General features: G+C 72.1%; 45 protein-coding genes and 3 pseudogenes (1 of these 48 running past the window's edge). 28 read left to right on the forward strand and 20 right to left on the reverse strand.

Features of this window, described 5'->3' with window-relative positions:
- Positions 1-152: 152 nt before the first annotated feature.
- Genes ACZ4SF_RS11365 through ACZ4SF_RS11375 form a run of 3 tightly spaced genes read left to right on the forward strand, consistent with a single transcriptional unit; the run spans position 153 to position 1776 of the window.
- On the forward strand, positions 153-908 hold the full coding sequence (locus ACZ4SF_RS11365; RefSeq protein WP_468381484.1) for a CoA transferase subunit A: 756 nt from the start codon (positions 153-155) through the stop codon (positions 906-908).
- Entirely contained in the window at positions 908-1597 is a 690-nt protein-coding gene (locus ACZ4SF_RS11370; protein ID WP_468381487.1) for a CoA transferase subunit B, read from the forward strand. The genes ACZ4SF_RS11365 and ACZ4SF_RS11370 overlap by 1 nt, the downstream gene beginning before the upstream one ends.
- A 23-nt stretch (positions 1598-1620) precedes the next feature.
- Positions 1621-1776 (forward strand): hypothetical protein, encoded by a 156-nt coding sequence (locus tag ACZ4SF_RS11375; RefSeq protein ID WP_468381490.1) that lies wholly within the window; start codon positions 1621-1623, stop codon positions 1774-1776.
- Between the two features lie 223 nt (positions 1777-1999).
- Here the strand turns inward: ACZ4SF_RS11375 and ACZ4SF_RS11380 are convergent, their stop codons facing one another.
- Positions 2000-4684 (reverse strand): ATP-binding protein, encoded by a 2685-nt coding sequence (locus ACZ4SF_RS11380; RefSeq protein WP_468381493.1) that lies wholly within the window; start codon positions 4682-4684, stop codon positions 2000-2002.
- A 305-nt stretch (positions 4685-4989) separates the two neighbouring features.
- On the opposite strand from ACZ4SF_RS11380, the gene ACZ4SF_RS11385 reads away from it, so the two are divergent.
- Complete coding sequence (locus ACZ4SF_RS11385; protein WP_468381496.1) at positions 4990-6105, forward strand: DUF2510 domain-containing protein; 1116 nt, start codon at positions 4990-4992, stop codon at positions 6103-6105.
- Positions 6106-6242: 137 nt separating this feature from the next.
- On the opposite strand, the gene ACZ4SF_RS11390 is transcribed toward ACZ4SF_RS11385, so the two are convergent.
- Entirely contained in the window at positions 6243-6857 is a 615-nt protein-coding gene (locus ACZ4SF_RS11390) for a TetR/AcrR family transcriptional regulator (RefSeq protein ID WP_468381498.1), read from the reverse strand.
- Between the two features lie 218 nt (positions 6858-7075).
- Between ACZ4SF_RS11390 and ACZ4SF_RS11395 the strand changes: the two genes are divergently transcribed.
- Together ACZ4SF_RS11395 and ACZ4SF_RS11400 are read left to right on the forward strand one after the other, a co-directional pair.
- Positions 7076-7876, forward strand: coding sequence for a phosphatase PAP2 family protein (locus tag ACZ4SF_RS11395; RefSeq protein WP_468381501.1), 801 nt, complete (start codon positions 7076-7078; stop codon positions 7874-7876).
- The gene (locus ACZ4SF_RS11400) at positions 7873-8853 is read left to right on the forward strand and encodes a hypothetical protein (RefSeq protein WP_468381504.1); all 981 of its coding nucleotides are present in this window, start codon (positions 7873-7875) and stop codon (positions 8851-8853) included. The genes ACZ4SF_RS11395 and ACZ4SF_RS11400 overlap by 4 nt, the downstream gene beginning before the upstream one ends.
- A gap of 75 nt (positions 8854-8928) precedes the next feature.
- On the opposite strand, the gene ACZ4SF_RS11405 is transcribed toward ACZ4SF_RS11400, so the two are convergent.
- From ACZ4SF_RS11405 to ACZ4SF_RS11445, 9 genes are all read right to left on the reverse strand, one after another.
- The gene (locus ACZ4SF_RS11405; RefSeq protein ID WP_468381506.1) at positions 8929-9777 is read right to left on the reverse strand and encodes an LURP-one-related family protein; all 849 of its coding nucleotides are present in this window, start codon (positions 9775-9777) and stop codon (positions 8929-8931) included.
- 66 nt (positions 9778-9843) lie between these two features.
- The gene (locus ACZ4SF_RS11410; protein WP_468381509.1) at positions 9844-11892 is read right to left on the reverse strand and encodes a phosphocholine-specific phospholipase C; all 2049 of its coding nucleotides are present in this window, start codon (positions 11890-11892) and stop codon (positions 9844-9846) included.
- Positions 11893-12086: 194 nt separating this feature from the next.
- Positions 12087-14264: a galactose-binding domain-containing protein gene (locus ACZ4SF_RS11415; protein ID WP_468381512.1), complete on the reverse strand. Its 2178-nt coding sequence runs from the start codon at positions 14262-14264 to the stop codon at positions 12087-12089.
- A gap of 57 nt (positions 14265-14321) precedes the next feature.
- Complete coding sequence (locus tag ACZ4SF_RS11420) at positions 14322-15929, reverse strand: glycoside hydrolase family 13 protein (protein WP_468381514.1); 1608 nt, start codon at positions 15927-15929, stop codon at positions 14322-14324.
- Between the two features lie 32 nt (positions 15930-15961).
- Positions 15962-16840 (reverse strand): carbohydrate ABC transporter permease, encoded by an 879-nt coding sequence (locus ACZ4SF_RS11425; protein ID WP_468381518.1) that lies wholly within the window; start codon positions 16838-16840, stop codon positions 15962-15964.
- A complete protein-coding gene (locus ACZ4SF_RS11430; protein ID WP_468381521.1) occupies positions 16837-17790 on the reverse strand; it encodes a carbohydrate ABC transporter permease in 954 nt (317 codons plus the stop codon). Before ACZ4SF_RS11430 ends, ACZ4SF_RS11425 begins: the two co-directional genes overlap by 4 nt.
- A 5-nt stretch (positions 17791-17795) precedes the next feature.
- Entirely contained in the window at positions 17796-19148 is a 1353-nt protein-coding gene (locus ACZ4SF_RS11435) for an ABC transporter substrate-binding protein (protein ID WP_468381523.1), read from the reverse strand.
- Positions 19149-19276: 128 nt separating this feature from the next.
- Positions 19277-20275 (reverse strand): LacI family DNA-binding transcriptional regulator, encoded by a 999-nt coding sequence (locus ACZ4SF_RS11440; RefSeq protein WP_468381526.1) that lies wholly within the window; start codon positions 20273-20275, stop codon positions 19277-19279.
- A gap of 157 nt (positions 20276-20432) precedes the next feature.
- On the reverse strand, positions 20433-21104 hold the full coding sequence (locus ACZ4SF_RS11445; RefSeq protein ID WP_468381529.1) for an MmyB family transcriptional regulator: 672 nt from the start codon (positions 21102-21104) through the stop codon (positions 20433-20435).
- A gap of 241 nt (positions 21105-21345) precedes the next feature.
- Here ACZ4SF_RS11445 and ACZ4SF_RS11450 point away from each other — a divergent pair, with 241 nt between their 5' ends.
- The 3 genes from ACZ4SF_RS11450 (at position 21346) to ACZ4SF_RS11460 (ending at position 23058) form a co-directional block, all read left to right on the forward strand.
- Positions 21346-22002, forward strand: coding sequence for a helix-turn-helix domain-containing protein (locus ACZ4SF_RS11450; RefSeq protein ID WP_468381532.1), 657 nt, complete (start codon positions 21346-21348; stop codon positions 22000-22002).
- A 14-nt stretch (positions 22003-22016) separates the two neighbouring features.
- On the forward strand, positions 22017-22574 hold the full coding sequence (locus tag ACZ4SF_RS11455) for a toxin-antitoxin system, toxin component (RefSeq protein ID WP_468381535.1): 558 nt from the start codon (positions 22017-22019) through the stop codon (positions 22572-22574).
- A 256-nt stretch (positions 22575-22830) separates the two neighbouring features.
- Positions 22831-23058, forward strand: a complete 228-nt coding sequence (locus ACZ4SF_RS11460; RefSeq protein WP_468381537.1) for a hypothetical protein — start codon at positions 22831-22833, stop codon at positions 23056-23058.
- Positions 23059-23173: 115 nt separating this feature from the next.
- On the opposite strand, the gene ACZ4SF_RS11465 is transcribed toward ACZ4SF_RS11460, so the two are convergent.
- Together ACZ4SF_RS11465 and ACZ4SF_RS11470 are read right to left on the reverse strand one after the other, a co-directional pair.
- The gene (locus ACZ4SF_RS11465; protein WP_468381540.1) at positions 23174-23869 is read right to left on the reverse strand and encodes a 4'-phosphopantetheinyl transferase family protein; all 696 of its coding nucleotides are present in this window, start codon (positions 23867-23869) and stop codon (positions 23174-23176) included.
- Positions 23817-24722, reverse strand: coding sequence for a metallophosphoesterase family protein (locus tag ACZ4SF_RS11470; protein ID WP_468381542.1), 906 nt, complete (start codon positions 24720-24722; stop codon positions 23817-23819). Before ACZ4SF_RS11470 ends, ACZ4SF_RS11465 begins: the two co-directional genes overlap by 53 nt.
- 313 nt (positions 24723-25035) lie before the next feature.
- Between ACZ4SF_RS11470 and ACZ4SF_RS11475 the strand changes: the two genes are divergently transcribed.
- Positions 25036-26157, forward strand: coding sequence for an ATP-grasp domain-containing protein (locus ACZ4SF_RS11475; protein WP_468381545.1), 1122 nt, complete (start codon positions 25036-25038; stop codon positions 26155-26157).
- 195 nt (positions 26158-26352) lie between these two features.
- The gene (locus tag ACZ4SF_RS11480) at positions 26353-28038 is read left to right on the forward strand and encodes a carbohydrate binding domain-containing protein (RefSeq protein ID WP_468381548.1); all 1686 of its coding nucleotides are present in this window, start codon (positions 26353-26355) and stop codon (positions 28036-28038) included.
- A gap of 51 nt (positions 28039-28089) precedes the next feature.
- Here the strand turns inward: ACZ4SF_RS11480 and ACZ4SF_RS11485 are convergent, their stop codons facing one another.
- A complete protein-coding gene (locus tag ACZ4SF_RS11485; protein WP_468381551.1) occupies positions 28090-29427 on the reverse strand; it encodes a 6-phospho-beta-glucosidase in 1338 nt (445 codons plus the stop codon).
- A gap of 187 nt (positions 29428-29614) precedes the next feature.
- On the opposite strand from ACZ4SF_RS11485, the pseudogene ACZ4SF_RS11490 reads away from it, so the two are divergent.
- Positions 29615-30118: pseudogene (locus tag ACZ4SF_RS11490) on the forward strand (DUF4981 domain-containing protein); the annotation flags it as partial.
- Positions 30119-30477: 359 nt separating this feature from the next.
- Here ACZ4SF_RS11490 and ACZ4SF_RS11495 read toward each other — a convergent pair.
- Entirely contained in the window at positions 30478-31845 is a 1368-nt protein-coding gene (locus tag ACZ4SF_RS11495) for an alkaline phosphatase PhoX (RefSeq protein WP_468381553.1), read from the reverse strand.
- Positions 31846-32257: 412 nt separating this feature from the next.
- Here ACZ4SF_RS11495 and ACZ4SF_RS11500 point away from each other — a divergent pair, with 412 nt between their 5' ends.
- From ACZ4SF_RS11500 to ACZ4SF_RS11510, 3 genes are all read left to right on the forward strand, one after another.
- On the forward strand, positions 32258-33652 hold the full coding sequence (locus ACZ4SF_RS11500; RefSeq protein WP_468381556.1) for a glycoside hydrolase family 16 protein: 1395 nt from the start codon (positions 32258-32260) through the stop codon (positions 33650-33652).
- 82 nt (positions 33653-33734) lie between these two features.
- Positions 33735-34757, forward strand: coding sequence for an NADP-dependent oxidoreductase (locus tag ACZ4SF_RS11505; RefSeq protein ID WP_468381559.1), 1023 nt, complete (start codon positions 33735-33737; stop codon positions 34755-34757).
- A 36-nt stretch (positions 34758-34793) separates the two neighbouring features.
- On the forward strand, positions 34794-35252 hold the full coding sequence (locus ACZ4SF_RS11510; RefSeq protein ID WP_468381561.1) for a MerR family transcriptional regulator: 459 nt from the start codon (positions 34794-34796) through the stop codon (positions 35250-35252).
- A 527-nt stretch (positions 35253-35779) separates the two neighbouring features.
- Here ACZ4SF_RS11510 and ACZ4SF_RS11515 read toward each other — a convergent pair.
- Positions 35780-36703, reverse strand: coding sequence for a helix-turn-helix domain-containing protein (locus tag ACZ4SF_RS11515; RefSeq protein WP_468381564.1), 924 nt, complete (start codon positions 36701-36703; stop codon positions 35780-35782).
- 146 nt (positions 36704-36849) lie between these two features.
- Between ACZ4SF_RS11515 and tkt the strand changes: the two genes are divergently transcribed.
- The 10 genes and pseudogenes from tkt to ACZ4SF_RS11565 all read left to right on the forward strand — a co-directional run bounded on the left by tkt (position 36850) and on the right by ACZ4SF_RS11565 (position 48078).
- Entirely contained in the window at positions 36850-38925 is a 2076-nt protein-coding gene (tkt, locus tag ACZ4SF_RS11520) for a transketolase (RefSeq protein WP_468381568.1), read from the forward strand.
- A 43-nt stretch (positions 38926-38968) separates the two neighbouring features.
- Positions 38969-40111, forward strand: coding sequence for a transaldolase (gene tal, locus ACZ4SF_RS11525; RefSeq protein ID WP_468381570.1), 1143 nt, complete (start codon positions 38969-38971; stop codon positions 40109-40111).
- On the forward strand, positions 40111-41697 hold the full coding sequence (gene zwf / locus ACZ4SF_RS11530) for a glucose-6-phosphate dehydrogenase (RefSeq protein ID WP_468381573.1): 1587 nt from the start codon (positions 40111-40113) through the stop codon (positions 41695-41697). The genes tal and zwf overlap by 1 nt, the downstream gene beginning before the upstream one ends.
- Positions 41694-42620 carry a glucose-6-phosphate dehydrogenase assembly protein OpcA gene (gene opcA / locus ACZ4SF_RS11535; RefSeq protein WP_468381576.1) on the forward strand — a complete coding sequence of 309 codons (927 nt, stop codon included), beginning with the start codon at positions 41694-41696 and terminating at the stop codon, positions 42618-42620. The genes zwf and opcA overlap by 4 nt, the downstream gene beginning before the upstream one ends.
- 1 nt (position 42621) lies before the next feature.
- Positions 42622-44274 (forward strand): glucose-6-phosphate isomerase, encoded by a 1653-nt coding sequence (gene pgi, locus ACZ4SF_RS11540; protein WP_468381579.1) that lies wholly within the window; start codon positions 42622-42624, stop codon positions 44272-44274.
- A gap of 1 nt (position 44275) precedes the next feature.
- A complete protein-coding gene (gene gnd / locus ACZ4SF_RS11545) occupies positions 44276-45154 on the forward strand; it encodes a phosphogluconate dehydrogenase (NAD(+)-dependent, decarboxylating) (RefSeq protein WP_468381582.1) in 879 nt (292 codons plus the stop codon).
- Between the two features lie 65 nt (positions 45155-45219).
- Positions 45220-45315, forward strand: a pseudogene (locus ACZ4SF_RS11550) (histidine phosphatase family protein); the annotation flags it as partial.
- Positions 45316-45405: 90 nt separating this feature from the next.
- Positions 45406-45612, forward strand: a pseudogene (locus ACZ4SF_RS11555) (Rid family hydrolase); the annotation flags it as partial.
- A 188-nt stretch (positions 45613-45800) separates the two neighbouring features.
- Positions 45801-47264, forward strand: coding sequence for a membrane-associated oxidoreductase (locus ACZ4SF_RS11560; protein ID WP_468381585.1), 1464 nt, complete (start codon positions 45801-45803; stop codon positions 47262-47264).
- Positions 47265-47412: 148 nt separating this feature from the next.
- Positions 47413-48078, forward strand: a complete 666-nt coding sequence (locus ACZ4SF_RS11565) for a TetR/AcrR family transcriptional regulator (RefSeq protein ID WP_468381588.1) — start codon at positions 47413-47415, stop codon at positions 48076-48078.
- A gap of 21 nt (positions 48079-48099) precedes the next feature.
- On the opposite strand, the gene ACZ4SF_RS11570 is transcribed toward ACZ4SF_RS11565, so the two are convergent.
- Genes ACZ4SF_RS11570 through wecB form a run of 4 tightly spaced genes read right to left on the reverse strand, consistent with a single transcriptional unit; the run spans position 48100 to position 53816 of the window.
- Positions 48100-50292: a glycosyltransferase gene (locus ACZ4SF_RS11570; RefSeq protein ID WP_468381591.1), complete on the reverse strand. Its 2193-nt coding sequence runs from the start codon at positions 50290-50292 to the stop codon at positions 48100-48102.
- Positions 50289-52106, reverse strand: coding sequence for a hypothetical protein (locus ACZ4SF_RS11575; RefSeq protein ID WP_468381593.1), 1818 nt, complete (start codon positions 52104-52106; stop codon positions 50289-50291). Before ACZ4SF_RS11575 ends, ACZ4SF_RS11570 begins: the two co-directional genes overlap by 4 nt.
- A complete protein-coding gene (locus ACZ4SF_RS11580) occupies positions 52106-52735 on the reverse strand; it encodes a class I SAM-dependent methyltransferase (protein ID WP_468381595.1) in 630 nt (209 codons plus the stop codon). The genes ACZ4SF_RS11575 and ACZ4SF_RS11580 overlap by 1 nt, the downstream gene beginning before the upstream one ends.
- Entirely contained in the window at positions 52728-53816 is a 1089-nt protein-coding gene (wecB, locus tag ACZ4SF_RS11585; protein WP_468381599.1) for a non-hydrolyzing UDP-N-acetylglucosamine 2-epimerase, read from the reverse strand. Before wecB ends, ACZ4SF_RS11580 begins: the two co-directional genes overlap by 8 nt.
- Positions 53817-53935: 119 nt before the next feature.
- Between wecB and ACZ4SF_RS11590 the strand changes: the two genes are divergently transcribed.
- From ACZ4SF_RS11590 to ACZ4SF_RS11600, 3 genes are all read left to right on the forward strand, one after another.
- A complete protein-coding gene (locus tag ACZ4SF_RS11590) occupies positions 53936-55387 on the forward strand; it encodes a glycosyltransferase (RefSeq protein WP_468381602.1) in 1452 nt (483 codons plus the stop codon).
- Between the two features lie 49 nt (positions 55388-55436).
- Positions 55437-56813, forward strand: coding sequence for a nucleotide sugar dehydrogenase (locus ACZ4SF_RS11595; protein ID WP_468381605.1), 1377 nt, complete (start codon positions 55437-55439; stop codon positions 56811-56813).
- A 259-nt stretch (positions 56814-57072) separates the two neighbouring features.
- Positions 57073-57671 carry the beginning of a glycosyltransferase gene (locus ACZ4SF_RS11600; RefSeq protein WP_468381608.1) on the forward strand. The gene runs 610 nt beyond the window's last position, so the window shows 599 of its 1209 coding nt (coding positions 1-599); it begins with the start codon at positions 57073-57075; its stop codon lies beyond the right edge, outside the window.

Below are 57671 nucleotides of genomic sequence, written 5' to 3' on the forward strand. Positions count from 1 at the left end.
GCACTGAACGATACCCACCGCTCACGGCGGTGTCTCACCTCGGCTGCTCGCATCTCCCCAGTCCTTGACGGCCCGAACCTCCGGTGGCAGCGTGAGCAGCACCTCGCCGAAATGGTCAGTGCGCTGATTAATTGAAGAGATGAGGCTTACGGATGGACAAGGTGGTCCCTACGGCCGCGGAGGCGGTGGCCGATGTGCCGGACGGCGCGTCGCTCGCCGTCGGCGGGTTCGGGCTGAGCGGCGTGCCCGACGTGCTGATCGAGGCGCTGTACGAGCGCGGCGTCGGCGGGCTGAGCGTGGTGTCGAACAACTGCGGGGCCATGGAGTCCGGGCTGGCGGTACTGCTGGCCGCCGGGCGGATCGCCCGGGTGACCGGCTCCTACATCGGCGCCAACAAGGAGTTCGCCCGCCAGTACCTGGCCGGCGAACTGGAGGTGGAGTTGATCCCGCAGGGCACTCTGGCCGAGCGGCTGCGGGCCGGCGGCGCCGGGATACCCGCCTTCTACACCCCGGCCGGGGTCGGCACCCAGGTCGCCGAGGGCGGACTGCCCCTGCGGTACGACGGCTCCGGCGGAGTGGCGCTGGCCTCGCCGCCCAAGGAGGTACGGGAGTTCGACGGCGAGGAGTACGTGCTGGAGCGGGGCATCCGTACCGACTTCGGGCTGGTCCGCGCCGCGCGCGGGGACCGGCACGGGAATCTGGTGTTCAACAAGTCGGCCCGGAACTTCAACCCCCTGGCCGCCATGGCCGGCCGGATCACGATCGCGGAGGTGGAGGAGCTGGCCGAGCCCGGCGAGATCGAGCCGGACGCGGTGCACCTCCCGGGGATCTTCGTGCAGCGGGTCGTGGCGCTCACCCCGGGGCAGGCGGCGGACAAGCGCATCGAGCAGCGGACGGTGAGCAGCTGATGGCCTGGACACGAGAGGAGATGGCCGCCCGCGCGGCGCGAGAGCTGCGGGACGGGCAGTACGTCAATCTGGGCATCGGCCTGCCGACGCTGATCCCGAACCACCTGCCGCCGGGCGTGGAGGTGGTCCTGGAGTCGGAGAACGGCATCCTCGGCACCGGCCCGTATCCCACCGAGGAGGAGATCGACCCGGACCTGATCAACGCCGGCAAGGAGACCGTGACGGTCCTGCCGGGCGCCTCCTTCTTCGACTCGGCGCTGAGCTTCGCGATGATCCGGGGCGGGCACATCGATGTGGCCGTGCTGGGGGCGATGCAGGTGTCCGCGGGCGGGGACCTCGCCAACTGGGCGGTCCCCGGAAAGCTGATCACCGGGATCGGCGGCGCGATGGACCTGGTGCACGGCGCGCGCAGGGTCGTCGTCGTCATGACGCACACCGCGAAGGACGGCTCCCCGAAGATCCTGGAGCAGTGCACGCTGCCGCTCACGGGCAAGGCGTGTGTGAACCGGGTCATCACGGACCTGGCGGTGCTGGACGTCACGGAGACGGGGCTCGTCCTGCTGGAGACCGCGCCCGGAGTGAGCGTCGAGGACGTCGCCGCCCGCACCGCCGCCGGCCTGACTGTCGCCGAGAACGCGCAACGGCCCGTGGAGAACGCGGCACGGTCCGTCGCGGAGAACGCGCTGTGAACCCAAAAGCGGCAGGTGTGCCCGTGCCTCTCACCCAGCAGCACGTCGACCGGGAGATCGCGGCCGGGCACACCGCCCACCAGAAGCGGGTCGCCGGCGGCGCGCCCGTCGAACAGCCGAGGTCCTGCGCGTGCACCCCGCCGCGATGCGCCGCAGCCTCGGCATCACCCGGGGCCTGATCGTGTCGGAACGGCTGTCCGCCGCCCTCGGCTCCGTTCTCGGCCGTACCCGCGCCGCGGCGCTGCTGCCCGAGCCGGCCCGCCGCGCCCGGGCCGAAGACCGCCCGCTGCGCGAACTGCTCGCGGAACAACGAGAGTTGGACGGCATCGACCTGGCCGCTCGTTCCCGCCTCGCCCGGACCGGCGGCCGGCACTGTGCGGCTGCCGGCCGCGGGCCGCGCGCTCAGCGCAAGCCGCGGCCCGTCTCCAGCACTTCTCGTGCCTGGGCGACCAGTCCCTCGGCACCGCAGGAGCGGGCGAGGTCCAGGCCGCGGTTGAGTTCCGTGACCGAGCGGGCGGCGATGCCGTACTCGACGCGGGCCGCCGCGTGCTCGTACTGGCAGGGCGAGGCCTCCAGGTACGTGACGGCCTGAGCGGCGAGCTGGACCTGGCGCTGACCCGTCTCCAGGGCGGCGGCGCAGCGCAGGGCCTCGCCGATGGCGGTGTCCGTGCCGAACCGTTCGGCCTGCCGGCGGGCATCGGCCGCGAGCTGGGCGGCCCGGGCCGGGTCCGAGCCGGCGAGGGCCTTGGCGAGGTCGATGGACCAGGGCGCGAGGACGGGATTGTGCCCGCCGCGCGAGGTGGCCGTCTTCTCGGCGGCCTCCAGCTCGTTGATGCCCTCCTCGGTGCGGCCGACGGCGAGCAGCAGCCGGCCGCGCACGGAACGGATGTCGGGCAGCACGATGGTGGACGGGTAGGGCGGCGCAAAACCGTACTGTCCGGCGACCGACCAGGCTTCGTCCACCCGGCCCCGGGCGAGCAGCGTGTCGACCAGTCCGCAGGTGGACGACCAGTACAGCGGCAGGCGGCGGCCGACGCGTTCGGCGAGCACCAGGCCCTCGCGCAGGGTGGACTCGGCGTCGCGCAGCCGGCCCTGCCTGCGGTAGGCGAGCCCGAGGAAGGCGTTGGCCAGGGAGAGGTGGCCGCCGCGCCAGCCGGCTCCGGTGTAGACGCGCCGGGCCTCGGCGAACAGGCTCTCGGCACGGTCCAGCCGGTCGGCATAGGCGTACGCGCTGCCGAGCATCATCAGCAGCTCCATGCCCCACTCGGTGTCGGTCCAGCCGAGGCCTGGCGCGAGGCGGCCGTTGACGAGGGCACGGTCGCACAGTTCGAGCACCTCGTCGGCGCTCTCGCCGTGGGTCATCGCGTCGAAGCCGCGCAGGATCAGCAGGGCGCGTTCGGCGTTGTCGCGGCCGGTGCAGGTGTTCGCCAGTTCGGCGAGGCGCCGGGAGCGGGCCGGGGAGACGGTCTCGCCGTGGATGTTCTCCCACATGAATTGGAAGGCCTGCAGCCGCATCCGGACGGGGCTCGACTCGTGCCGTGCGGCTTCGGCCTCGACCGTGCGGACGGCCTCCTCCAGCTGGTCGTTGTGGAGCAGCGCCTGGGAGAGGCGGACCACGGCGTCGACGCGCTCGTTCCCGTCGAGGCCGGGCATGGCGAGCGCACTCTGCAGGTGGTCGAGGGTGACCGCGGGGTTGGTCAGGAGGGTGGCGCAGCCGAGTTCGTAGAGGACGTGTGCGTGCACCTCGGGGACCGGCGGCTCCTCCAGGGCGCGTTCCAGGCAGCGGCGGGCCGCGTCGGGCGCGCCGACGGCGAGGTGTTCGCGGGCGGCCTCGCGCAGCTGCTCGACGAGTTCCTCGTCGTCGTCCGGGTGCACCTTCAGCAGGTGCCGGGCGGCCTCGGCCGCGCTGCGGCCCATCTCGGTGATGAGCTGCGCGGCGACGCCGTGCATGGCGGTGCAGACGCCGGGCGGGATGGAGTTGTAGACCGCGGTGGCGATGAGCGGGTGGACGAACTCCAGCCCGCCGTAGACGGGTTCGGTGCCGACGGCCGGGTCGGGTCCGGTGAGGATGCGGGCGGTGCAGAGCAGTTCGGCGCAGCGCCCGGCCAGTTCGTCGTTCATGGTGGCGAGGCGGGCGACCATCTCGACGGAGATGCCGGTGCCGAGGATGGCGGCGGCCCACGCGAACCGGGTGGCTTCCAGACCGAGGCCCTTGAGCCGGTCGACCAGTCCGCCGCCGCGGGCCGCACGGTTGAGGGCGCGCAGTTCGGCGGCCTGCGCCTCGACGGGCTGGAGTTCGCTGTCCTGCACCTTGGCGAGGAGTTCGACGGTGTCGTAGGGGTTGCCGCCGGTGACGGCCCAGACCTCGCGGCAGAACGGGTCGTCGGCGTGCCGGCCGAGGGTGGCGCGGGTGAGCCCGGCAGCGGCGTCCGGGGTGAGGGCGCTGAGGTTGTGGACGGGACGGCCCGCGGCGGCGGCCACCGCCTCGAGGTGCCGGGCACTGTCCCCGCTCACCTCGCCGGGCCGGCGGGCGACCACGACGAGGACCGAGACGTCGTCCAGGCGTTCGGCGAACGCGGCGAGCCAGCGCAGGGTCTCCTGGTCGGCCCAGTGCGCGTCGTCGAGGAGCAGCACCAGCGGCCATTCGCGGCGGGCGAGCCGGCGCACGGCGGCGACGAGCCCGTCGCAGACGTACTGCGGGTCGGCGTTGCCCTCCTGAGGGTCGGCTATACCGAGGGCGGGGCCGGCGATGTCGTACCAGTCGCCGAGGTACTCGCGGGCTTCCTCGGGCATCAAGGACAGCAGTGCGGGCTGGAGCAACTGCCGTACCACGTTGAACGGGACGGACTTAAGCGTCTCGGCGCCGCGGGCGGACCAGACGGTGCAGCCGCGGTGTTCGGCGATCCGGCGCAGCTCGCTCAGCAGCGCGGTCTTGCCGAGTCCCGCCTCGCCCCGGAACACCAGCAGGCTGCCCGCGGACGACTGGTCGGCACACAGGACGTCGAGTGCCTGCCTGGCGGTGTCGATCTCGGCGTCCCGCTCCCACAGGGAAGCCGAGGCAGCCGCCGGCGGCCGTCCCTCCGTCATCCCGTTACCTCCCCAGGTCGCCCGAATGACGTACAGAGCACGAGCGTAGCCGCCCGGTCGGGCGTGTGGTGGCAGGTCGTGCACGCAGTTGCCCGGGCGGGTGAAAGAGGGGCCCGGCAGGCGACGCGGAGGCCGCTGCGACCAGCGGACGGAGCGTCAACCGAGTCCTCCGCCCCCTCCCGGGGCCGCGGCAGGGGGCCGGGCGGGAGGAACTGCGCGGAGATTCCGGGCGAAAGGGTGCGGTCCGCAAGGCCGGCGGCGGATCCGGTCATCCCGCTTGCACCGTCGCCTCATACGGTGGGGCCATGACGCAGGTGACTCCCCCCGGGTGGTACCCCGACCCCGGGCAGACGAACGACGGTCCGCCCACCGAGCGCTGGTGGGACGGCACGGCCTGGACGGACCGGACCCGCCCCGCCGGGACGGCTGCCCAGTGGGGTCCCCCGGCACAGCCACTGCCCGCCGGTCCGGGGCAGCCGCTGCCGGCGGGCCCGGGGCAGCAGGCCGGCCCGGTGCCCGCCGCTCCGGCGGGGTTCGGCGCGCACCCGGGGTACCCGGCGTATCCCGCTCCTCCGGCGGCCGGGCCCCGGCGCGGACTGCGCAACGGCATAGCCGTCGCGGTGACGGCCGCGGTACTGGTGTGCATAGGGGTCGGCGTGTACGCCCTCACCGAGGACGACGGCGGCACCGGCGGCCGGGCGGGGTCGCAGCAGGGGCCGGGAGGCGGGCAGGACGGCGGCCGGGGCGGACCGTTCGGCGGGCCCGACGGCTCGGGCGGGACCGGGGACTCCGGAGGTTCGGGGGGTTCCGGCGGCTCAGGAGGTTCGGGGGGCTCGGACGGCTCCGGCGGCGCCTCGCCGTCCCCGGGTCAGTCCGCGCCGCCGGAGATCAAGGGCGGCGGCACGGTGCACGATGGGGTCAACGGCGTCAGCCTGCCGGTGCCGAAGGGCTGGACCGGGCAGGCGACCCGCGTCGGCGCACAGGTGGAGTCCGGCGACACCTACACGTGCCCGGGTGACTCGGCCAAGACGTGCAACGCGGGCGGCGCCTACACGGTCCCGGCCGAGAGGCTGGGCATCACGGCCGGCACGGCCGAGCAGGTCGCCAAGGCGGACATCGCGGCCAACGCCGAACTGGCGTACGGCAGTACCGCCTACGGCAGCATCACCAGGCACGAGGTGCTGGCCTCCGAGGCCGTGACGGTGGCGGGGCAGAAGGGCTATCTGGTGCGCTGGAAGGCGGTCACCAGCAAGGGCGCCGACGGCTACGCGGAGTCGGTCGCGTTCCCGTCCCCCGGCGACGCCCGGCGGATGGTCGTGGTGCGCTTCGGCGTGGACGTCGGGCAGAAGCAGTCCGTCATGGACGAGATCCTGAAGGGGATCAAGGTCTCGTCCGGGGGCGGGAGCGGCCAGAACGTCTGAGAAAGCGGACCGGCCGGATGGGATTCCCCTCCGCTCAAGAGGAACCCCACCCGGCCGGGGGTGCGCGCCGCCCCCGTCCCCACGGTGCGGCGCGGGCAGGTCACCGTTCAGTCATCCCGTGAACGGCGGCCTGGGTCTCAGGTCAGCCCGAGTGCGGGCAGCACGGCGGCCTCCACGAATCGGGCGAGGTAGTCGGAGTCGGCGTACTCGCCGCAGAGCACCGGCCGCACGCGCAGGACGCCGAACATCATGGCGGGCACGTACTCCACCGCCGGGTGGCCCGCCCGGATCTCGCCCCGGGCCACGCCCCGCGCGAGCATCTCCTGCAGCGCGGCGATCTCCGGGTCGACCAGCGCCTCGCGCAGCGCCCGGGCCAGTTCCTGGTCCGAGGTCACCGCATGTCCCAGTGCCTGGAGCAGCTTGGTGTCCTTGCCCGACCAGTCACCCGCGGCCCGCGCGGCCTGGCGCAGGTCCTCGGCGAGCGATCCGGTGTCGATGCCGGCGAACCGCACCCGGCGGCTGGCACGCAGCGCGGCCGCCACGAACTGCGGCTTGGTCTTCCACTGCCGGTAGAGCGTGGACTTGCTGCACCGGGTGCTGGCCGCGACGCCCTCCATGGTGACGGATTCGTAGCCGCACTCACGGATCTGTTCCAGCACGGCGTCGAAGAACTCCCGCTCACGCTCGGGCGTGATCTTGGAGCGGCGCGAGGCGACGACCGTCTCCGGTTCGTCCGCGGCCTGCGACGTCATGTGCTGCTTCCCCTCTCTGGTGCCTGTTCTCCAGTGTGTCGCACATCAATCGATACGCCAGTGTACCGGTACTCAGCCGTATCGGTACACTGGCGTATCGGTACGACAACGTATCGATGGGTTGCCCGCACCGGCGACCCGCACGCACCACCGCGCACCACCACATGAACCACCAAACGCACCACCACACGCACCACCGTCAGCGAAGGGGCCGGGGGATGAATGCCCGAACCGAGCCTGCGGAGGCGGAAGCGGAGCCGGAGACTTCGGCACGCCCGCCTCTGATACGTGAGTTCCTGCTGGTCGCCGGATTGTTCCTGGTCTACAAGCTGGGCCGGCAGCTGGCGACCGGCCATACCGCGCAGGCGTTGCACAACGCCCGCCGGGTGTGGCACCTGGAGCGGGTCGCGCATCTCCCCCACGAGAACGCCGTGCAGTCCGCACTGCTGCACGGCGACCCCCTCGTCCACCTGGCGAACACCTACTACGCGACCGTCCACTTCCCGGCCACGCTCGCCTTCCTGGTCTGGCTGTATCTGCGGCGGCCCGCGCACTACGTCTGGGCCCGGCGGGTCCTCGCGGCCGTCACCACGGCCGCCCTCGTGCTGCCGTTCACCTTCCCGCTGGCCCCACCGCGGATGCTCACCGGCACCGGCCTGGTGGACACGGCCCGCCTCTACGGCCCGTCCGTGTACGGCCCGCCGTCCAGCGACCACCTGTCCAACCAGTTCGCGGCGATGCCGTCGCTGCACTTCGGCTGGGCGCTGATGGTGGCGATCGGCCTGATGGCGGCCACCCGGTCCCGGTGGCGCCCGCTGTGGCTGCTGCACCCGCTGATCACCCTGCTGGTGATCGTCGGCACGGCGAACCACTACTGGCTGGACGCGATCGTCGCCACGGCCATGCTCGGCCTGGCCCTCGCCGTCATCCATCCGCCGCGGCGCACGGCCGTCACGGCCGTGCACGGCACCGGCCGGCTCACCGCACCCGAGCCCGTCCTGGCGGGAGCGGGCCGATGAGCGCCGCAGCCCTGGCCGCCCTCGCCCTGTCCCTCGTGTCGGCCGTGGCCTACGCCCTGGCCGCCGTCGCCCAGGAACGCCTCGCCTCGCGCAGCGCCGGCACCGGTCTGGTGCGGCTGCTGGGCACCGGCGCCTGGTGGTCGGCGGTCGGGCTGAACGGCGCCGCCGCACTGCTGCACGTCGTCGCCCTGAAGTACGGCCCGCTGACCGTCGTCCAGCCGCTGGGCGCGCTCACCCTGGTGGCTGCCGTGCCGCTGGGGGCGCGGGCGGCCGGGCGGCTGGTCAGTGCGGTGGAGTGGCGCGGTACGGCGCTGACCCTGCTCGGGCTCGCCGGGCTGCTGGTCGCCGCCTCCGGGCCGGCGCCCGCCCGGGTGCTGTCCCTGACGGAGGCCCTGGCGGTCGCCGGTACGACCGCCGCGGCGATCGGCCTGCTGTCCCGGCCCGGCGCCCGGCCGGGTCTGCGGCACGCCACCGCGTCCGGCTTCGCGTCCGGTGTCGCCTCCGCCCTCACCCAGACGGTGACCGTGGCGGCCACGGACCGCTCGGGACCGGTGCTGAGCACCGAGGTGATCGTGGTCGCCGTACTGGTCGCCGCGTTCGCGGTATGCGGGCTGCTGCTGTCGCAGACGGCCTACCGCGGCGGCCTCGGCGCCCCGCTGGCCGTGGTCACGCTCGCCAACCCGGTGGCAGCCGCGGTGATAGGTCTCACCCTGCTCGGACAGGGGCTGCAGGGCGGTGCCGCCGGGGTGCTGCTGGCCGTGGCCGGCGCGGGACTCGCCGCGTGCGGGGTGGTGCTGCTCACCCGGGCGACCCCCGGAACCGGCTGCGCCGCGCCGTCCGGCGAGCACGACCAGCTCGACCAGCACGACGAGCACCCGGTGGCGGCCGTGCTGGCGCTGGAGCCCGCGACGGCCACGGCCGAACCGGCGCTCGTGCCGCGGCAGAAGGACCAGCCGGGGCATCTCACGGCCCTGTGAGCACACACGGAAGCGGCCGGTGCACGGGAGCGATCCACGCGCACCGGCCGCCGTCGCCGTACGATCCCGGGCCGGTCAGCCCCAGCCCCGCGCGTCCTGCTTGAGGGCGGTGTCGACCGTCAGTGCCGTCGCCACCACGAGGCTCAGCAGCGGCTCGGGCAGCTGATAGTGGATCTGCAGCACGTAGTTGTCCGCAGTCGTGAACAGCGTCTTGGCGAGGCCTTCCCAGGTCTTGGTGATCCGGGCGACCTCGTTGTCCGCGTGGTCGACGATCGCGAAGTTCCAGGCCCGCCAGTTCTCCGCCTTGATCGCGCCGACCTGCTGGCCGTTCGCCATCATCGCGAAGTTGATCTTGCCGATCATGTTCTTCTGGACGATCTCGCCGATCTGCGAGCCGTCGGGGCGGCTCACGATCACCCGGGACTTGAAGATCTTCGCGGGCCGGGTCAGCAGCAGCTGCGGCTGACCGTGGGCGTCGCGGATCTCCAGCTTGTGGGTCAGGAACTGGTCGAGGCTGGAGACGAAGCGCAGGATCTTGCGCAGCACGCCCTGGCCGACCTGGGTGACCGAGCCGATCTCACGGCCGCTCTGATCCATGACCTTGTACTCGTTGGTCAGCTCGATCAGCTTGGCCTTCTGGTTCACGACCAGGACGGGCTCGGTGAACAGGGTGCCGCCGCCGGGGCCGCCGGCCGCGACGCCGGCCTGCTTCTGTACCTGGCGCTGCACCTTGGCGTCGCCGGTCTGCTGCTGGGGGAAGGAGGCCTGCTGGGCAGGGGCCTGCTGCGGCGGAGCCTGCCCGGCGGGCTGCTGGGCCGGGTTGGTGTGCTCGGTCCACTGCGTGCCGTCCCAGTAGCGGAGCGTCTGGGCCGCCCCGTGCGGATCCGGGTACCAGCCTGCAGGAGTGTTCGATTGCGTGGTCACCGGGGCACACTACCCTGCTCTGACCGGTACCTGACCAGCCCGTACGGAGCGGTCTTCATCGCCCGTTCACCCCGTCACGATCGCCGGGTCGCTGACGCCGGGCAGCCCGTTCTCGACGTGACCGGCGAAGCCGCGCAGGAAAGCCGGGTCGGCGTCGCAGGTGACGGTCAGGTCGTACCAGCGCTTGCTCGCCGCCAGAGCGACCGTCTGCTTCACGGTCGCGCCCGGCCGGACGGACACCGTGACGGGGCTGCCGCCGTAGCCGTCGGCCACCTTCAGGCTCACCGTGCCGGAGCCCTTGTTGGTGAAGGTGAGTTCGACGTCCTCGCCGACGTGACGGGCCCTGACCTCGGGGCCGGCCACCTTGTTGCGGCCCTTGAAGACGCGCAGGAAGCCGTTGGGGCCGTGCACGGCCAGGTCGTAGTTGCCGCCGGAGTAGACCGAGTTCCAGGTGTCGGCGAGCGTCTTGCCGGCCTCCGTGGTGTACGTCCAGGGGCCGTCGGTGCGGCTGTTGGACGTGACGAGGAAGGCCGCGCCCGCGTTCGCCCCCGAGGCGAACGTGAGCGTGAACTTGCCGGCCGTGGTGTCCGCCGCACCGTCCACCACCGGGGCGTACTTCAGCGGGCGGGTCGGGCGGCTGCCGGGCTCCTGCTTGGGCAGGGAGGGGGTGGCGGGCGGCTTGGGCACGTAGTCCGGGTGACGGTCGTGGTCGGGGGGCAGGTAGCCGGCCGTGGAGGGCAGCGCCACCGGCGCGATGTCCTGGCGGGAGAAGTCGAAGGCGCTGGTCAGGTCGCCGCATATGGCGCGCCGCCACGGCGAGATGTTGGGCTCCTGGACACCGAAGCGGCGCTCGACGAACCGGATGATCGAGGTGTGGTCGAGGGTCTCGGAGCAGACGTAACCGCCCTTGCTCCACGGCGAGACGACCAGCATCGGCACCCGCTGGCCGAGCCCGTAGGCACCGGCGACATGGCTGCTGTCGCCCTTGAACAGGTCCAGCGTCGGGGCGACCGTCGACTTGCCCTGGGCGGCGGAGGCCGGCGGGTAGGGCGGGACGAGGTGGTCGAAGAAGCCGTCGTTCTCGTCGTAGGTGATGAACAGCGCGGTCTTGCCCCACACCTCGGGGTTCGAGGTGAGTGCGTCCAGCACCTGCGAGACGTACCAGGCACCGTAGTTCGCGGGCCAGTTGGGGTGCTCGGTGAAGGCCTCGGGGGCGACGATCCAGGAGACCTGGGGCAGCCGGTCCGCCTGGACGTCGGCCTTCAGCCGGTCGAAGTAGCCCTCGCCCTTGCGGGCGTCCGTGCCGGTGCGGGCCTTGTCGTACAGCGGGTCGCCGGGCTTGGCGTTGCGGTACTTGTTGAAGTACAGGAGCGAGTTGTCGCCGTAGTTGCCGCGGTAGGCGTCGTTGATCCAGCCCCAGCCGCCGGCCGCGTCCAGGCCGTCGCCGATGTCCTGGTAGATCTTCCAGGAGACCCCGGCCTGCTCCAGGCGCTCGGGGTACGTCGTCCAGCCGTAGCCCTTCTCGTCGTTGCCGAGGACCGGACCGCCGCCCTTGCCGTCGTTGCCGGTGAAGCCCGTCCACATGTAGTAGCGGTTGGGGTCGGTGGAACCCATGAACGAGCAGTGGTAGGCGTCGCAGACGGTGAAGGCGTCCGCGAGGGCGTAGTGGAAGGGGATGTCGTCACGCGTCAGGTACGCCATCGTGGTCGAGCCCTTGGCGGGCACCCACTTGTCGTACTTGCCGTTGTTGACGGCGGTGTGCGTGTCGTTCCAGCCGTGCGGGAGGTCCTGGAGGAAGGCCAGACCCAGGTCGTCGGCGTCCGGGTGGAAGGGCAGGACGTCCTTCGTGCCGTCGGACTGCTTCCAGACGGACCGGCCGTTCTGCGTGACCGCACGAGGGTCACCGAAGCCGCGGACGCCCCGGAGGGAGCCGAAGTAGTGATCGAAGGAACGGTTCTCCTGCATGAGGACGACGATGTGCTCGACGTCGTCCACCGATCCTGTGCGGTAGACGGCGGGCAGGGCCGCCGCGCGCTGGATACTGCTGGACAGTGCCGTGAACGCCGTGGTGGCGCCGGCAAGTTGGAGAAAGCGCCGCCGGTTGACCTCGGGCATGGGTGAGGGTCCTCTCGTCCTGACGTACGGGATGCCGTCACATGACGGAATCTGCGCGGAGCGAGTGTTCCAAGAGCAGCAAACGTCAGGGAAGGGTCTGGTGTCGCCGATGTGAAACTCGGCGGTCCGTGCGGTGCGGGTACGGCGGTGCGCTCCTGGCCCCGGGAGGGGGCCAGGAGCGCACGGGAGGCACGTCAGGGCGTCTGATACGCCTCCACCTCGCTGAACTGACCTGCCGGCCAGCCGGTGTTGGCGCTCACGGTCAGGCGCAGGTGGCGCAGGTTCGTGCCGCTGGGCAGCGACACGGTCGCGGTGTTGCCGGTGGCCGGGTCGAAGCGGTAGCCCTGCGCGCCCACGACGGTCGAGTAACCGGAGCCGTCGGTGCTGCCGAGTACCGTGATGGTCTGGGTACGGGCGCCCCAGGCCGAGGACGGCGGCAGCTTCAGCACCAGGCGGCGCACGGAGTAGGAGGAGCCGAGGTCGACGGTCCAGGACTGCGGGAAGGCGTTGTTGGCGGACTCCCAGTACGAGTTCGCGTCACCGTCGGCCGCCTTGCCCGGCGTGTAGACGTCCTGGGAGCCGGTCGCGGAGGCCGGGCGGCCCTTGGCGAGGTTCCGGTTCGGGTCGGGGTCGGGGTTGCCCTGTCCGGGCTGGGGCCAGGTGGAACAGTCCGCCCAGGTACCGGACCAGCCGGAGTTGCCGCCGCCGTCGGTGAGCGCGAACGAACCGGAGTTCGCCGGGTAGGGGCAGTTGTAGACGCCGGCCGCCCCGACCTGGGTCGCGGTGACGTTCTTGAAGGTGGCCGCGCCCTGCGCCTCGGCCTGGACCACGACCGTACCGGTGTTCCGCACGGTCGCGCCGGTCACGTCGACGTTCTTCACCGCGTAGCCGCGCCCGCCGCCCGAGACGAACTCGAACGCGCTGTACGGGCTGTCGAGGATGGTGGTGTCGGTGATGTCGACGTTCGCGTTGACGGCGCTGTCGTAGGAGTCGACGCGCAGCGCGCCCATCGGGTGGTTCCAGTTGGGGTTCATCGCGCCCGCACGGACGAGCGTGTTGCCGTCGACCGTGATGGTGCCGGCGAGCGGGTGGAAGGGGTCGAGGAACTTCTGGTTGGAGATGGCGATGCCGCTGCCGAGGGCGTTGGTGTCGGAGATCAGGTTGTTGCGCACGGCGATGTCGGTGCCGCCGTAGACGGCGATGCCGTTGGCGAGGTTGGGCTGCGAGATGGTGTTGTTCTCGAAGCTGGAGTCGGTGTCCGGGGCGTAGAGCGACCACATGGCGAGGGAGTCGTCGCCCTGGTTGCGCAGGAAGTTGTTGCGGACGCGGACGCCCTTGGCGGAGCCGTTGAGGTTGAGGCCGTCGGCGGTGGTGTCGAGGATGCGGCTGTTCTCCACCACCAGGTTGTCGTTGTTGCCCATGAGCCACAGGCCGACCTTCAGGTGCTGCAGCCACATGCCGGAGACCGACGAGTCCGGGCCCAGGGAGCCGTTGACGAAGTTGTCGGGGTTGGAGTCGACGCGTTCGGTGACCTCGCCCATGACCGCGAAGTCCTTGATGTGGACGTTCCCGGAGGAGCTGGACTGGTCGATGAAGCGGGAGGTGTGCACGACCGAGTACCAGCTGCCGGCGCCCTGCAGGGTCACGTTCTGCACGCCGCTCAGGGAGGAGGTGATGCGGTAGTCACCCGGCGGGATCCAGACCGTCCCTCCCCGGGCGGCGGCGATGGCGTCCCGGAACGCCTGGGTGGAGTCGCCGTTGCCGCTGGGGTCGGCGCCCTTGGAGACGACGGACACCGAGCCGGCGGGCCGGCCCGCGGCCGCGGCCACCTGCTCGAGGTCGGCGACGTCGACGGTGACCTGGACGCCCGCCGCCTCGACGGCCACCTTGTCGCCGGCGTGGACGGTCTGCCCGAGCAGCAGCCGGGTGTTGTCGAAGAAGTGGTGTGTCTTCGCGCCGGGGATCCAGCCGGTGTCGATGTACGAGTACTTGGCGGTCACCGGGAGCGTCTTGGCGAGCCTGGTGCCGTTGACGTACACGTTCAGCGCGCCGGACTGGCCGTCCGGGACGCTGTAGGCGATGTTCAGCGCGTCGGCCGTGCGCGGCGCGGTGAACTCCACCCGCTGTCCGGCGGAGAGCCGGACGGCCTGGCGGCCGGAGGCTTCCGAGGCGAGGGTGCCCTGGGTGTAGTCGGGTCCGATCCTCGTGCCGCCGGTGGTCGCCGACTCGGCCTCCACCGAGGTGAACGGGAGCGTGGCGCCCGCTGCCGCGTGGGCGGCCGGGGCGACGGTGACGAGCATGCCGGCGGCGAGGGCGACGACCGCCCCGATGGCGGGCATGCGCCTGACATGTCTGGCGGTGCTGCGGTGCATGTGCTGATCCCTTCGTGGTGGGGGTGCGTGGGATAGCAAGGTGCGTACGGGCGGAACTCAGGCGCGCAGCCAGGCCGCCGTGTCCTGCGGCAGCCGGCCCGAGCCGTCCAGGGGGCCGCTGCCGAGCAGGAGCCGGGAGTGCGCGGGGAGTTCGAAGGGCGTGGGCGCGAGGTTGACGACGCACAGCACTCCGTCCGCGCGGGAGAAGGCGAGCACGCCGTCGGGGGCGGGCAGCCAGGTCAGGGGGCCGTCGCCGAACTCCGGACGGAGGGAGAGGGCCGTTCGGTAGAGGTTGAGCACGGAGTGGGGGTCCTGCCGCTGGCGGTCGACGGCGTACGAGGGCCAGTCGGCCGGCTGCGGCAGCCAGGGCTCCTCCCGGGAACCGAATCCCGCGTACGGCAGGCCGGCGGCCCATGGCAGCGGCACCCGGCAGCCGTCGCGGCCGGGGTCGGTCCCCCGGGAGCGGAGGTACATCGGGTCCTGGATGCGGTCGGCCGGGATCTCGGCCTCGGGCAGGCCCAGTTCCTCCCCCTGGTAGAGGTACACCGCGCCGGGCAGGGCCAGGGAGAGCAGGGCGGCGGCCCGCGCCCTGCGGGTGCCGAGCGCCGGATCGGCCGGCGTGCCGAAGGCCTTGGTGGCGAAGGCGAAGGCGGTGTCCTCGCGGCCGTAGCGGGTGACCGTGCGGGTGACGTCGTGGTTGCACAGCACCCAGGTGGCCGGGGCGCCGACGGGCTCGTGCTCGGCGAGGGTGGTGTCGATCGAGGTGCGCAGCCGGGTGGCGTCCCAGGGGCAGGACAGGAAAGAGAAGTTGAAGGCGGTGTGGAGTTCGTCGGGGCGCAGATAGCGGGCGAAGCGCTCGGGGTCGGGGAGCCAGACCTCTCCGACGAACACACCGTCGTACTCGTCCGCCACACGCCGCCAGGAGCGGTAGATGTCGTGCAGCTCGTCGCGGTCCACGAAGGGGTGCGGCTCCGGGTGCGCGGCGAGGTCGGGGAGGTCCGGGTCCTTGGCGAGGAGGGCCGCCGAGTCGATGCGGACGCCGGCGGCACCCCGCTCGAACCAGAAGCGCAGGATGTCCTCGTGCTCCTGGCGGACCGCCGGGTGGGCCCAGTTGAGGTCGGGCTGTTCGGGGGTGAACAGGTGCAGGTACCAGTCGCCGTCGGGCAGCCGGGTCCACACCGGTTCGGTGGAGCCGGCGAACTGCGACGGCCAGTCGTTCGGCGGGAGTTCGCCCCGCGCGCCGCGGCCGGGCCGGAAGTGGAACAGCTCGCGCTCCGGGCTCCCCGGCCCGGCGGCGAGCGCCGCCCGGAACCATGGGTGCTGGTCGGAGACATGGTTGGGCACGATGTCGACGATCGTCCGGATGCCCAGCTCCCCCGCCTCGGCGATCAGCTTCTCGGCCTCGGCGAGGGTGCCGAAGGCCGGGTCGATGGCCCGGTAGTCGGCGACGTCGTAACCGCCGTCCTTCAGCGGGGAGCGGTACCAGGGGGTGAACCACAGTGCGTCCACGCCGAGTTCGGCCAGGTACGGCAGCCGGGCGCGGACGCCCGCGAGGTCGCCGGTGCCGTCGCCGTCGCCGTCCGCGAAGCTGCGGACGTACACCTGGTAGATGACGGCGGAGCGCCACCAGTCACGGTTCTTCCGGGCATGGGTGGGCTGTCCCACTGAGCTTGCCTTTCTCTGGGCGGGGCGGCTGGTCAGCCCTTGGTGCTGCCCGCACTGATCCCGGCGATGATGTGCCGCTGGAAGACGAGGAACAGCGCGACCATCGGGATGCTGGCGATCACCATCGCGGCGATGAGCACGGTGAGCTGGATGTTCTGCGACAGCTGGACCAGGGCCACGCTGATCGGCTGCTTGCCGGTGTCGGAGAAGACCATCAGCGGCCACAGGAAGTCCTGCCAGACGGCGACCAGTGCGAAGATCGACACCACGCCGAGCACCGGCCGGGACATGGGCAGGACGACGGACCACAGGATCCGCAGCCTGCCGGCGCCGTCGATCTCGGCGGCCTCCAGCACATCGCGCGGCAACTGGTCGAAGAACCGTTTGAGCAGATAGAGGTTGAAGGCGTTGGCGACCGCGGGGAGCCATATGGCGAGGGGGTCGTCGAGCAGGCTGGTGTGGATCAGGGGCAGGTCGGCGACCGTCAGGTACTTCGGCACGACCAAGGCCTGCGCCGGGACCATGAGGGTGGCGAGGACGCCCCCGAGGATCACCTTGCCGAAGGCGGGCTGCAGCCTGGACAGGGCGTAGGCGGCGGCCGTGCAGAAGACGAGCTGGAAGGCCCAGGCGCCGGCCGCCTGGACGACTGTGTTCAGCAGGTGCCGCGGGAGCTGCATCAGGTCCCAGGCGGCGGTGTAGCCGCCGGGGTGCCAGTGCTCCGGTACCAGCGTCGGCGGGGTCCGGGCCACCTCGTCCGGGGACTTCATCGCGCCGGTCACCATCCAGTAGACCGGGAAGAGGAACGCGAGTGCGAAGAGGACGACGACGGCCGTGAACACCGTCCAGTAGACGGCCTTTCCGCGCGGGCGGGCCAGGGTGGCCGGGGAGATCAGGGTGCGGGTGCTGCTCATGCGTCCCCCTCGGAGCGGGTGAGCCGCAGGTAGACCGCGGAGAATGCGCCGAGCAGGAGCAGCAGCATGACGCTGAGGGCGCAGGCGCCGCCGAAGTCGTTGTAGAGGAAGGCGTACTTGTAGATGAGGTAGAGGACGGTGACGGTCGCGTTCTCCGGGCCGCCGCCGGTGATGACGAACGGCTCGGTGAACACCTGCATGGTGGCGATGATCTGAAGGAGCATCAGCATCAGGATCACGAACCGGGTCTGCGGGACCGTGACGTGCCGGATGCGCTGGAGCAGGGTGGCGCCGTCCAGTTCGGCGGCCTCGTACAGCTCGCCGGGGATGGACTGCAGGGCGGCCAGGTAGATGAGGACGGTGCCGCCCATGTTGGCCCAGGTGGCCACGATCACCAGGGAGACGAGCGCGGTGTCGGCGCCGTTGGACCAGTTCGACGTGGGCAGGTGCAGGAAGCGCAGTGTCTCGTTGGCGAGGCCGGCTCCCGGGTCGTAGAACCACTTCCACAGCAGGGCACTGACCACCGGCGGGATCATCACCGGCAGGTAGACCACGACTCGGAAGAACGCCCTGGCGTGCCGCAGTTCGTTGAGGACCAGGGCGAGCACGAAGGGGATCGCGAAGCCGATGAGCAGGGCCAGCAGGGTGAAGGTGAAGGTGTTGCGCCAGGCGGCGGTGAACTCGGGGTCGTGCAGGACCCGGGTGAAGTTGTCGGTGCCCACCCACTCGGGCGACGAGCCCGGGGTGTACTCCTGGAAGGCGATCACGACCGCGCGGACCGCCGGGTACCAGGAGAACAGGGCGAAGCAGATCAGGCCGCCGAGGAGGAAGGCGTAGGCCCGGGACTGGTCGATCAGGCGGCGCCGTCTGCGGTCCCCTGCCGCGGGCCGCGCCGGTGCCGGGTGGACGGCGGCTTGTGCCGGGGGCTGCCGCTCGGCCGTCTTCGTCATGGCGGTCAGCTCCGGGCCAGGATGCTGTCGATCTTGCCGGACGCCTCCCCGAGGAGCTGGTCGATGTCGGCGTCCTTCTTGGTCAGGACGGCGGAGACGGTGCCGTCGAGGACGGAGTAGATCTGCTGGGCGTCCGGCGGCTCTATCTTCATCCGGAGCTGCTGGTTGCCGTCGAGGAAGGCCTGGTAGTTCTCCACCGGGACGTTGGCGTTGGCCTTCTTGGCCTGCTGGTCCCTGGCGTCCGCGGCACCGGTGAACAGCCGGGGCTCGGGCAGGCCGACAGGGGCGTCGTTCTTCTTGGCGCGGGCGTAGTCGCCGAGGAAGCCCTTGCCCGGGGTGAGGAACATGTGGTCCAGCCACTTCAGGCCGGCGCGGATCTGGGCGGGCGAGTCGTGCTTGCCGAACATGTAGCCGTCGCCGCCGATGAGCGTGCCCTTGCCGCCGGGCATGGGGGCGAGGGCGAGGTCCTTGTAGGTGCCGCCCTTCTCCTTGACCAGGATGGGGATGTTGTCAGGAGCGGAGAGGTACATGCCGAGCTTGCCCGAACCCATCATCTGCTGCACGTCGTTGATGACGAGGAGCTGCTTGCTGCCCATCGAGTCGTCGGTCCACCGCATGTCGTGCAGGTTCTGCAGGACGGCGTGGCCCTCGGGGGTGTCGATGGTGGCCTTCTTGCCGTCCGCGCTGACGACGTCACCGCCCTGCGAGTACAGCTCGGCGGTGAAGTGCCAGCCGCCCTGGTTCTGCGCGCTGTAGTCGGCGTATCCGACCGTGCCGTCGCCCAGGGCGGCGATCTTCCTGGCGGCGGCGCGGACCTCCTCCCAGGTCGCCGGGGGCTCGTCGGGGTCCAGGCCGGCCTTCCGGAAGAGGGCACGGTTGTAGATCAGACCCATGGAGTATCCGGTGCGCGGGATGCCGTAGACCTTCCCGTCCACGGTGTAGATGTCCCGCAGCTGCTGCTGGATGCTGTCGTAGCTCTTGAGTTCTCCGAGGTACGGCGTGAGGTCGGCGGCCTGGCCGACGTCGACGACGTGCCGGGCGTCCGTGAAGTACGTGTAGAACACGTCCTCCATCCGGCCGCCGGCGAGCTTGGCGTCGAAGGTCTTCGGGTCCTGGCACGGGAAGGCGTCGTGCGCGACGACGTCGACGTCCGGGTTCTGCTCCTCGAAGGCGGCGACGTCGGCCTCGAAGAAGCCGCGGTCGACCTTGGCGCTCCTGGGCGGCTCGCAGTTGACGGTGATGCGGGTCCTCCCGCCGGCCGACCCGTCGTCCCCGGAGCCGCAGGCGGTGGCGGCGAGGGCGAGGGTGGAACAGACGCCGATCGCGAGGACGGTACGACGGAACCCGGTGTGTCTCATCGGTGGACCCCTCATGGCACTCATGGCAGGAGCGGTGGGCGTCGCACACTCAAGCACCGCCGACAACCCCTCGCAAGATGTCGCGCAGAACCTGTAATTATTTGACAGCACGCTGGTTCTTCTGGAGTTCAGTCGCGCGGAGCTTGCGCGGTGGAGCCGCGCACCACCAGTTCGGGCTCGAAGAGCAGTTCATCGCCCGGTACGGCGCTCCCCCCGACCTGCGCGTTCAGCAGCTCGACGGCCGCGCGGCCCATGGCCTCGATCGGCTGGCGGACGGTGGTCAGCGGGGGCTCGGTGCAGTTCATGAACGCCGAGTCGTCGTAGCCGACGACGGAGATCCTTCCCGGGACGTCGTACCCCTTGCGGCGGGCCGCCCGGACGGCGCCGAGCGCCAGCGGGTCGGAGGCGCAGATGATGCCGGTGACGCCACGGTCGATGAGCCGGGAGGCGGCGGCGTGCCCGCCCTCGATGGAGAAGATGGCCCGGGCGACGAACTCGTCCGGCAGGTCACCGGCGATCGCCCGGGCGGCGGCCAGTTTGCGCGCCGAGGGCACGTGGTCGCCGGGGCCGAGCACCAGACCGATGCGTTCGTGGCCGAGGGAGGCCAGATGGCGCCAGGCCTGTTCGACGGCCACGGCGTCGTCGCAGGACACGGCCGGGAAGCCGAGGTGTTCGATGGCCGCGTTGACCAGGACGACCGGGATGTTGCGGTCGGCGAGCAGCCGGTAGTGGTCGTGCGGCGCGTCGGCCTGGGCGTACAGGCCGCCGGCGAAGACCACGCCCGAGACCTGCTGCTGCAGCAGCAGTTCGACGTAGTCCGCCTCCGAGACCCCGCCCTTGGTCTGGGTGCAGAGCACCGGGGTCAGTCCGAGCTGGGCCAGCGCACCGCCGATGACCTCGGCGAACGCCGGGAAGATGGGGTTCTGCAGCTCGGGCAGGACCAGGCCGACGAGCCGGGCGCGTTCGCCGCGCAGCTGGGTGGGGCGCTCGTAGCCGAGGACGTCGAGCGCCGTCAGCACCGCCTGCCGGGTGGCTTCGGAGACTCCGGGCTTGCCGTTGAGCACCCGGCTGACCGTGGCCTCGCTGACCCCGACCTTCTTCGCCACTTCCGCAAGTCGTCGCGTCATGCACGCAAGTCTAACGCAAGTCACGCAAGCGGCTTGCGTAAACATGACGGGGAATTCTCCGGGGGCAGCACGGGAGGACGCGGGTGGCCGGCTCGGCGGAAGTCCCGGGAACCGCCGACCCGGCGCCGCCGGCGACCTGAACGCCGGCGGTGCCGGGTCAGCTCTCGGGTGACGGTACGACCGTCAGGTGGGTGGCCGCGCCCTGCCGGCGGTGCGGTCGGCGCCCGGGTGCGGCGGGCCGGCGCGGCTCGCGCAGGACCAGCGACAGCCGCCGGTGCCCCAGATCCCGCAGCGGCTGCGGCGCCTCCTCGATGATGCGGCACTCGGTGGGCCCGCGGCGCGGGTCCGGGTGGAGCAGGAGGCGTACGGCGCCGTCGAGGCGGGCCGCGGACTCGCCGACGGCCCTGATCCAGTGCGGCAGGCCCTGCCGGTAGGCGGCCTCCATGATCGGGTCCTGGGTGATCTCCCGGCGCAGCGCCTGGAGTTCGTGGTCGTTCCCGTACGTCTCCAGAGCCGACCGGAGTTGGGCCAGCATCGGCAGGCACCAGCCCGCCTCGTGCTCGCCGAGGACCTGGCCCGCGTCCGGATGGAAGAGCACGAACCGCAGGAAGTTGTCCCCGGGCATGGCGGTCGGGTGGGGGCGCACACCGCGGAAAAGTGACTCGAATGCGCTGTTGGCCATGACCACGTTCCAGTGGCGGTCGACGACCAGGGACGGGCAGGACAGATGGTCCAGCAGTAGTGCGTAGTCCTGCAGGTACGCCTGGATCTCGCAGGTCTCGGGGACGGGCCGCGGTGCCGGCCGCTGCCCTCCTGCCTGATGTGCCATCGGGAGGTCACCCCTCTTGCCTCTGCGGCCTTTCACGCGGCGTTGCGATCCTGCTGCCCAGGCAAGAGTCGTGTCAACTATCGTGGCATTTCATGCCGGTTGACGGCCGAAATTCGCCACAGTTGTGGCGACACCTGGATGTGAGTTCGAGGCACCCGCTACTCTCCGGGAAGTTCACGGCGATCGCTCGTGGCAAGCACGGACGCATCTGAAACCCTTGAGAGACGTAGGAGTTCTGTCGGTGACGGATGGCTATGAGGATCCGGGCGCCTCGGCGACCGCCCAGCTGCCGGCCGTCGTCGCCCGCGTCACCGCGCTCGCCGACCGCCTCGGCGTACCGCATGCCGAGGTCTTCGACGTCGGCCGGCTCTCGGTCGCCTGCGGGGTGCCGGAGCCGGTGGTCAAGGCCCTGCTCAGCGGCCGGCCCGCGGGGGAACCGGACGTCCAGGCCCGCTTCCTGCAGCGCCTCGACCTGCTGCGCCGGACCCGGCTGAAACCCGGCGGGCGCAAGTACACGCAGCAGGAGATCGCAGACGGCGCGGGCATGTCCCGGCAGCAGGCCGGCGCCCTCATCAACGGCGACCGGCGCCCCACCATGGAACACTGCGACGCCCTGCAGCGCTTCTTCCGCGTGCACGCCGGATTCCTCACCGCCGAGGACCCCGAGGCGCTGGCGGGCGCGCTGCAGCGCACCGAGCAGGAACTGCTGCAGAAGCTCGCCGACCGGGAGCGGGCCGCCGCCGCGGCCGCCGAGGACCCGCTGGAGCGGCTGCTGCAGGACCACGGCGTGCGCGGAATCGCCTGGCGGGCCGCCCAGTTGCCCACCGACCAGCACCGGGACAAGGTCGCCGAGTGGCTGGACATGCTCCTGGAGAGCGTCAAGCGGCCCGAGTCGTGAGCCGGGGGAGGACCGTGGGCATCGGCAGGGACATGCGCCGGCTGTGCAACGAACTGGTGGGCGGGCTGACCGTGCCCGTGCCCGCGGAGCCGGACGAGCTGTACCGCGCGCTGTGCGACGCCATGAGCCGCCGCCGGGGCCGCCCCGTGCACTTCCGTACGGCCGTCTTCCCGCCCGGCACGGCCAGCGGGCTGTGGCTCGACCTGACCGACCGGGACGTCGTCGTCGTGGAGGAACGCACCGCCCCCGGGCACCAGTTGGTCATCCTGGGCCACGAGCTGTGGCACATGCAGGCCGACCACTGCGGACACCACGTGGACGGCGTCGGCGCCGCCACCCGGCTGCTCTTCGAGGACACCGACCCCGAGGCGCTGCAGGCGGCGGTGCAGCGGGTCGCGGCCCGTACCCGCTTCGACCAGGCCGAGGAGCGGGACGCCGAGAGCTTCGGTCTGCTGCTCGCCAGCAAGTGCCGCACCTTGCTGGCCGGTTCGGCGCTGCGCGGCCCGGCCCAGCGGGACGGCGTGGCCGGCCGCATCGAGGCCTCCTTGGGCTACCCGGGTCCGCAGGGCTGAACGGAGCACCGGCCCCGGGCCGGGGACCGTCCGCCGCCCGGGCACCGGGCGCCACCCGCACCCCGCCTGCGTAGCGGTCGGGCGCCTCTCCTCCCCCACCGGTCAGGGGGCGGCCGAGGGGATCGGGCGCGCTTTCGCCTCGGCCGAGCGGGCGAACCGGAACGGAGCCGGACGGCGTTGTCAGTGGTGGGCGGCAAGCTGGACATGTGCGCCGCAGCGCGCGTGACCGTGACGCCTACTCGGGGAGAGCCGACCGATGCCCACCGCCCTACTGACCGATCGTGAGCGCACCGCCGTACAGGCCTACCTGCGGCTGCTGCACACGGTGCGCGCCGCCTTCGACGGACCACCGGACGGCGGCCGGCCGGCCGTCGTGCCGCCCGCGGTGCTGGCCGAGGCGGAACAGGCGCTGACCCGGGCGGGACTCGCGGGGAACGAGGCCGAGTTCTTCCGGCTGCTGCGCGACTGGTGCCCGCCCGCCTGACCGCCGGACGAGCCCCCGCCGCCGTCACTCCCGGGACACCACGACGGCGGCGGCCGCCTGCCGGCCCTACGGCCGGTCCGGCTCACGACGGCCGGACGGGGAACCCGACGGGCCGTCAGGGGCGCGCCGTGGTGCGGTGCGGGACGACGACAGAGGTGGCCACCACTCCGCTGCCGACGATCCACCGGCCCTCGAAGTCCTGGAGCTGGTGGCCGCCGAACACGGGCCCCGGGACGAGGAGACGGGCGTGCAGGGCGCCGTACGGCCGGCCGTCGGACGCCGGATGCAGAGTGATGTCGGCTTCGGAGAAGTCCAGCCACTTGCGGGTGAGGGGGAACCACGCCTTGTAGACGGACTCCTTGGCGCTGAACAGGATCCGGTCCCAGTGCACGGCGGGCCACTGCCCGGCCAGCCGGTCGAGCCGCGCGGCCTCGGCGGGCAGGAAGACGGAGGGTGCGACGCCCTCCGGAAGCGGCCCGTGCGGTTCGGCGTCTATGCCGAGGGAGACGAGGTCACCGGCGCGGACCAGAGCGGCGGCACAGTATCCGTCGCAGTGGGTCATGCTGCCGATGATGCCGTCCGGCCAGGTCGGGGCACCGCGCTCGCCGCTGACGACGGCCTGCGGCGGCACGCCGAGCTTCTCCATGGCGCGCCGGGCGCAGCCGCGGACGGCGGCGAACTCGCGGCGGCGCTTGGCCACCGCGCGTACGACGAGCGCTTCCTCCGCCGGGAAGAGCGGGGCATCCCACAGCGGGTCGTCAGCGTGTGCCTCCACGGCCACGACCGACGCCGGGAGCAGCGCCTCGATCACCTGCTTCGACCTCCATCGGCAAGATGCGGCGCAGCCTTCCCGGCGGTTCCGGACGCTTGCGCCACTCGCGGGGGTATCCCACGGAGACCTCCATGAAGCGGACTCCGTCGTGCCAGGTGGTGCGCGGGATGTGCAGATGCCCGTACACCATGGTGGCGATCCGGAACCGGCGGTGCCAGTCGGCTGTGAGACTGGTCCCGCACCACATGGCGAACTCCGGGTGCCACAGGATCTCCGTGGGGTGCCGGTCCAGGGGGTAGTGGCCGGCCAGGACCGTCGGGAGGTCCTCGGGCAGTTCGGCGAGCCTGCGCTCGGTCTCGGCGACCCGCGCCCGGCACCAGGCCTCACGGCTCGGATAGGGGTCGGGGTGCAGCAGGTACTCGTCGTTGCAGACGATGCCCGTGCTCTCCGCGTAGGCCAGCCCCTCGGCCTTGGTGGTGCAGCCGGCCGGCAGGTACGAGTAGTCGTACAGCAGGAACAGCGGGGCGACCACGGCCGGGCCGCCGGGACCGCGCCACACCGGGTAGGGGTCCTCGGGGGTGACCACGCCCAGCTCCCGGCACACCTCGACCAGGTGCTCGTAGCGGGCGACACCGCGCAGCGTGACGGAGTCGTTCGGATGGGTCCACAGCTCGTGGTTGCCCGGTGCCCACAGCACCTTCCGGAAGCGGCTCGCGAGCGTGCCGAGGGCCCAGCGGACGTCGGCCACGGTCTCCGCGACATCGCCGGCCACGATCAGCCAGTCGTCCTCGCCGCCCGGGCGCATGTCCTCGACCAGGGCGCGGTTCTCCGGATAGCTGATGTGCAGGTCGCTGATGGCCAGCAGCTGTCCGGCCCCGGCCGTCGACTCCACCCTGCGCACCCCTTCCGATCACCCGATGGCACCACAAGAACACATTTCCGGGGCGACGGACAAGAGCTTCCGTCCCCGCGTGTCCTGTTCTCGTACCCTTTCTCGTACCCTTCGGCCCCTCGCACGGGCAGTCGGTCGCAGCGCCCGGAATCCGTAACACGCGCGTTGCCCGAGGGACCCTTGAAAGCCGTATGATCGCCCCGACACCGGCGCCCCGACTCCCCTTTCACCAGGGCCGTTTGGTGACCCTTCCTCCCTCCTGCCCGGGCACGGGCCGCTCCGCCCTGCCCGCACACCCTGAAAGGCGGCCTGCATGCTCTCTCGCGTGCGCGTCTGGCTCAACCGCACGTACGCGGAGAACGTGTTCTTCATGGATCAGCTGCGCAGAAATCCCAGCGACCGCGCGGTCGAGATCCACGCCACCCACGGCGACCCCGACTCCCCCGTGCTGGCCGCCGCCGACACCGCCGAACCGGAGCCGGAGGGCCTGTCCCCGGCCGGATACGTCGAGTACGCGCTCGACCAGTGCGTCCGGCGCGGGATCGACGTGTTCGTGCCCCGGCTGCACCAGGCCGCGATCGTGGCGCACCGGGCCGAGTTCGCCGCGGCCGGCACGGCGCTGCTGGCGCCGACGCCCGAGGCGGTGGCCGTGTTCGAGGACAAGGCGATCGCGTACGAGGCGGTGCGCTCGGTGGGCGTGCCGGTTCCGCCGTGGTGGCGGGTCCGGACGGCGGACGAACTCGTCGCCGCCGTGGAGCAGTTGGAGGCGGGCGGGCACCGGGCGTGCTTCAAGCCGGCCTCCGGTGCGGGCGGGGTCGGCTTCCGGATGATCACGCGCTCCCCCCTCTCGCTGGCGAACCTTGAAGGCTTTCCCAGTGCGTATGTGCAGCTGGACCCGGTGGTCGACGCGCTGCGGCGGGCGGAGAAGCCGGTGGACTGGCTGGTGATGCCGCGCCTGGAGCAGCCCGAGGTGTCCGTCGACTGCCTCACCGGCCCGGACAACCGGGTGCGGATGGCGGTGGGCCGCACCAAGAACGGCCGCCGACGGGGCTTCACCCTGGACGAGCGCTGGCTGCAGCCGGCCCGGCTGATCGCGGAGGGCTTCGGGCTGCACCACCTGTCCAACATCCAGTTCCGGATGTTCGGTGACCGCCCGGTGCTGCTGGATGTCAACACGCGGCCCGCCGGGGGCTTGCACCAGCTGTCGCTCTGCGGGGTGAACGCGCCCTGGGCCGCGGTGCGGTTGGCGCTGGGCGAGGACCCGGGGATCATCGAACCGCCGTTCCTCGGGCAGGACTACACCGTGGTGTCCGGGCCGCGGCCGCTCGTGCCCGTGACACTTCCGCGGCAGCGGGCGCAGTCGCCGGAGGTTCTGCTGCCGGCCGTGCCGTCCCCCGCGCAGCCGGCTTCGGCGGCCCCGGTCCTGCCGCTCTAGGTCACCGGCCGGCCGAAGGGTCCCGGTGGCTCGTCCCGCTTTCCCCGCGCCCCTTCGGGGGCGCCTCGGTTCACCGGTATGGACCAATCCCGCTCTTCTCCTTGACAGTCGGATTGGTCCATACCAAATTCGTTGGCGCACCTGTTCCGCACCTCCCCGCACTCCCCGACATCCCCATCCCCACAGGGAGAACGCGTGCGTCACACACTCGGGCGTCCCAGACGCCGGCTCCTCGCTCTCCTCGGCTCCGCGGCCCTCGCGCTGGGCGGGACCGTCAGCCTCCCCGGTACGGCCCAGGCCGCCGGCATCCTCACCAACCCCGGCTTCGAGTCCGGCAACCTCTCCCCCTGGAGCTGCACCGGCAACCTCGGCTCGGTCGTCTCCTCCCCCGCGCACAGCGGCTCCAAGGCCCTTCAGGGCGCGGTGACTTCGAGCGACAACGCCCAGTGCAGCCAGACCGTCGCGGTCCAGCCGAACACGACGTACACGCTGAGCGGCTGGGTCCGCGGCAGCTACGTGTACCTCGGCGTGAACGGCGGCGCCTCCACCTGGACCTCGTCCCCGTCGGCGTACAGCCGGCTCAGTGTCTCCTTCACCACGGGTGCCGCGCAGACCAGTGCCACCGTCTATGTGCACGGCTGGTACGCGCAGGGCACCTACTACGCCGACGACATCGGCCTCGACGGTCCCGGCGGTGGAGGCGGCGGTGACACCCAGGCGCCGGCCAAGCCGAGCGGGCTCACCTCCACCGGCAAGACCTCGTCGAGCGTGTCGCTGAAGTGGAACGCCGCCACGGACGACGTCGGCGTGACGGCGTACGACATCTACAGCGGCGCCGACCAGCTCCTGAGCGTGTCCGGCACGTCGGCCACCGTCAGCGGGCTGTCGCCCAGCACGTCGTACACCTTCACCGTGAAGGCGCGGGACGCGGCCGGGAACACCTCGCCCGCCTCCGACGCGGTGACGGTGACGACCGACGCGGGCGGTGGCGGCGGCACCGGCTTCAAGCAGGCGGCGCCCTACCTGTACGAGGGCTGGGGCGATCCGCCGAGCCCGACGGCGGTGATGAGCGCCACGGGCGTCAAGTGGTTCACGATGGCGTTCGTGCTGGACTCCGGTGGCTGCACGCCGGCGTGGGACGGCAGCCGGGCGCTGACCGGCGGTGTGGACCAGACGGCGATCAACCAGATCCGGTCCGCGGGCGGTGACATCGTCCCGTCGTTCGGCGGCTGGCAGGGCAGCAAGCTCGGGGCCAACTGCTCCTCCGCGAGCGCCCTCGCCGGGGCCATCCAGAAGGTGATCGACGCCTACGGTCTGAAGGCCGTCGACATGGACATCGAGAACACCGACGAGTTCGAGAACGAGGCCGTGCAGGCGAGGATCCTGACCGCACTGAAGACGGTCAAGGCCGCCAACCCCGGCCTGAAGACCATCGTCACCTTCGGCACGTCCACCACCGGCCCGACGTACTACGGCAACCGGCTGATCGAGCAGGCCCAGTCGCTCGGCGCGAACATCGACGTGTTCACCATCATGCCGTTCGACTTCGGCGGCGGCTCGGACATGTACGGCAACACCGTGAACGCGGCGGAGGGACTGAAGAACAAGCTCAAGTCCACCTTCGGCTGGGACGACGCGACCGCCTACGCGCACATCGGCATCTCCGGCATGAACGGCCTGTCCGACCAGCGGGAGACGACCACTGCGGCGATCTGGACGCAGATCCGCGACTGGGCGAACTCCCACCGCATCGCGCGGCTCGCCTTCTGGTCGGTCAACCGCGACCGGCCCTGCCCGGGCGGCGGTGTCGCCGAGAACTGCTCCGGCATCAGCCAGACCAACTGGCAGTTCACCTCGATCACGGCCGGGTTCACCGGCTGACGATCACCCGCGGTACGGCGGAGGGCCGCTCGGCGGAGCGGCCCTCCGTGCTCACCTCAGATACGCCAGGCCCGGATGGACCCGGGTGTAGCCCTCCACCAGCCTGCGGGCCACGGTCACCGAGTCGACCAGCGGATGCAGCGCGAAGGCCTTCACCGCGGTCGCCCGGGACCCGGACTCGGCGGCGGCCAGCACCTCGCGTTCGACGGCCTTGACCGAGCAGACCAGGCCGGTGGCATGGCCGGGCAGCGGATCGGCGGCCAGCGGGTGGGCACCGCTCGCGTCGACCAGACACGGGACCTCGATGACCGCGTCGGCGTCGAGCACGGACAGGGTGGAGCGGTTGCGGACATTGAGGACGAGGGTGGTGCGTTCGTCCCGGGCGATGGCCCGCATCAGGGCGAGGGCGACCTTCTCGTACCCGCCGGACAGGTCCTCGGCCTCGCGCTCTCCGGCGCCGGCGCTCTCCCGGTTCTCGGCCATGTAGGTGGCCTCGCGCTCGGCACGGGTGCGGTCCCAGGCGAGCAGGGCCGAGACCCCGGGGTCGGCTGCCTCGGCGTAGAAGCGGGCCTGCTGGTCGCGCAGGAAGGCGCCGCGTGTCTGCGGGGCGCTCCGGTAGGCGTGGACGGTCTCGCGGTTGAAGTAGTAGTAGTGCAGGTACTCGTTGGGGATCGCGCCGAGCGACTGCAGCCATTCGGCGCCGAACAGCCGGCCCTCCTCGAAGGAGCCGAGGAGCGCGGGGTCGGCGAGCAGACGGGGTAGCTCGTCGCGTCCGGCGACCCGCAGGCCGCGCACCCAGCCGAGGTGGTTGAGGCCGACGTAGTCGATGTAGGCCTCCTCGGGGTCGGCGCCGAGCACGCGCGCGACACGGCGGCCGAGGCCGGCCGGCGAGTCGCAGATGCCGATGACGCGGTCGCCCAGGTGGCGGGACATGGCCTCGGTGACCAGGCCGGCCGGGTTGGTGAAGTTGATGACCCAGGCGTCGGGGGCGAGTCGGGCCACCCGCCGGGCGATGTCGACGGCGACCGGCACGGTGCGCAGTCCGTAGGCGATCCCGCCGGCACCGACGGTCTCCTGGCCGAGCACCCCTTCCGCGATCGCGACCCGTTCGTCGTTCGCCCTGCCCTCCAGGCCGCCGACGCGGATCGCCGAGAAGACGAAGCGTGCCCCGCGCAGGGCCTCGTCCAGATCGGTGGTGGCGGTCACCCGGGGTGCGCCGGGGATACCGGCGGCCTGCTCCGACAGGACCCGGGTCACCGCATGCAGCCGGCGCTCGTCCAGGTCGTGCAGCACGACCTCGGTGACCCGCCCTTCGGCGTGGTCGGTCAACAGGGCACCGTGGACCAGCGGTACCCGGAACCCGCCGCCGCCCAGAATCGTCAGCTTCACGCCGCACCCTTCCTCACGCGTGCTCCCTTCTTCGCAGACCCTCACCATGCCCGCGCCGGGGAACCCGGCGGGGCCGGCGAGCGGTACCACCTTGTCACCCGCCGCGACCGGGTCCCCGCTCGGCCGGCTCCTCGCCCTGGGGCCGTGTCCCCGGCCCCGCGGAACGCCCGCCCGCACACCACTGCGCGCCATCGAGTCCACCCCGGGTCTTCAGGGCGGCTTCATCCGGGAGTTCTGGGACCGCGGAATCCTGCAGCGCGTGAGCGACGGACGACCGGCCGGGCCCGTGGGCACCGGGCAGGACGACAACGGTGTCGCCGCGCCCGGCCGACGCCGGGTGCACGGCGGTGACTTCACACCGCGGGAGGCCGCGGCCGCGGTCCGCATCCGGTGCCACCGGCACGAGGGCGTCGTGGTCACCAACCTCCAGCCTGCCCGCGGCCTCGGCTGGCTCGCGGGCACCTGGGAGCTGGCCCTGGCCGACGGCCGCACGCTGACCGCGCCGGCCGCGCTGCCGGACCTGCGGCCGGGCGAGACCGCGGCCGTACCCCTGGGTCTGGCGCTGCCTGAGGACGGCGGTGCGGTCTGGCTGACGCTGCGCGTGGTGACGGCCGAGGACCAGCCGTGGGCGCCGCGCGGTACCCCGGTGTGTGCCCCGCGGATCCGACTGCGGGCGGCGGCAGCGCAGCCTCCCCGTCACCTCACGGAGCAACCGTGTGCACGTCGCGTGATCCTGCCCGGGGCGAGGCCGCACAGGCCGGTGCCGGGCGCCGCGGCTTCCTGAGAGCGACCGCGCTGCCCGGCCCCGCGTACCCGCGTGCGGGTCACCCGGTACGGCTACCGCACGGGGATGGCGGGCCTGCGCGCCGGCGGGGTGTGCTCGACCCCGGGTACCTGCTCGACCCCGGGCACCTGCTCGGCGTCCGGCTCGAGCGGGGCTGCGACCACGGGCCGCAGCCGTCGCTGCCGCGCAGCCGGCCGCCCCGTCCGCCTGCCCAGCACCTCATGGCTCGTCACGGCCCACCGCCCGGCCGGCTCCGCGAACCCCCCTCAGCCGCGCCACGGGCCGGTCACCGCGAACGTGGTGCCGGGTGTGTAGCAGTTGACGTACATCGTCTCCCCGTCGGGGGAGAAGGTGACCCCGGCGAACTCGCCCCACTCGGGCTGCTGGGGCGTCCCGATGTTCTGGCGGCCCCGGGCCATCGGGTACACCTCACCCTTGCGGGTCAGGCCGAAGACGTGCTGTGCACCGTTGCCGTCCTCGCACACCATCAGGCCGCCGCCGGGAGCGAGGCAGATGTTGTCCGGGGATTCCCCGGGCAGCCGCACATCGGTGTCCGGGCCGAACACCACCACCAGGGTCAGGCGGTGGCGCGCCGGGTCGTAGCGCCAGATCTGGCCGTAGTGGTCGGCCGCCGAGCCGTCCGCGCTCCGGGCGAAGGACGACACGAAGTAGACACAGCTGCCACCCCAGTAGCAGCCCTCCAGTTTCTGCGCGTGCGTGATGCCGCCCGGGCCGTAGTCCTGGAACCGGGTCGGGGTGGAGGCGGCCGACGGGTCGGGGACGTCCACCCACTCGATGCCGTCGAAGCGGGTGCCGGTCTCCTGGATCGTCGACAGATCCGGCACTCCGGGCACGCGCATCGCCTGGAGCCGGCCGCCCGCGCGCAGCGAACCGACGCCGGCCAGCGGCCTGTTCGGCAGGAAGCGGTAGAACAGGCCGAACGGCTTCTCGAAGGCGTCCTCCGTCTCGTAGACGACGCCGGTGCGCAGGTCGACGGCGATCGCCTCGTGCTGGAAGCGGCCCATCGCGGTCAGCGGGACCGCGCCGGTGCGGTGCGGTTCGGTGGGGTGGACCTCGAAGATGAAGCCGTGGTCCTTGGTGTAGCCGTTGGTCCCCGCCCTGTCCTCGGTCTCCTCGCAGGTCAGCCAGGTGCCCCAGGGGGTCCGTCCGCCGGCGCAGTTGACGGCCGTACCGGCGATCGCGACCCGCTCGGAGAGCACGCGGTGGTGCGCGTCGAGTGTCAGCGCCGTACAGCCGCCCTTGCCCGCCGGGTCGTAGGTGAGCCCGTCGACGGCCGGGACCGGGATCTTTGCGGTGACGCGGTTCTCGTGGTTGCGCACGAGGTGGGTGCGGCCCCCTCGGCCGGCGAAGGCGGCCATGCCGTCGTGGTTCGAGGGCACACGGCCCTCGCCCGAGCGGAGCTGGTCGCCCTCGCGGGACAGCACGGTGTAGCGGAAACCTTTCGGCAGATCGAGCAGGCCGTTCGGATCGGGGAGGAGCGGGCCGTGGCCCGCATGACCCTCGTCCCGGGCGGCGGCGGTGCCCGCGAAGACCTCGGACAGGGCCCCGGTGAACGCGATGCCCACTCCCACGGCACCCGCTCGGGACAGGGCCTGACGGCGCGTTGCAGACATGCGGCAACAACCTTCCTGCTGGCGGACAGGAACTGTGACCCCGCCGTGTCTATCACCCGCGGCGCGCCGCGGGAACCACGCGCGGAACACGGGTCACTCCGCCGCGGAGTGCTCCTTCGCGCGCCCTGCCGTCCCGCGCCCGGCGTGCGGTCCCCGCATCACCGTCGCGCGCCGCGTGCGGCGCCGGCAGTGCTTCGGACCGGCCGGATCACCCCGCGGCGGGCGGCGGGGTCCGAGCCGGTACGTGCGGCTTCAGCCGGTGAACTTCCCTGCGGCACAGGGAGTTCACTTGCTTCAAGTCTTGACGGCCCGAGGCACGGGGAGCACATTGACGGCACCGTGAGAGCGCTCTCAAACGCGTGTGGGAGCGCTCTCACAGCAGTCCTGTCCACCTCGTACCGAGAGGCTCCCCATGACCGCATCCTCCGGCACACCCGGACCCCGCCCGCTGCGGCGCACCCTCCTCGCCGTCCTCGCCACGCTCGGCCTGGCCGCGGCCGCCGCCACGACCGCCACCACGCCCGCCGAAGCCTCCGCGCCCACACCTCCCCCGGGCTGGACGCAGGTCTTCGCGGACGACTTCAACGGTCCGGCCGGCTCGGGCGTGAACACGGCCGACTGGCGGTACGACACCGGCACTTCGTATCCTGGTGGCGCCGCAAACTGGGGCACCGGCGAGGTCGAGACCATGACGTCGAGCACCGGCAACGTCTCGCTGGACGGCAACGGCAACCTGCTGATCACCCCGCGCCGGGACGCCTCCGGCCACTGGACCTCCGGCCGGATCGAGACGAACCGCACCGACTTCCAGCCCCCGGCCGGCGGGAAGCTGCGGGTGCAGGCCCGGATCCAGATGCCCGACGTCACCGGCGCCGCCGCCAAGGGCTACTGGCCGGCGTTCTGGATGCTCGGTGCGCCGTTCCGCGGCAACTACTGGAACTGGCCCGGCGTCGGCGAGCTGGACATCATGGAGAACGTCCAGGGCCTGAACACCGAATGGGCCACGATGCACTGCGGCACCAACCCGGGCGGCCCGTGCAACGAGACCTCCGGCATCGGCAACTCCACCTCGTGCACGGGCACTTCCTGCCAGACCGGCTTCCACACCTACGCGATGGAGTGGGACCGCTCGACCAGCCCGGAGGAGGTCCGCTTCTACCTGGACGGCGTCAACTTCCACACGGTGCGGGCGAACCAGGTCGACGCGACGACGTGGACGAACGCCACCAACCACGGGTACTTCATCATCCTCAACGTCGCGATGGGCGGCGGCTTCCCGGACGCGTTCGGCGGCGGCCCGGACGGCGGAACCGAGCCCGGCCACCCGATGGCCGTCGACTACGTACAGGTCCTGCAGTCCGCCGGCGGCGGCCCCACCGAACCGCCGTCCGGCAACCGGGACGCCTACAGCGCCATCCAGGCCGAGTCCTACGACGGCCAGTCCGGGATCAGCACCGAGACCACCACGGACTCGGGCGGAGGACAGGACATCGGGTACATCGCCAACGGTGACTGGGCGCTGTACAAGGGGGTGAACTTCGGGTCCGCGGCGGCGAAGCAGTTCTACGCGCGGGTCGCGAGCGGCGCGGCGAGCGGGGCCAGCGGGCTGGTGGAGGTCCGCCTCGACAGCCGCGGCAATGTGCCCATCGGCAGCTTCGCGGTCGGCGACACCGGGGGCTGGCAGTCCTGGCGGACGGTACCCGCCAACATCGGCGCGGTGACCGGCACCCACGACGTCTACCTCACGTTCACCAGCGGCCAGCCGGCCGACTTCGTGAACGTGAACTGGTTCGACTTCGGGCACTGACCGCGGTCCAGACCATGCGGCGGCGCGGCAGAGCCGGGCGGGGTTGACCTTCACGTATACGTCAACCCCTAGCGTCGCCGCCATGACGACCACACCGCCCCTTCCCCGTACGGGCCTTCAGGCCCGCCTGGCCGCCCGCCCGCAGGGACTTCCGGCTCCCGGCGACATCGAGATCACCGAGGTGGCCGTACCCGAGCCGGCGTCCGGCGAGGTCCTCGTACGCAATCTGTTCCTCTCGCTCGACCCCGGGATGCTCTGGCTGATGGCCGAGTGGTCCGGGCTTCCCCTGCCGCGCTACGAGATCGGTGAGCCGATGCACGGAGACGCGGTGGGTGAGGTGCTGGCCTCCGCGCATCCCGCCCTCTCCCCCGGCGACCTGGTGGTGCACCGGCTGGGCTGGCGGGAGTACGCGGTGGCCGGCCCCGGGGAGTTCCGTCGCGTCGACCGGGACGCCTACCCCAGTCCGTCGCTCCACCTCGGCTTCGGCCTCGTCGCCTATGTGGGCCTCATGGAGGTGGCCCGGCTCCGGCCCGGCGACACCGTGTTCGTCTCCAGCGCGGCTGGGGCCACGGGGAGCCTGGCCGGGCAGATCGCCCGGCTGAAGGGGGCAGGGCGGGTGATCGGCAGCGCGGGATCGGCGGCGAAGGTGGCGCGGCTGACCGAGCGGCTCGGCTTCGACGCGGCCTTCGACCACCACGACGGCCCCGTCCTCGACCGGCTGCGCGAGGCGGCGCCCGACGGGATCGACGTCTACTTCGACAACGTGGGCGGCGAGCAACTACGGGCCGCACTGGAGGTGATGAACGACCACGGCCGGATCGCCGTCTGCGGGGCCCTGTACCGGCAGTCCACGAGCCGGCCCGATCCGGTCCCCGGCGATCTGCTGCCCGTGCTCGCCAAACGGCTCACCCTGCGCGGCTTCACCGTCCGCGAGCACCTCGACAGGGCGGCCGAGTTCGGGGAGGAGTTCCGCCGCTGGCTGCGCGACGGCTCCCTCGTGTACGACGAGACGGTGATCGACGGCCTGATGAACGCCCCGGCGGCGCTGACCGGTCTGGTGCGCGGCCGGTACACCGGGAAGACCGTGATACGACTGGGCGGTTGAGCACGGTGTGCCTTCCCTGCGACCTGGGCGGTTGTGATGCTGATCGGTGACCTGGCCGCGCGGACCGGGACCACGACCCGGACCCTGCGCTACTACGAGGAGCAGGGCCTGCTGGAGCCCGGGCGGACCGCAGCCGGGTACCGGGTGTACGGGCCGGAGGCGGTCACCCGGGTGCGCAATGTGCGTGATCTGCTCGCTTCCGGGTTCACGGTGGAGAACGTGAAGTCCTTCGTCGGGTACCTCGACAGTGATCTGCCGGAGGTTTTCGCGTACTCGCCCACCTGCGCGGCCAACTACGAGCTGGGCGCGCGCCGGGTGGCCGAACTCCAGGACCGGATCGAGTCATTGACCCGGATGCGGGACACGCTCGTGCGCCGCATGCCCTGGCTGGCGGGCGAGCCGCCGCATCAGGCCGGCGCGCCGGCCGGCCGGACGACCGGGCCGGGACCGCACCCCCACGGCGCTCCGCCGTGCCGCGAGGCCGAGCCGGCTTGAGCCGCGGCCGACGATTCCCGAGCCGAAGGACCAGCGGGCCAACCGCAGGCGCCGCGGGCAAGAGGGGCGCTCGCCCCGTCGGCTTCGGCGAAGACCGGTACAGGCGCCGCGACGAAGCCGAACGGACCGTCAGCCGGATCAAGCACTTGCGAGCCGTGGCAACCCGCTAGGAGAAGCGGGCCTGCGTCCTGAACGGCACTGCTCTTGTCCATGCCGCGGGTGATCGTGATCTCGCCGGTCCTGCGCGACCCCGGCTGCTTGCGAACGATCAGCTCACCGGTCGCCGAGACCTGCCGGGTCTCCACCACGTCCTGCTCCAGATTGAGTCCCGAGACGTCTGGACGGTCTCCACCTGGAACTTGCCGAGCTCGATGGCGAATGTACTGCTGCTGAAGGTGTCACCGGTCAACACGTTGCATGCCCTCCACTGCTCATGGCTGAAGGGCCGGTGGTCATCTCCTCCGGCCCGCTGCGCACGTGCCCAGCGCCACGAGCGCAAGGAGGTCACATGATCCGCCGGACAGGCCCTAGCGCAGGTCCGCCCGGAACGTCACCGGGGTCTGGCCGGTGTGCAGGTGGAAGAACTTGGAGAAGTTCGCCGCGTCGGGGAAGCCCACGGCCGCTCCGACACGGCCGATCGGCAGATCCGTGTGGGCCAGGAGGCGTTTGGCCTCCAGGACGACGCGTTTGTCGATGAAGCCCTTCGGGGTCTCGCCGGTGGCCGCGCGGACGGCGCGGACCAGGGTGCGGCGGGAGTAGCCGAGACCGTCCGCGTAGGCGCTGACGCTGTGGTTGGCGGCGAAGTCCTGCTCCACCGCGTCCCGGAAGCGGGTGAAGGCGCTGTCCGTCTGCTGCCGGGAGGCCTGCGCGGAACTGGCCGCGAGATGCGACAGGCGCAGCAGGACCGCCGTCAGCGTGTGCCGGAGTACGGCCGTGTGCAGGCCGAGCGGGAGCGTGGCGGTGTCCTGGTACTCGCGGCGGAGTTGTTCGAGGGCGGCCTGGAGTGCGGTGAGCCGGGCCGGGCCGGGGTGCAGCAGTGGCGGCAGGTCGTAGCGGTACAGACCGGTGGCCTCGACGGTGGCCCTGGGCAGAAAGCCGGGCTGCATGGTCAGGACGGTTCCGCGGTACACGTTCTCGCGGGAGAAGCGGTGGACCTGTCCGGGGCGGATCCACAGCAGGTCGCCGGCCGTCGCCTCGTACTCGGCGAAGTCGATCATGTGCCGTACGGGGCCGTCGGTGAAGAGCATGACCACGTGGAAGTCGATGCGGTGGACACGGTCCAGTGGGGCGTCGGTGTGCCAGGCACGGTCGGTGCCCATGGGGCCGATCTGCATGCCGACGCCGCCGACGGCCAGGTCGGCCGGGAAGGGGAAGGTTCTTATCCCGTCACGGTCCGGGTTTCCGTCGTCGCCGGTCTCACCACCGGCGGCTTGCTGCGTTGTGTCGGTCATGCCCTTTTCGTGCCGCCCCTGTCCCGCGATCGCTGTCCCAGATTCACCACAGGCTGACACACCCCGACCTTTCCTCAAAAAAGTCAGACTTTTAAGTTTGAACGCGTCCGGCCAGCCATCCCGCACTCAACGAGGACTTCTTGAAGATGACTCCGCAGACGTTTGACGGCTTCGAGTGGACCGACCTCGACCGGCGCGCCGTGGCCACGGCCCGTCTTCTGGCGGCCGATGCGGTGCAGAAGGTAGGCAACGGACACCCGGGCACCGCGATGAGCCTGGCTCCTGCCGCGTACACGATCTTTCAAAAGGTGATGCTTCACGACCCGGCCGACCCCGAGTGGACCGGCCGTGACCGGTTCGTCCTCTCCCCCGGCCACACCTCGCTGACCCTCTACACGCAGCTCTTCCTCGCCGGATATGAACTGGACCTGGACGATCTGAAGGCGTTCCGGACCCATGGCTCCAGGACGCCGGGGCACCCCGAGTACGGTCACACCGCCGGTGTCGAGACGACCACCGGTCCGCTGGGCCAGGGGGTCGCCAACGCCGTCGGCATGGCGATGGCCGCCCGGTACGAGCGCGGCCTGTTCGACCCGGACGCCCCCGAGGGCACCTCCCCCTTCGACCACACCGTCTGGGCGATCGTCTCCGACGGCGACCTGGAGGAGGGCGTCTCCGCCGAGGCGTCCTCGCTGGCCGGCCACCAGAAGCTCGGCAACCTGGTCCTCCTCTACGACGACAACCACATCTCCATCGAGGGCGACACCGCGACCGCCTTCTCGGAGGACGTCCTGAAGCGGTACGAGGCCTACGGCTGGCACACCCAGCGCGTCGAGCCCACCGCCGACGGCGACATCGACGTCGCGGCCCTGTACGCGGCGCTGAAGGCCGCGCAGGCCGAGACCGGGCGGCCCTCGATCATCGCGCTGCGCACGATCATCGCCTGGCCCGCCCCGAACGCGCAGAACACCGAGGCCTCCCACGGCTCCGCGCTCGGCGAGGACGAGATCGCCGCCACCAAGCGCGTTCTCGGCTTCGACCCGGAACAGTCCTTCGCTGTCGCCGACGAGGTTCTCCGGCACACCCGCCGGGCCCTGGACCGGGGTGCCGAGGCGCACGCGGCCTGGGACAAGCGGATCGCCGAGTGGCGTGCCGCGCAGCCGCAGCGGGCCGAGCTGTTCGACCGCGTGAGCAAGGGCGAGCTTCCCGAGGGCTGGGAGGACGCCCTGCCGGTCTTCGAGGAGGGCAAGGCGGTCGCCACCCGCGCCGCATCCGGGAAGGTGCTGCAGGCGCTCGGTCCCGTGCTTCCCGAGCTGTGGGGCGGCTCCGCCGACCTCGCCGGGTCGAACAACACCACCATCGACAAGGCCAGCTCCTTCCTGCCCGAGGGCAACCCGCTGCCGGAGGCCGACCCGTACGGCCGCACCATCCACTTCGGCATCCGCGAGTTCTCCATGGCCGCGGAGATGAACGGCATCGCCCTGCACGGCAACACCCGCATCTACGGCGGCACCTTCCTCGTCTTCTCCGACTACATGCGCAACGCCGTGCGCATGTCGGCGCTGATGCAGCTGCCGGTGACGTACGTCTGGACGCACGACTCCATCGGCCTCGGCGAGGACGGTCCCACCCACCAGCCGGTCGAGCACCTCGCCTCGCTGCGCGCCGTCCCGGGCCTGAACGTCGTCCGCCCGGCGGACGCCAACGAGACCGCGATCGTCTGGGCCGAGATCCTGAAGAGGCACGCCACCGACCCCGCCCCGCACGGGCTCGCGCTCACCCGCCAGGGCGTGCCGACGTACGCGCCCGACGAGGGAGCGGCCAAGGGCGGCTATGTGCTGCGCGAGTCCGCGACGGAGGTCCCGGAGGTGATCATCATCGCGACGGGCTCCGAGGTGCAGCTCGCCGTGGCCGCGCGAGAGCAGCTGGAGGCCGAGGGGACCGGCACCCGGGTGGTGTCGATGCCGTCCGTGGAGTGGTTCGAGCAGCAGCCCCGCGAGTACCGCGAGCGGGTGCTGCCGCCGGCCGTGAAGGCACGGGTCGCCGTGGAGGCCGGCATCGGTCTGACCTGGCACCGGTTCGTGGGTGACGCGGGACGCATCGTCTCGCTCGAACACTTCGGTGCCTCCGCCGACGCGAAGACCCTGTTCGCGGAGTTCGGCTTCACCCCCGACAACGTCGCCGCCGCCGCCCGCGAGTCGCTCACCGCCGCGCGCGCCTGACACCGACCACGCCCCGACGCACGATCCCGACGCACGAAGAAAGATGATCACTGTGACCGAAGCAATCGCCACCCCGGGAGCCCTCAAGCGCCTCGCCGACGAGGGTGTGTCCGTCTGGCTGGACGACCTGTCACGGGGCCGGATCACCTCCGGCAGCCTGGCCGAACTGGTGGCGAGCGGAAGCGCCGTCGGTGTCACCACCAATCCGTCCATCTTCCAGGCCGCCATAGGCTCCGGCGAGGGCTACGAGGAGCAGCTCACCGACCTCGCCGTGCGCGGTGTGACGGTGGACGAGGCCGTACGGATGATGACGACCGCCGATGTGCGGGACGCCGCCGACGTCCTGCGTCCCGTGTACGACAGCTCCGGCGGCCGGGACGGCCGGGTCTCCATCGAGGTCGACCCGCGTCTGGCCCACGACACCAGGGCGACCGTCGCCGAGGCCAGGCAGCTGGCCTGGCTGGTCGACCGCCCCAACGTGATGATCAAGATCCCGGCGACCGAGGCGGGCCTCCCGGCGATCACCGAGGTCATCGGCCTCGGCATCAGCGTCAACGTGACCCTGATCTTCTCCCTGGAGCGCTACCGCGAGGTCATGGCCGCCTATCTGACCGGTCTGGAGCAGGCACGCGAGCGGGGCGTCGACCTGTCCACGATCCACTCCGTGGCGTCCTTCTTCGTCTCCCGCGTGGACACCGAGACCGACAAGCGGCTGACCGCCCTCGGCACCGACGAGGCCCTGGCCCTCAAGGGCCGCGCCGCCCTCGCCAACGCCCGCCTGGCCTACGCGGCGTACAAGGAGGTCTTCGCGTCCGAACGCTGGCTGGCCCTCGCCGGTGCCCGGGCGAACAAGCAGCGTCCGCTGTGGGCGTCCACCGGGGTGAAGGATCCCGCGTACAAGGACACCCTGTACGTGGACGAGCTGGTCGCGCCGGGCACGGTCAACACCATGCCGGAGGCCACCCTGAACGCCGTCGCCGACCACGCCGAGATCACCGGCGACACCGTGACCGGCGGCTACGCACAGGCACACGCCGACCTCGCCGCCGTCGAGCGGCTCGGCATCTCCTACGACGAAGTCGTCCAGCAGCTCGAGGACGAGGGCGTCGCGAAGTTCGAGGCGGCCTGGCATGAGCTGCTGGACGCCGTCACCACGTCCCTGAAGAACAAGGGAGTTGACGCCTGATGACCGAGAACGCCCCCGCCGCCCAGGCACCCGAGGCGGTGCGCGTGCCGGTGGCCCCGGCCGCCGACTGGGTGAATCCGCTGCGGGACACCCGCGACCGCCGGCTCCCCCGGGTCGCCGGGCCCTCGGGCCTGGTCATCTTCGGGGTGACCGGTGACCTGTCCCGCAAGAAGCTGATGCCGGCCGTGTACGACCTGGCCAACCGCGGTCTGCTGCCGCCGGGGTTCTCCCTCGTCGGGTTCGCCCGCCGGGACTGGGAGGACCAGGACTTCGCCGAGGTCGTGCACGACGCGGTCCGCGAGCACTCGCGCACCCCGTTCCGCGAGGAGGTGTGGCAGCAGCTCGCCGAAGGCATGCGGTTCATTCCCGGCGACTTCGACGACGACACCGCCTTCAAACAGCTGAGGGACGCCGTCGAGGAACTGGACTCCTCCCGCGGCACCGGCGGCAACTTCGCCTTCTATCTCTCGGTGCCGCCGAAGTTCTTCCCCAAGGTCGTGCAGCAGCTGAAGAAGGTCGGCCTGGCGAGCCCGCCGCAGGGCGCCTGGCGCCGGGCGGTCATCGAGAAGCCGTTCGGCCACGACCTGGAGAGCGCGCGTGAGCTGAACGCGATCGTGCACGAGGTGTTCGACCCGGACCAGGTGTTCCGCATCGACCACTACCTCGGCAAGGAGACCGTCCAGAACATCCTGGCGCTGCGCTTCGCCAACCAGATGTACGAGCCGATCTGGAACCGGTCGTACGTCGACCACGTCCAGATCACGATGGCCGAGGACATCGGCATCGGCGGCCGGGCCGGCTACTACGACGGCATCGGCGCCGCCCGGGACGTCATCCAGAACCACCTGCTGCAGCTGATGGCGCTCACCGCCATGGAGGAGCCGATCGCGTTCGACGCGGAGGCGCTGCTCACCGAGAAGCTGAAGGTGCTCAAGTCGGTGCGCCTCCCGGAGGACCTGGGCGGGCACACCGTGCGCGCCCAGTACGCGGGGGGCTGGCAGGGCGGTGAGAAGGTCGTCGGCTACCTCGAGGAGGAGGGCATCGACCCCGCGTCGAAGACCGACACCTTCGCCGCGGTCAAGCTGGGCATCGACAACCGCCGCTGGGCGGGCGTCCCCTTCTACCTGCGCACCGGCAAGCGGCTGGGCCGCCGGGTCACCGAGATCGCGGTGGTCTTCAAGCGGGCCCCGCACTCGCCGTTCGACGCCACGGCCACCGAGGAACTGGGCCAGAACGCGATCGTCATCCGCGTCCAGCCGGACGAGGGCATGACCGTGCGGTTCGGGTCGAAGGTGCCGGGAACGTCGATGGAGATCCGGGACGTGTCGATGGACTTCGCCTACGGCGAGTCGTTCACCGAGTCGAGCCCGGAGGCGTACGAGCGGCTCATCCTGGACGTACTGCTCGGCGACGCCAATTTGTTCCCCCGTCACCAGGAAGTGGAAGAGTCCTGGAAGATCCTCGACCCGATCGAGGCGTACTGGGCGGCGCACGGCAGGCCGGCGCAGTACGCGTCGGGCAGCTGGGGACCGACGGAAGCCGACGAGATGCTCGCACGAGACGGACGGAGCTGGCGCAGGCCATGAAGATCGACCTGACCGACACCACGGCAAGCAAGATCAACAAGGCGCTGGTGCAGGGCCGCCGCGCCATCGGCACGCCGGCCGTGGGCATGGTCCTGACGATGGTCATCGTCACGGACGAGGAGAACGCCTACGACTCGATCAAGGCGGCCGAGGAGGCCTCGCACGAGCACCCCTCGCGCACCCTGGTCGTCATCAAGCGACACGCCCGCACCCTGCGCGACCGCACCCACTCGCGGCTGGACGCCGAGGTGCGCGTCGGCTCCGAGGCCGGCACCGGCGAGACGGTCGTGCTGCGTACCTACGGCGAGGTGTCCGACCACGCCGACTCGGTCGTCCTGCCGCTGCTGCTGCCGGACGCCCCGGTGGTCGTGTGGTGGCCGGTGGACGCGCCCGACACCCCGTCCAAGGACCCCTTGGGCGCGCTGGCGCAGCGGCGGATCACCGACCTGTACGCGATCGAGCGGCCGATGGAGGTCCTGGAGACCCGCGCCCGCAACTACGCGCCCGGCGACACCGACCTCGCCTGGACCCGGCTCACGCTGTGGCGGTCCATGCTGGCCGCCGCCCTGGACCAGGCCCGGGTGAAGGTGACGTCGGCGGCGGTCGAGGCCGAGGCGGACAACCCCAGCGCCGAGCTGCTGGCCCGCTGGCTGGAGGCCCGGCTGAACGTGACCGTGGACCGCGTGGTCACCGCCGGGCCGGTCGTCACCGCCGTGCGCCTGGGCACCGCGAACGGCGAGATCGTCATCGACCGCCCCGAGGGACCGCTCGCCACGCTGACCCTGCCCGGCCAGCCGCCGCGCACCCTCGCCCTGAAGGTCCGCCCGACCTCCGAACTCATCGCCGAGGAACTGCGCCGCCTCGACGCCGACGAGATGTACGCCATCGCCCTCCAGGGCGAGGCCCACAAGGAGAACGCCTGAGATGGCCGAGTTCCCCGAGCTCACCGACCGGCCCGAGTGGACGGCCCTGGCCACCCACCGTGCCCAGGTCCGTCCGCACCTGCGCGAGCTGTTCGCGGCGGACCCCGGGCGCGCCGAGCGGTACGTCGTGCGGGTCGGCGACCTGCACATCGACTACAGCAAGCAGCTGATCACCGACGAGACCCTGGCCCTGCTGCGGGAACTCGCCGCCGCGACGGGCGTGTTCGCGCTGCGGGACGCCATGTTCCGCGGTGAGCGGATCAACGTCACCGAGAACCGGGCCGTGCTGCACACCGCGCTGCGCGCGCCGCGGGACGCGGTGATCGAGGTCGACGGCGAGAACGTCGTACCCAAGGTGCACGCCGTGCTGGACAAGATGGCCGTCTTCGCCGACCGGGTCCGCTCCGGCGAGTGGACCGGTCACACCGGCAAGCGCATCCGGAACGTGGTCAACATCGGCATCGGCGGTTCCGACCTCGGCCCGGCGATGGCCTACGAGGCACTGCGCCCCTATACCGCACGGGACCTGACCCTGCGGTTCGTGTCGAACGTGGACGGCGCCGACCTGCACGAGGCCACCCGGGACCTGGACCCGGCGGAGACCCTGTTCATCGTGGCGTCCAAGACGTTCACCACCATCGAGACGATCACGAACGCGACGTCGGCCCGGTCCTGGCTACTGCGGGCCTTCGACGGCGACGAGAAGGCGGTCGCCAGGCACTTCGTGGCGCTGTCCACGAACGCCGAGAAGGTCACCGGGTTCGGCATCGACCCGGACAACATGTTCGAGTTCTGGGACTGGGTCGGCGGCCGCTACTCGTACGACTCCGCGATCGGCCTGTCTCTGATGATCGCCATCGGACCCGACCGCTTCCGTGAGCTGCTCGACGGCTTCCGGATCGTCGACGACCACTTCCGCACCGCACCCGCCGAGGCCAACGCGCCCTTGCTGCTGGGCCTGCTGGGCATCTGGTACGGCAACTTCTTCGACGCCCAGACCCACGCGGTGCTGCCGTACTCGCACTACCTGTCGAAGTTCACGGCGTACCTCCAGCAGCTGGACATGGAGTCCAACGGCAAGTCCGTGCAGCGCGACGGCAACCCCGTCCGGTGGCAGACCGGACCGGTCGTGTGGGGCACGCCCGGCACCAACGGCCAGCACGCCTACTACCAGTTGATCCACCAGGGCACCAAGCTGATCCCGGCGGACTTCATCGGTTTCGCCCGCCCGATCGGCGAGCTGAGCGAGGAACTCAAGGCCCAGCACGACCTGCTGATGGCCAACTTCTTCGCGCAGACCCAGGCGCTCGCCTTCGGCAAGACGGCGGAGGAGGTCCGTGCGGAGGGTGTCGCCGAGGAACAGGTGGCACACCGCACCTTCCGCGGCGACCACCCCACCACCACGATCCTCAGCCCCGAGCTGACCCCGTCCGTGCTCGGCCAGCTCGTCGCGCTCTACGAGCACAAGGTGTTCGTGCAGGGCGCGGTGTGGAACATCGACTCCTTCGACCAGTGGGGGGTGGAACTGGGCAAGGTCCTCGCCAAGCGCGTCGAGCCCGCCCTCACGGAGGCCGCCGACGTGCCCGGTCTCGACCCGTCCACCAAGGCCCTCGTCGCCGCCTACCGCACTCTCAAGAACGCATCGGAGAACTGACATGCAGCTCGGTCTCATCGGTCTCGGCAAGATGGGCGGCAACATGCGCGAGCGGATCCGCCGCGCCGGCCACACCGTCATCGGCTACGACCGCAACCCGGACGTCTCCGACGTCAAGAGCCTCGCCGAACTGGTCGAGAAGCTGGACGCGCCGCGCCAGGTGTGGGTGATGGTGCCCGCCGGCACGGCCACGCAGGGCGTCATCGACGAGCTCAAGGACCTGCTGTCCGAGGGCGACACGGTGATCGACGGCGGCAACTCCCGCTGGACGGACGACGAGAAGCATGCCGCGGAACTCGGCATCAAGGGCATCGGCTTCGTCGACGCCGGTGTCTCCGGCGGTGTGTGGGGCCTGCAGAACGGCTACGCGCTCATGGTCGGCGGCGACAAGGAGCATGTGGAGCGGCTCCGGCCGGTCTTCGAGGCGCTCAAGCCGGAGGGCCCGTACGGCTACGTCCACGCGGGCCGGGTCGGTGCCGGGCACTTCTCGAAGATGGTCCACAACGGCATCGAGTACGCCATGATGCAGGCCTACGCCGAGGGCTGGGAACTGCTGGAGAAGGTCAAGTCGGTGGACAACGTCCGCGAGGTCTTCCGCTCCTGGCAGGAAGGCACCGTCATCCGGTCCTGGCTGCTCGACCTCGCGGTCAACGCCCTGGACGACGACGAGCACCTGGAGAAGCTGCGCGGCTACGCGGAGGACTCCGGTGAGGGCCGCTGGACCGTGGAGGCGGCCATCGACAACGCGGTCCCGCTGCCGGCGATCACCGCTTCCCTCTTCGCGCGGTTCGCCTCCCGCCAGGACGACTCGCCACAGATGAAGATGATCGCCGCGCTGCGCAACCAGTTCGGCGGCCACGCGGTCGAGAAGAAGGACTGACCCGCCCGTGAGGGACCTCCTGCGGGTCCTCCCCCACTGCCTCGAGGGCGTGGGAGGTACCCCCAGGTGAGACGGAGTGGAACAGGTCGGGACAGCACACCGGCTGGACCGGCCTGCCCCTGACCGGGAACGGCGAGGAACAGGCCGACACCCCCCTACTCGACCTGCCCTGACCGGGAACGGCGAGGAACAGGCCAAGTGCTCGCCCCGCTCGTCACCGGCCGGACCTACGCCGGGGGGGGGCGCCCGGCGTGATCGGCGAGGCGGGCATGTCCCTGGCGCACCTCGTCCGGCTCAACGTCTACACCACGGACGTCGATCTACTCTTCCGGCACTACGGCGTGCTGGCCGGTCGGTTGGCCGCCGCCGGGGTGGCGCCGGCCGGCACGATGCTCGGCGTGACACGGCTGGCGATCCCCGGCCTGCTGGTCGAGCTGGAGGGGACCGCCGTCGCGTGACCCGCCGTCGGCGGCGCCGTGCGTCCGCGGACCCGAGCGGGCCCGGGCGCACGGCCTGCCCGAGGAACCCACCCCCAGGTATGCGGATCGGGCAGGCCGGTACGCGGCCGGCCGAGCCCTGGCCCTGCGTCACCGTGCCCCCCGGCACCGATTGACAGTGCCGTCCGCATCGGGTCAGAGTCCCGCTGGTGGAGATCAACGAGCTGACGGCGGCCGAGGAGCGGGTGTGGCGGGCGTTTCCGCGGGGCGAGGCGGTGGACTTCCGGGAGGATCCTGACGAGGATCCGGCCGACGGCGGGAACTGGGGCCCTGAACGGACCGTGCGGGCCCGGGTGTTGCGGTCCCTGCTGCTCGACGGACCGCAGCAGGACGGCGAGATACCGTCGCTGAGTCTGGCGGGCGCCCGGATCACCGGCCGGTTCGACCTGCAGTACGCGACGATCGACCACCCGGTGCGGCTGCGGCACTGCCACTTCGACGAGGCCCCGCGGTGCTACGCCGCCCGGCTGCGGGAACTCAACCTGAGCGAGTCCGTCCTGCCCGGCCTGGTCGCCCACGCCGTCCACGTGGACGGCCTCGTGCGCCTGACCCGTGCCCGGTGCGCAGGTGTCGTCCGGCTCGGCGGCGCCCGGATCGCCGGCAGCCTGTACCTGGAGGGCGCGGAGCTGGTCGCGCCGGACACCGAGGAGCCGGTGCTCCAGCTCAACCAGGCCGCGGTCGGCGCGGATCTGTGGGCACCGGGGCTGCGCACGGTGGGTCGGATACGGCTGAACGGCGCCTCCGTCGCCGGGTCGCTCAACCTCAACGACGCGCGGCTCGGCAACCCCGGAGACGCCGCGCTCGACGCGGAGACGTTCGCCGTCGAGGGCGACATGCTGGTCCGGCACGCCGAGGTGCACGGCTGGGTGGGCCTGCGCGGCGCCCGTATCGGCGGACGGCTCGACCTCTCGTACGCCTTCCTGTCGCATCCGGGCCGCTCGGTGCTGCGGGCCGGCAGCGCGACCATCGGCGAGCTGTGGCTGCGCAAGGCGCCGCCCATGGAGGGCGCCCTCAATCTGCGCCGCGCCCAGCTCGACGTCCTGCTGCTGGAGCCGGAGTCGGTGCCCGATCAGGTGCTGCTCGGCGACCTGACGTACACCTCGCTCACCCCGCACGAGCCGGCCGAGCGCCGCCTGCCCATGCTGGAGCGGGAGCGTGACGGCTATGTCCCCCACGCCTACGAGCAGTTGACGGCCGCCTACCGCCGGGTCGGCGACGACCACGCCGCCCGGCTGGTACAGCTCGCCAAGCAGCGCCGGCACCGCCGCACCCTGCCCTGGTACGGCCGGCTGTGGGGTCTGGTCCAGGACGTCACCGTCGGCTACGGGTTCCGTCCGCTGCGGGCGGCCGGATGGCTGCTGTCGCTGCTCGCCCTCGGCTCCGTCGCCTACGCGCTGCACCATCCGCAGCCGCTGAAACCGGGCGAGGCTCCCCCGTTCGATCCGGTGTTCTACACCCTGGACCTGCTGCTGCCGGTGATCTCCTTCGGCCAGGACTCCGCGTTCGCCCCGCGCGGCGGGTACCAGATCCTCGCCCACCTCCTGGTCCTCACCGGCTGGATCCTGGCCACCACGGTGATCGCGGGCGTCACCCGCACGGTCAGCCGCCAGTAGCCGCGTGCCGGGCGCCCGGCCGCCCCGGGGCCGTGGCGGCCGTCCGGGATGTGACGAACATCCCCGCGGGAACCGGCGGCCCTGCTTCTACAATCACCGGCACGGGATCGGGCGCGCCGCCCGGGCGCCCCACGGCCGAAGGAAACCGATGACCAGCGTCGAAGAGCCGGCAAGACCCGGCGGGCGGGTGCGTGACGCCGCCCGCACCAAGGCCGAGATCCTCGACGCGGCCACGCAGGAGTTCGCCCGGTCCGGCTACGACGGCGCCCGGGTCGACGAGATCGCGGCCCGTACCCGCACCACCAAGCGGATGATCTACTACTACTTCGGCGGCAAGGAGCAGCTGTTCACCGCCGTGCTGGAGCGGGCCTACGAGGCCATCCGGGAGGCCGAGCGGCAGCTGGACGTCGAGCACCTGGATCCGGTCGCGGCGATCCGCCGGCTGGCCGAGCTGACCTTCGACCACCACGAGCGGCACCCGGACTTCATCCGCCTGGTCAGCATCGAGAACATCCACGGCGCCGGGCACATCACGGCATCCGCGAGCCTCGGCGGGATCGGCTCCCCCGCGCTGGACGTGATCCACCGCGTCCTCGCCGCCGGCCGGGAGTCCGGGCTGTTCACAGCCGACGTGGACGCGGTCGACCTGCACGCCGTGATCAGCTCGTTCTGCTTCTTCCGGGTCGCCAACCGGCCCACCTTCGGCGCGCTGTTCGGCCGGGACCTGACGCACCCGGCGCAGCGGGAGCACTACCGGACGCTGCTCGGCGACATGGTGATCGCCTACCTCACGGCGGACCGGACGTCCGGCTGACGCCGTGGCCGGCGCCCGGCGTCAGCCGCTCACCAGCAGCTCCGTCCAGGCCGCCGCCACCCGGTCCAGCGCGTAGCTTTCCCGCACCTGGGCGCGGGCTGCCTCGGCCGCGGACCGCCAGGCTTCCTGTGTCTCGCCGAGCCGGGCGATCGCCTCGGCCATCGCCTGCGGGCTGTCGTGGATCCACCGCCGGTCGTAGATCTCGTCGGCGCCGGGCCACGGCAGCAGCGCCGGTACGGCGCCGGAGGCCATGCCCTCGGCCGGGGCGAGGTGGAAGCTCTCGTCGTCGCTGGTGGACAGGACGTGACCGATCCGGCGCAGCCAGGTCGCCACGTCCGCGCCGAAGCCGTCGAAGACGACGGCCCCTTCGAGCAGCGGGGAGGTCTGGATCCGGCGCAGGATCGCGTCGTAGTGCGCGCGCTCCTCCGGCTTGTTCCAGATCCACCAGTACTCCCAGGGCGGCCGGGACTTGACCGACAGGTGCCAGCGCCGGTCCCGGGCGCGGAGCGCTTCGAGCACGTCCAGGCCGAGATCGAGGCGCTTGCGGCTGGGCGCGATGCCGATCATGCCGAGCCGGCGCCGGGCGCCGGGTGCTTTGGGCCGGTCGAGCTGGTCGGCGTCGACCCAGTTCGGGACGACCACGACCTTGGCCTCGGGCCAGCCGGTGTGCTCCAGGGTGCGGCGGGCGTAGGAGGGGCTCACGCAGATCACCTTGTCGACGGCGTCGATGTCCACCTGCCGCGGCCATTCGGCGTCGAGTTCGAACCGGTGCAGCCGGATCACGAGCCGGCTGCCGTGCCGCTTGTGGCGGCTGTACCAGACGGCGGCCGGGCCGCACCACTCGACGACCATCACATCGGCCCAGTCGGCAAGTTCGCGGCTCACGGCGGGATCGTGCCGGGCCAGCGCGGGCCAGTCGTCGACCCGGACGTCGACTCGGGGCAGGGCGCGGAAGTGGTCGAGGAGCCGGGTGAGGAACTTCAGGTCGTGTCCCGCGACGCCGACCCGCAGCGGGCGGGTGCGGTGGGTCACGGCGGCCGGTGCGGGCGGGAAGGCCCGGCCGAGGTGGGCGCGCCAGCGGCCGGCGGCGGCCCGGAGGGTGTGGCGGCGGGCGGCGTCCTGGCAGCGGGCCGCCGCGAGCCGGCGGACCTCGGGGTCGCGGGCGGCCCGGGCCACGGCCTCGGCGGCGTCCCCGAGGCCTGCCCGGCCGGGGACGTAGAGGGGGTAGTCGGTGCCCAGCAGCGCCTCGTGGGCGGGTGTGCGGTTGAGTACGACGGGCAGGCCGAGTGACCCGAACTCCAGGACCTTGGTGGAGAGTTCGAGGCTCGCGTCGAGCCGGGGGTCGCGCCAGCCGAGGCCGAGGTCGCAGTCGGCGGCGATGCGCATGGCCTCCTCGCGCGGCTGTCCGCCGTGGTGGTGCACGCGGGGGGTGCCGCCGTGCAGGGCACGGAACATCGCGTCCTGGAATTCCGGATGCGCGGGGTCGTCGTGGATCTTGTCGCCGACGGTGTGGAGTTCGGCACGGACACCCCGCTCGGCCAGCAGCGCCGGCAGCCGGGTCATGGGCAGGGTGTTCCACAGCGGTGCGAACTTGCCGGTGTAGACGAGCCGCAGCGGGTCGTGCGGCCGGTCGTCGTCCGGTACCGGGAAGGCGGGTTCGGGCACGGCGGGCGGGCAGAGCACGCTGCGGCCGCAGGCCTCCGGTACCCATGTCTCCAAGAAGCAGCGCAACTCCTCGGTCTGGCAGAGGAGTTGCCTGGAGGCGGAGGCGATGCGGGCGAGTTCGGCGCGGGCTTGCTCGGTCATCGCCGCGGCGGACTGCGGGATGTCGGTGAGGTAGGCCCAGATCCGCCCGTCGAAGTGGCCGTCGGCGACGACCCGGCCGACGAGCCTGCGTCCGCGCAGCACGAGCAGGTCGCAGGATTCCTCCCGGTCGAGCCGGGCGAGCAGCCGTGAGGCCTGCACCGGTGACAGGGGACGGCCTCCCTGCCCCTCGACCAGCCGTTCCTCGGCGGGCCGCACGAGCCGCACGCCGGGCAGCCCGGCCAGCGGATCGGTCAGCCGCCCGGTCTCCACGGGCGCCTTGAGCACCAGCCGGGTCTCACAGCCGGCCAGTGCCAGCGCCTGCACGGTCGACTGGGCCCACACGGCGGAGCCGTCGATGAGGTTGAGGTCCACGTCGCCGTAGACCAGGGCGCGTACCACGCGAGTCATGACGGCTCCTTCCCGCGCACGGCGAACAGGCGGTACCCCCGGCCGCACCAGGTCTGCGGCGGCGCCCCCGCGAGGTGCAGGGACCGGTGGACCAGCAGGGGCCGCCGCAGTGCCGTTACAAACGTGTAGTCGGCGTCTCCGGGCGCGTGGCCCAGCGCGTCGGCGCCCGAGTACTCCTGGGCGCACAGCAGGTCCAGCAGCAGGGTGTCCGGGCGTTCCTCGGTGAGGTCGGTCCAGTCGGCGACCCAGGCCGCGGCGGGCAGCCCGGTGCGGACGGCGACGCCCGCGCCGGCGAGTTCGTCCAGGCCCGCCGGTTCGGTGACGACCACTTCGGCGGGGCGGTGCTGCTGGCCCAGCACCTGCGCGACCAGGCGGGTCACGTCGTGCCGGCCGCGGGGGGCGGCGAGCACGGCCACCCGACGTCCGTCCAGCGGGTCCGGGGCGCCGACCAGCCGGGCGAGTTCCGCGAGCCGCACCCGGGTGCTGTCCCACTGGAACGCCTCCCGCAGCCGCTCCCTGCCGTCCCCGGCCGGATCGAGCCGGGACAGCCGCACGCCGGTGTCGGCGTCCAGGACCGCGTCCCAGGCCAGGTGGGTGAGGCCGGGCGCGGCGGATGCCGGGGCGTCCCGCCACAGGACGGCCGACCGGCCCAGTGCCCGTGCCTCGGTGAGGAGTTCGGCGAGCCTGCGGTCGAGGTCCGGGGCCAGGCCGGTGCCGGCGAGCGACCAGGGGCCGTCCTGGGTGCAGGCGCTGAGCTGCACCACGACGGCGTCCGGGTCGGTGCGGCGCACGAGCAGGCCGCCGTCGTGCGGGAGGGGCCGGTTCACGACGGCGTCGGCCGCGAAGTCCTCGGCGGTGCGGTCGGTGAGCACACCCGTGATCACCAGCCGGTCGCGTGGTGCGCAGGAGAAGGCGCGGTGCGTCAGGTGCAGGCGGTCGTCGGCGGCCACGGCCGCGGCACCGACGGCGACCGGCGGGGGTGCCGGTGCGGGCCGCCTCGTGGCTCGCGCCCGCCACAGCCCGTACAGCTCCCGCGGCAGCCGCACCGCCCCGCGCCGCGGCGACCGTGCCGCCGACACCAGCGCCTTGCCCACCCGGAGCGAGGTCGAGGCCTCCAGCATGCTCACCCGTGTCTGCAGCACCTCGACGCGTTCACGGGCCCCGCGCAGGGCCGAGGCCAGCTGGTCCTTCTCGCGCACGGCGGCGGCGAGGCGGTCGGCGAGCCCGTCCTCGCGGACGGCGTCCCGGGCGCGTTCCGCCTCCTCGGCGCGGCGCTCCAGATCCAGGTGGCGGGCGCGCAGGGAGCGGGAGACGAGGTCGGCGAGGACGTGTTCGCCGGCGATGCGCAGGGTGGTGGCGAAGCCGTCCGCCGCCACGGGCCGCCCGAACCAGTCGTGCGGGGGCAGGAGTTCGTCCGTGCCGAGGCGGGCGAACACCGCGCCCGCGTGCAGGTGCACGTAGTCGAGCGGGGCGGCCCGCAGCACCTGGCAGCGCTGGGCCACCAGGCCGTCCAGGAGCCGGTGGTAGGGCGGTTCGGGTCCGGGGTGACCGAAGAGGAGCAGGCCGCGGGCGCCGGGGTGCATGCGTGCCAGCACCGCGAGACAGTCCCCCTCGGTTCCGTGCAGGGCGGGGTCGGGACCGTACGACAGGAGCACCAGCTCGGCGTCGCCGATGTCCCGTTCGCCGTCGTCGCCGAGCAGGGCCACGCCGTCGGGGAGGTGGAGGCAGGGTTCGAGGCGCAGGCCGCGGCCGGCCGCGTCGACGACCGTGGTGACGCCGTCCAGGTGCGGGTGGAGCAGATCGGTCAGGCGCATCAGCGGATCCTCGTGAAGACGTGGAAGCCGACCTCGATCTCCCGGAAACCGTACGGCCGGAACTCGGTGTGCCGCAGGCCGAGGGGTTCGAGTGCGGCGCGGTAGGCGGCCCTCGGCCGGTGCAGGATGCGGTCGCCGCGGGCCCGGGGCACGGGCGTGTCCTCGTCGGTGACGATCAGTCGGCCGGTGAGCCGGACCAGGGAGGCCAGGTTGTCCAGGGCCGCCGACCACTCGGTGTCGTCGAGGAGGTGGAAGAGCACGTCGACGCAGACGACGATGTCGTACGGCCACGGGCTGCGCCAGGCGTCGAGCCGGGCCTGGGCGTAGCGCGGGCCGCCGCCGGCCGCGCGGGCCCGGTCGACGGCTTCCGCGCCGGCGTCGAAGGCGTCCACGCGGTGGCCGCAGCGGGCCAGGGCGCGCGCGAAGCGGCCCTCTCCGCAGCCCGCGTCGAGCACGAACAGCGGCGCCGCCGGGCTGCTGAGGTCGCCGATGAGGCCGAGCAGGGTGCCGAGCCGGATCGCGTGGAAGAGTTCGTCGCCGGCGCGGTCGAGGCCGAAGTGGCCGCCGGAGGGCGGCTCGTCCGGCTCGAGGTGGCGGGTGTCCCAGTGGTCGAGGGTGCCGTCAGTCATGGTGCTCCAGCCACTGGGTGACCACCCGGGCGATGCGGGGGCCGGCCTTGCCGTCCCACAGCGGCGGTCCCTCCGGGGGTGTGGCCGGTCCGCCGTCGAGGGCCTTGCGCAGGGCGGGGACCAGCTCGGTGTGGGTGACGAGGCGGTTGGTGCCGTGGGTGACGGTGACCGGGCGTTCGGTGGTGGTGCGCAGCGTCAGGCAGGGCACGCCGAGCACGGTGGTCTCCTCCTGCACGCCGCCGGAGTCGGTGACCACGGCGGCCGCGCCGCGCACCAGGCTCATGAACTCCAGGTAGCCGAGCGGTTCGAGCAGATGTACGCCGGGCGCGCCGTCCAGGCCGGCCGCGTGCAGCGCGTCCCGGCCGCGGGGGTGCAGCGGGACGGCGAGGTCCAGGTGGCGGGCCGCCTCGGTGAGCGCGCGGGCGGCGGCGCGGGCGGCCTCGGGGCCGTCGACGTTGGCGGGACGGTGCAGGGTGACGACGCCGTAGCGGCCGGGCAGCCCGTACGCGGTACGGGCGGCGGCCGGGTCGAGGAGGTGCAGACGGGTACGCAGGGTGTCGATCATGGGGTTGCCGACGAAGTGCACCCGGGCCGGGTCGGTGCCCTCGCGGGCGAGGTGGCCGACGGCTTCGGGGCTGGTGACGAACAGCAGCTCGGCCAGCTGGTCGACCAGGCGCCGGTTGACCTCCTCCGGCATCGCCATGTCGAAGCTGCGCAGGCCTGCTTCCACATGGGCGACGGGGACGCCGAGCTTGGCGGCGACCAGGGCTGCGGCCATCGTGGAGTTGACGTCGCCGTAGACCATGACGAGGGCCGGGGCACGGGCGGTCACCTCGGCCTCCAAGGCCACCAGCAGGTCGGCGGTCTGCCGGGCGTGGCTGCCGGAGCCGACACCCAGGTCGGTGTCCGGCCGGGGCAGTCCGAGCTGCCGGAAGAACACGTCCGACATCCGGGCGTCGTAGTGCTGGCCGGTGTGGACCAGGACCTGGTCGCAGCCGGCCGCTCCGAGCGCGGCGACGACCGGTGCCGCCTTGACGAAGTTGGGCCGGGTGCCGACCACATGGAGTACTCGGCCGTTCATGTCCTCGCCTTCCGTCGGCGGTCGAACGAGCGGGGATCAGAGGGAAGTCCGTGCCGGGCCGTCACCGGCGCGTGCTCACGGCCGAAGCGCTCCGCGCCCTGTCGGCCTACCGTGGCGGCATGTCCCGTCGTGTCCCCCGCGCTGTCAGTCTGGCCGCATCCGTGGCGTGGGGCGAGTTGCGCCAGGATCCCGCCCGGGCCGTGCTGCTCGGCGTACGACTGCTGCCGGCGGGGGTCCGGGGCCGGGTGGGGCCGGTGGAGCGGTGGCTGTCGGCACGGGCCCGTGCCGCGGGTCCCGGCGCGGCGCCGTCCGCCGTCCGGGTGGTCGCCCCCGCCGGGCGGCCGGTGCGGCCCGTGCCCGGCCGGGTGCTGCATCTGGTGACCAACTCGCTGCCGTTCGCCCACGCCGGGTACACCGTGCGCACGCAGAAGCTCGCCGAGGCCCAGCGGGCCGCCGGGCTCGATCCGCACGTCGTGACCCGGGTCGGGTTCCCGGTGACGCGCGGGGTGCTGGACGCCTCCCCGGTACAGACGGTGGCCGGTGTGCCGCAGCACCGGCTGCTGCCGGCCCGGCTGCCGTACGGGCAGGCTGCGCTGCTGGCCCGCAACGCGGACCTCGCGGGGCGGTTGGTGGAGCGGCTGCGGCCGGCCGTGCTGCACGCGGCCACCGACCACGGCAACGGGCGGGTGGCCCTCGCCCTGCGGGAGGCCTACGGGCTGCCGGTGGTCTACGAGGTGCGGGGCTTTCTGGAGGAGACCTGGCTGACCCAGGACCCGGCGCGCAGTGCGCTCGACCCCGTCTACCGGATGCGGCGCGAGCTGGAGACGCACTGCATGCGGGAGGCCGATCTGGTGCTGACGCTGGGTGCGGCGATGAAGGCCGAGATCGTGGCGCGCGGGGTGCCCGAGGGGCGGGTGCTGATCGTGCCGAACGCGGTGGACGCCATGTTCCTTGCGCCGCCGCCCGACGGGGCGCCGGTGCGCGCCCGCCTCGGTATCGCCCCGGACGACTACGTGGTGGGCACGGTAGGCAGCCTGACCCCGCACGAGGGGATCGGTACGTTGCTCCATGCGGGTGCCGAGCTGAGGCGGCGCGGAGTTCCGCTGCGGCTGCTGATCGTGGGCGACGGTCCGGAGCGCGCGGCGCTGCAGCGGCTGGCCGCCCGGCTGGGCCTGGACGACGGTGCCGCGTTGTTCACCGGCCGCGTCCCGCACGCTCAAGTGCGGGATTTCCACGCTGTGTTGGATGTGTTCGCGGTGCCGCGCACCGACGAGCGGGTCTGCCATCTGGTGACCCCTCTCAAACCGGTCGAAGCGATGGCGAGCGGACTGCCTGTCGCAGCAAGTGATCTCACCGCAATGAGAGAACTGGTCGAACCGGAGGTTAACGGACGGCTAATTCCGCCCAAATCACCTATTGCCTGGGCAGATGCCCTCGAAATGGTGCTTTACAGTCATAAGCGGCGGCTCGAATGGGGAGCCGCCGCTCGCGCGGCAGTCGCGCGGGATCGCACCTGGGACCGGGTCGCCGCGACGACCCTCGAGGCGTATCGCTCTCTCGGATGCGTCTGAGGCCCTGCGCACCCCCACCAGTCCAGCCGTGAAGGCCGGGTGATTCCCTATGCAGGTCGAACGGATACAACCGCTCGGGGACGACAGCGAACCGCTCGGGGACGACAGCGAACCGCTCGGGGACGACAGCGAACCGCTCGGGGGCGGGGAGCGGGAAGGACCGGCCGGCGATGTCGAACTCGCCGTGATCGGGCTCGGTTACGTCGGACTGCCGCTGGCACGGGAGGCGTCCTCGGTCGGTCTGCGCGTGGTGGGCCTGGACCGCGATCCGCGCGTCGTCGCAGGGCTCAACTCCGGCCGTTCGCACGTCGACGACGTGTCCGACGACGACGTCCGCCGGATGCGCGACGCCGGTTTCACCGCGACCGCCGACGCATCCTGCCTGGCACGCGCGCAGACCGTCGTGATCTGTGTGCCGACGCCGCTGAGCGAGGACGGCGGACCCGATCTGGGTGCCGTCGTCTCGGCCGCCCGCGCGGTGGCCGGCCGGCTGGCCCGCGGACAGCTGGTGGTGCTGGAGTCCACCACGTATCCCGGCACCACCGAGGAGGTCGTCCGCCCCCTGCTGGAGGAGTCCGGACTGCGGGCCGGCACGGACTTCGCCCTCGCCTTCTCGCCCGAACGGATCGATCCCGGCAACACCCGGCACGGGCTGCGCGAGACCCCGAAGGTGGTCGGTGGCTGCACCCCGTCCTGCGCGGTGCGTGCCGTGGCCTTCTACGGCAAGTTGGTGGAGACGGTCGTCCAGGCCAAGGGCACCCGCGAGGCCGAGATGGCCAAGCTGCTGGAGAACACCTACCGCCACGTCAACATCGCCCTGGTCAACGAACTGGCCGTCATCAGCCGCGAACTGCGCGTCGACGTGTGGGACGCGATCCGCTGTGCGGCGACCAAGCCCTTCGGCTTCCAGGCCTTCCGGCCGAGCCCCGGAGTGGGCGGCCACTGCATCCCCATCGACCCCAACTACCTGTCGTACAAGGTGCGCTCGTCCCTGGGCCACGAGTTCCGGTTCGTCGAGCTGGCCCAGGAGATCAACCGGCGGATGCCGGAGTACGTGGTGCGCCGCGCCCAGGACCTGCTCAACACCGCCGGTCGCCCGCTGCACGGCTCCCGGGTGCTGCTGCTCGGGGTCACCTACAAGCCGGACGTCGCCGACCTGCGGGAGACTCCCGCGGAGCCGGTGGCGCGGCTGCTGCGGGAGCGGGAGGCCGACATCGCCTTCCACGATCCGCACGTGCCGCTGTGGTCGGTCGACGCGCAGCCGGTCCCGCGCGTCGGCGACCTCACGGCCGCACTGCGCGAGCACGACCTGACGATCCTGCTCCAGGACCATTCGGCCTACGACCTGCCGGCCCTCGCGGACACCGCACGGCTGCTGTTCGACACCCGCGGACGGATCTTCCGGCCCGGCGTCGAGGTCCTCTAGGGGGCGTCGCTCGGATCAGCCCGGGCCGCGACGTCCGGCACGGCACCTCGCCGCGTCGCCGGAACACCCGGGTACGCCCGGTACGCGGGAGGTCCTCCGCCTCGCCGCCCGCCTCGGCGACGGCACCGGCACCACCGGTCATGCACCGCACCGGACGCCGCGGCCCGATCCGACCAGATCCGACCAGATCCGAACGACACCCCCGGCCCTCTCGCTTCGGCAACCGCCCTTGACCGGCGGTGAGTTGAAAGGCACTGCCATGCGGATACTCGTCGTCACCGTCGTCCACCACCCCGAGGACGCGCGGATCCTGCACCGGGAGATCGCCGCGCTGCGCGCGCACGGCCACGAGGTGGTGTACGCGGCCCCGTTCACCGCCCGTGACACGGCTCCCCGGCCGGGCGTCGAGGGCGTGGACCTGCCCCGCGCGGCCGGCCGGCACCGGGTCGCCGCATTGCGCGCGGCCCGGACGCTGCTGGCCGGGCGCGGCCCGGACGCGGACGTGATCCTGCTGCACGATCCGGAGCTGCTGCTGGCCCTCCCCGGCACGCTGCGCCGGCTGCGCCGGGCCGGTCCCGTCCCGGTGACCGTGTGGGACGTCCACGAGGACACGGCGGCGGCACTGGACATGAAGGCCTGGGTGCCGCGGGTGCTGCGCCCGCCGCTGCGCACGGCGGTGCGGGCGGCGGAGCGGCTGGCGGAGCGCCGGCTGCGGCTGCTGCTCGCCGAGGACGCCTACCAGGCCCGCTTTCGCAGGACCCACCCCGTCGTCCCCAACCTCGCCATCGCGCCGGCCCAGCCGCCGCCCCCGCCCGGAAACGACCGGGTCGTCTACCTGGGCCAGCTGTCCCGGGCGCG

The organism is Streptomyces sp. NPDC027663, from assembly GCF_055566415.1.

Coding starts and splice junctions, on each gene's coding strand:
- ACZ4SF_RS11365 (WP_468381484.1), top strand. CDS start 153: ATGGACAAGGTGGTCCCTACGGCCGCGGAGGCGGTGGCCGATGTGCCG.
- ACZ4SF_RS11370 (WP_468381487.1), top strand. CDS start 908: ATGGCCTGGACACGAGAGGAGATGGCCGCCCGCGCGGCGCGAGAGCTG.
- ACZ4SF_RS11380 (WP_468381493.1), bottom strand. CDS start 4,684: ATGACGGAGGGACGGCCGCCGGCGGCTGCCTCGGCTTCCCTGTGGGAG.
- ACZ4SF_RS11385 (WP_468381496.1), top strand. CDS start 4,990: ATGACGCAGGTGACTCCCCCCGGGTGGTACCCCGACCCCGGGCAGACG.
- ACZ4SF_RS11390 (WP_468381498.1), bottom strand. CDS start 6,857: ATGACGTCGCAGGCCGCGGACGAACCGGAGACGGTCGTCGCCTCGCGC.
- ACZ4SF_RS11395 (WP_468381501.1), top strand. CDS start 7,076: ATGAATGCCCGAACCGAGCCTGCGGAGGCGGAAGCGGAGCCGGAGACT.
- ACZ4SF_RS11400 (WP_468381504.1), top strand. CDS start 7,873: ATGAGCGCCGCAGCCCTGGCCGCCCTCGCCCTGTCCCTCGTGTCGGCC.
- ACZ4SF_RS11410 (WP_468381509.1), bottom strand. CDS start 11,892: ATGCCCGAGGTCAACCGGCGGCGCTTTCTCCAACTTGCCGGCGCCACC.
- ACZ4SF_RS11415 (WP_468381512.1), bottom strand. CDS start 14,264: ATGCACCGCAGCACCGCCAGACATGTCAGGCGCATGCCCGCCATCGGG.
- ACZ4SF_RS11425 (WP_468381518.1), bottom strand. CDS start 16,840: ATGAGCAGCACCCGCACCCTGATCTCCCCGGCCACCCTGGCCCGCCCG.
- ACZ4SF_RS11430 (WP_468381521.1), bottom strand. CDS start 17,790: ATGACGAAGACGGCCGAGCGGCAGCCCCCGGCACAAGCCGCCGTCCAC.
- ACZ4SF_RS11435 (WP_468381523.1), bottom strand. CDS start 19,148: ATGAGACACACCGGGTTCCGTCGTACCGTCCTCGCGATCGGCGTCTGT.
- ACZ4SF_RS11440 (WP_468381526.1), bottom strand. CDS start 20,275: ATGACGCGACGACTTGCGGAAGTGGCGAAGAAGGTCGGGGTCAGCGAG.
- ACZ4SF_RS11445 (WP_468381529.1), bottom strand. CDS start 21,104: ATGGCACATCAGGCAGGAGGGCAGCGGCCGGCACCGCGGCCCGTCCCC.
- ACZ4SF_RS11460 (WP_468381537.1), top strand. CDS start 22,831: ATGCCCACCGCCCTACTGACCGATCGTGAGCGCACCGCCGTACAGGCC.
- ACZ4SF_RS11475 (WP_468381545.1), top strand. CDS start 25,036: ATGCTCTCTCGCGTGCGCGTCTGGCTCAACCGCACGTACGCGGAGAAC.
- ACZ4SF_RS11495 (WP_468381553.1), bottom strand. CDS start 31,845: ATGTCTGCAACGCGCCGTCAGGCCCTGTCCCGAGCGGGTGCCGTGGGA.
- ACZ4SF_RS11500 (WP_468381556.1), top strand. CDS start 32,258: ATGACCGCATCCTCCGGCACACCCGGACCCCGCCCGCTGCGGCGCACC.
- ACZ4SF_RS11505 (WP_468381559.1), top strand. CDS start 33,735: ATGACGACCACACCGCCCCTTCCCCGTACGGGCCTTCAGGCCCGCCTG.
- ACZ4SF_RS11510 (WP_468381561.1), top strand. CDS start 34,794: ATGCTGATCGGTGACCTGGCCGCGCGGACCGGGACCACGACCCGGACC.
- ACZ4SF_RS11515 (WP_468381564.1), bottom strand. CDS start 36,703: ATGACCGACACAACGCAGCAAGCCGCCGGTGGTGAGACCGGCGACGAC.
- tkt (WP_468381568.1), top strand. CDS start 36,850: ATGACTCCGCAGACGTTTGACGGCTTCGAGTGGACCGACCTCGACCGG.
- tal (WP_468381570.1), top strand. CDS start 38,969: ATGATCACTGTGACCGAAGCAATCGCCACCCCGGGAGCCCTCAAGCGC.
- zwf (WP_468381573.1), top strand. CDS start 40,111: ATGACCGAGAACGCCCCCGCCGCCCAGGCACCCGAGGCGGTGCGCGTG.
- opcA (WP_468381576.1), top strand. CDS start 41,694: ATGAAGATCGACCTGACCGACACCACGGCAAGCAAGATCAACAAGGCG.
- pgi (WP_468381579.1), top strand. CDS start 42,622: ATGGCCGAGTTCCCCGAGCTCACCGACCGGCCCGAGTGGACGGCCCTG.
- gnd (WP_468381582.1), top strand. CDS start 44,276: ATGCAGCTCGGTCTCATCGGTCTCGGCAAGATGGGCGGCAACATGCGC.
- ACZ4SF_RS11565 (WP_468381588.1), top strand. CDS start 47,413: ATGACCAGCGTCGAAGAGCCGGCAAGACCCGGCGGGCGGGTGCGTGAC.
- ACZ4SF_RS11570 (WP_468381591.1), bottom strand. CDS start 50,292: ATGACTCGCGTGGTACGCGCCCTGGTCTACGGCGACGTGGACCTCAAC.
- ACZ4SF_RS11575 (WP_468381593.1), bottom strand. CDS start 52,106: ATGCGCCTGACCGATCTGCTCCACCCGCACCTGGACGGCGTCACCACG.
- ACZ4SF_RS11580 (WP_468381595.1), bottom strand. CDS start 52,735: ATGACTGACGGCACCCTCGACCACTGGGACACCCGCCACCTCGAGCCG.
- wecB (WP_468381599.1), bottom strand. CDS start 53,816: ATGAACGGCCGAGTACTCCATGTGGTCGGCACCCGGCCCAACTTCGTC.
- ACZ4SF_RS11590 (WP_468381602.1), top strand. CDS start 53,936: ATGTCCCGTCGTGTCCCCCGCGCTGTCAGTCTGGCCGCATCCGTGGCG.
- ACZ4SF_RS11595 (WP_468381605.1), top strand. CDS start 55,437: ATGCAGGTCGAACGGATACAACCGCTCGGGGACGACAGCGAACCGCTC.